Below are 44,948 nucleotides of genomic sequence, written 5' to 3' on the forward strand. Positions count from 1 at the left end.
AAAACCTACATTACTGTTTCGTCTACTATTTAGTTTTCAAAGACCAAGCCGCTGTTTGCGACAGACTCAGCACCCTACCTGAACCGTTCCAACCTGTCAAGATTTTCTTTTCTTAAATCTTTCTCAGATTCGCCGCCGCCGCAACTTTCTCGCGGTGACTGACGGTCCAAATATTCGGTTGAAAAGAACGTCGTTGCTGCGAAGTCCAACTTTATAGCAAAGGCCGTTTCGGCTGTCAATGCTTTTTTGTCGGCCGCTGAGCAGAAAGTGTCTCGTGCGTCAGCGGAGGGTGGTTATAACAAAAGCCACTCTGCCCGTCAACGGGTTTGTTGTTAGTTTTTTCTCAAGAGACTTAAGCTATAACAATTGTTCGTGCGCAACCACCTTGTGGAGCTTGTGGACCTTGTGCACAGGAGATTACGGTGACGCTATTGCAACGGCGTGGCTCAAACGACCAAGGGCGATGCTTGCGCATCGCCCTTGGCTTTACTGCTATGGGTGCTGTTATCCCTTTACTCAGGCCTGTGCTGCTTTGAGGGCCTGGTCCAGGTCGGCGATAATGTCCTTCACGTCTTCAATGCCAATGGAAAGCCTGATGAAGTCGGGGCTCACCCCTGACGCCAACTGCTCTGCCGGGCTTAATTGCTGGTGCGTAGTAGACGCCGGGTGTATGACGAGGCTCTTTGCGTCACCGATATTAGCCAGATGGGACAAAAGCTTCACATTGTCGATGAACTTCGAGCCTGCTTCCACACCACCCTTGATGCCGAAGCCTATGATGGCTCCCGTGCCATTGGGGAGATACTTCTTCGCATTCGCATGATCTTTGTGGCTCGGCAACCCGGGGTAGTTGACCCAGCTCACCAGTGGATTCTGTTCAAGCCACTCGGCGACCTTCTGGGCATTCTCTACGTGACGCGCCATCCTGACGTGCAGGGTCTCAAGCCCTTGCAGGATCTGGAAGGCGTTGAACGGCGAAAGGCATGCGCCCATGTCACGCAGCAGTTCAACCCTCATCTTGATGATGTAGGAGATGTTCCCCAGGGCATCCCAGAATTTGAGACCGTGGTAGGAGGGATCAGGCTCGGTGAACTCGGGAAACTTGCCGTTGTTCCATGGAAAGGTACCACCATCAACGACACAACCGCCGATACTCGTGCCGTGGCCACTCATGAATTTGGTCAGCGAATAAACGACTATGTCTGCACCGTGCTGCAGCGGCTTGAACACATACGGGGTCGCCGCGGTGTTGTCCACGATATAAGGAATCCCTGCATCATGGGCAACCTTGGCAATCGCCTCGAAGTCGTCGACGTTGTTCTTCGGGTTCCCGATCGCTTCGCTGTAAACCAGACGGGTGTTCTCATCGATGGCTTTGCGGATGTTCTCCGGATCCGACGAGTCGACGAACTTAACGGTGATGCCGAGTTTCGGCAGGGTGTAATGGAAAAGGTTGTAGGTCCCGCCATAGAGATAACTGGTAGAGATTATGTTCTGGCCCGCACTCGCTATGTTGAGCACGGCGTAGGTGGTGGCAGCCTGACCGGAGGCGACAGCGAGCGCTGCAACGCCGCCATCCAACTCCGCCACTCTTTTTTCAAGCACGTCAGTCGTCGGGTTCATCAGACGGGTGTAGATGTTGCCAAATTCCTTCAGCCCGAAAAGGTTGGCCGCATGCTCGGAACTTTTGAACACGTACGAAGAGGTCTGATAGATCGGTACGGCACGGGACAGGGTGGTGGGATCTACAGTCTGGCCGGCATGGAGCGCAAGGGTATCAAATCCGAATTCTTTTTCTGACATAATCTCTCCCGTCCTTTCTGAAGCTGTTTCGTAAAGAATATAGAGTGTTTTCTCTATAACGAAACTTCACCCTCTTTGTCAATAATTTTGGAATTAGAACTCCACCATTTTAGTCTGGTAGCCGTCCGTACAGCTCGGTGGCCCGCGAGAGCTTCGACGCAAGCTTTCCGGTGAAGGCATCCGCCGGGCACCTCCAACTCCAGTTGCCTCCCGCGACACCCGGCACGTTCATCCTCCCGGTACTCGGCAACTCGAGCAGATCCTGCATCGGTATGATGGCGTAATCGGCCACGGAAGCGAGCGCGCAGCGCACCATGTGCCACACGATGTCCGCACCGTCCCGATCGAAGTAGGCCAGTACGTTTTTCTGTTCCTTCCCCTTCAACGACTGAAACCAACCCATAGTGGTGTCGTTGTCGTGAGTCCCGGTGTAGACGACGCAGGAGCGAACGTGGTTGTGCGGCAGATACGGGTTTTCCGGGCCCGAACCGAAGGCGAACTGCAGTATCTTCATCCCCGGAAATCCGAACTGATCGCGCAACGTCTCAACTTCCGGCGTTATGATGCCGAGATCTTCCGCGATGATGGGGAGGCTCCCTAGTGCGTTTCTGAGGGCACGGAAAAGCGCCTCGCCCGGCCCCTTGACCCAACGGCCGTTGATCGCCGTCTTCTCCCACATCGGGACCTCCCAGAAGGCCTCGAAACCGCGGAAGTGGTCGATGCGCACCATGTCGTATAGGGAGAGGTCGTTACGCAGGCGTGCGATCCACCAGCCGAATCCCTCCTGGGCCATGCGGTCCCAGTTGTAGAGCGGGTTCCCCCAGAGTTGGCCGGTCTTGCTGAAGTAGTCGGGGGGGACACCGGCTACGACAATGGGAATTCCCTTCTCATCCAGGTGGAAGAGGTGCGGATTGGCCCATACATCGGCTGAGTCGTAGGCAACGAAGATGGGGAGATCCCCCACGATGGATATGCCGAGCACGTTGGCGTAGGTTTTGAGCTGCTTCCACTGGCGTGCGAATTGCCATTGCTGGTATTTCTGCTCGCCTATGGCACTCCCGAGTTTCTCGCTCCAAGTGGAAAGGGCTTCCGGCTCCCGCTTTGCCAGTGCGTCAGGCCAATCCTTCCAGCTCACCTCTTTGAACTGTTCTTTCAGCGCCATGAAAAGGGCGTAGTCGTGCAGCCAGAAGGTGGTATCGCAGAATTGCCAGAACTCCTCTTTGCGTTTTTGGGGCGCCTCGGCAAAGAAGCGGGCCGCTGCCTCCTTGAGCCTTGCCGACTTGTACAGTTCCGCCGCCCCGTAATCGACGCGGGTCGAATCCAGTTCCGGCCTGGCCTCCCCGGGGAGCAGGTCACCCTCGTCCTCAAGGGCTTCAAGGTTTATGAGCAGAGGATTTCCGGCGAAGGCCGAATAGCACGAATAGGGAGAGTTGCCGTACGCGGTAGGACCAAGGGGAAGGATCTGCCACAGGGACTGCCCTGACTTGTGGAGAAAATCAACGAACCGCTTTGCCTCGTCTCCGAAAGAGCCTATGCCGCCCGGCCCAGGCAAAGACGTCGGGTGCAACAGTATCCCACTTTTTCTCTTCCTCGCCATCCTCACCTCCATTACATTGAATTAAACACTCAGAATCCTTCTGGAATTTGAGCAGACACTACTATGACACAATTCACCTGCAATGCAATGCTCCAAAGCCTTTACCGCACTTTCAACACATGATATAGTGCCGGCCATGGAAACTATAAAGACTGCATCGTTCGAATCTTTGATGGAGCTGGCTGTACCTGATGGTGACGGGTACATCTTCACCTTGGATGGCGAGACTTTCCGGATCAAGGACACACTCGAGATCACCGGGATTGCTACAAGGAAAGGTTACATCATCATCTATTGAGCAAAAGGCGGTGTGTGTGAAGGCCAGTTTCGACTGCTCCGCTTCATGCATCTGCTGCGAGAATCTCGTCCACGCGTCGGCCGTCGAGGGTCTCCTCGTCCAAAAGGGCCAGCGCCAATGCGTCGAGTTTGCTGCGATTTGCCGTTACCAGCTCCATTGACTTCCCTTCAGCGGCACGAATCAAAGCCGCGATCTCCTGATCGATAAGCCAGGCCATCTCTTCGGAGAAGGTCTTTTCCTCGGCCAGCTTCATCCCCAAAAACGGATGCTCCTCCCCGCGCGGGAAGGTCATCGCTCCGATTTTCTCACTCATCCCCCATTGGCAGACCATCTTTTCCGCCAGTTCCGTCACGTGTTTCAGATCGCTTTGCGCACCTGAGGAGACGTCGTGAAAAACGATGCGTTCGGCGACCCTCCCACCCAAGGCGACACAGAGCCGGTTCACCAGGTATGCGCGCGGGTAGTGGTACCGGTCATCCTCGGGGAGTTGCTGGGTGACGCCAAGTGCCCGCCCTCTGGGCAGAATGGTCACCTTGTGCACCGGATCCGTACTCGGCAGCAGCCTGGCAACGAGGGCATGCCCTGCCTCGTGGTACGCGGTGATCCTTTTCTCCTCATCGGAGATGACCATGCGCCGCTCACCGCCCATGAGGATCTTGTCCTTGGCGCGCTCGAGCTCCTCGAGCCCGACGACCTGTTTGTTGTCCCTCGCGGCGAGAATAGCGGCCTCGTTGACGAGTCCCTCCAGATCGGCGCCGGTCATACCGGGGGTCCCCTTCGCGATGATGGCGAGATCAACGTCCGGGGTGAGCGGCACCTTCCGGGTGTGCACCTTCAGGATCTTCTCCCGGTCACGCCAGTCCGGACGTTCGATCACCACGTTGCGGTCGAAGCGTCCGGGGCGCAGCAGGGCCGGGTCGAGGACGTCGGGGCGGTTGGTGGCGGCGATGACCACGACCTCGGTGTGCGGGTCGAAGCCGTCCATCTCCGACAAAAGCTGGTTCAGGGTCTGCTCACGCTCGTCGTGCCCGCCGCCGAAGCCGGCGCCACGGCTTCTGCCCACCGCGTCCAGTTCGTCGATGAAGATGATGCTCGGGAGCATCTTTCGTGCACCTGCAAAGAGGTCCCGTACGCGGCTCGCTCCCACGCCGACAAACATCTCGATGAAAGCCGAGGCCGATATGGAGAAGAAAGGGACCCCCGCCTCCCCCGCCACCGCCCGGGCGAGCAGGGTCTTCCCCGTCCCCGGAGGCCCGACGAGCAGCACCCCCTTGGGCACCTTCCCGCCGATCTGCTGGAACTTCCTTGGGTCCTTCAGGTACTCGACCACCTCGCGCAGCTCCTGCTTTGCCTCCTCCATGCCGGCCACGTCGGCGAAGGTCACGTCGATACGCTCCGAGGTGTAGGCCTTCGCTCCGGAGCGGGCGAAGCCTCCCATCATGCCGGTAGGCCCCTGTTTCCGCATCCCCCTCATGACGAAAAGCCAGACCCCGATGATGATCGCCCAGGGGAGCAGGTAGAGAACTATGGAACCGAAGGCGGAACTTTCGGTAGATACGACGTTCACGTCGACCCGCCGCGCGCTCAGCTCGGGCAGCAGGCTCGGGTCCTCCATTGAAGGGAGGGTGGTGCTGAAGGCCGCGGCACTGACCATCTTCCCTTTTTCCTCGACCGCGGTAGCCGGGACCGAGATGGGAGTACGGAACTGCCCCTTCGCGCCCCTCCCCCTGAGGGTGAGGTTCTTCACGTTGTTGGCGGAGAGTTCCTGCCTGAACCTGCTGTAGGTAATCTCGACCCCGCGCTCTGCCGTCTGCTTCACCATCGCCCCGTAAAAGAGGTCAAGCAAGAGCACGAACAGTGCGGTGATCAGCAGCGGTCTCCAAAAGGACTGGGCCATGACCGGCTCCTGTACTCAGGGGGTAAAACGGCACCAGGGTATTCTAGCCAAGACGACAAGCATTACAAGTTTTTAATCTTTTAGCATGGGGTGGAGAGAGGAAGAAGGTGGGTGCATGGCGGGGGTGGAACAGAGCCGGGCGTGGCCGGGTCAGGGCTCCAGGCGGTAGCTGCCGAAGCCGAACGGAGCGCCCTTGCCGAGGTGGGTGGCAACGCCAAGCCGCAGGAGAAGGTGGAAGGGCTCCAGGTCCCCCTGAAACCGCGCCACCCCAAGGATCCCGGCGGGACGGCCGTTCCACGAGACGAAGCGGCAGTCGGACGCGATGGTCCGGACGTCTTCGCTGCACTGGGAAAGCCACCGGTAGTCGAGATCGGGCTCGGCCCCCTCGTAGTGATAGGCAAGCGACGAGACCCTGCGCATGAGCGAGCGTGCGAGATGCGCGAAGGTGTAGCTTTTGAGCAGACGGCCGTCCTGGACGAGCTTTAGCGGCGTCAGGAAGCGAAGGGAGAGCGTCTCGGTCGACAGCGGACCAGTCATGTCCGGGTCGAGCGAACCAAGTAGCGGCAGTGCGGGGTGATCCTGCCCCGCGACCACGCTTCGCGCCCCGCCCGAAGACTCGGCGTGCACCGCGACCACGGTCCCGCGTCTCGCCTCAATGAGAAAGCGCACCGCGGAAAGGTAGACGGCAAAATGCTGCACCGCACTCCCCACCAGCGTCAGGGACAGCTCGCAGGCAGCGCCCGCATTGGGGAGGGGCGGCAAAGCGGGAAACCGGAAGATGAAAGGAAGCGGCGGCTTTTGATGACGCCGCACCGCCTCCGGGTCCTTCGCTATCTGCTGGCCGAAGGTAACAGGGAAGGCGCAGCGCGCAAGGGCGGTACACCCCTGGCAGTCGCCCCTTTTGCAGGAGAGGGCCCTGCGGAAGGCATCTTCGAACTCGGAGCGGCCGGCGAAAAGGGCGTAGGGGTCGGAGATGTCGTCCCTTAGGACGAAGCTGAACCAAAGTCTCGCGTAGTGCAGTTCCAAGCGCGCCCCTACCCTTCCGTCTCGAGCCTGCGCTCAAGATGTTCCCGCACCTGCGCCAGGACCTCGCGGACCGGACGTTCATCCGGGAGCATGGCCGCAAAGCGGTCAAGGATGCCGCGCTCCCTGATCAGCCGCAGCGCCTTCAGGTAGTTGATGTCGTAGATCCAGGAGACCTGCAGCAGTTTGAAATCGTTGAGACTCTTTAGGGTGGAGAGATGGACCATCCGCCCGGCGGCGACGTCGGCGAGCGGTTCGGGAGAGCAGCCTGGCAGATCGGGAAAGCCGAGTCCCGCTGCCGAGGCGCGCTCCGATTCGGGGGCCTCGAAATATTCCTCGAAGATGCCCCAGATATCAAGCTTGTCGGCGTCACGCAGAAGCCTCAGCAGGGCGTCGGTCTCGGGATGAAGTCCCGTTGGGACATGAAAGGCGTTGTGCATGCGTACCGCGGTATCGACGCGGGAGAACTCTTCACCGGAAAGGAAATGCAGCGGTGCGTGCCGCTTCATGATCTGCGCGGAGAGGTGGGCGTGGTTCAGCGATTCGCTGTCCTTGAAGGTGCCGTAGTCACGGTACTGCGGGAAGCGCCCCAGGTCGTGGCACAGGGCGGCCACTTCGGCAAGAACCAGGAAACGCTGGGGCATCCCTTGCGCCACGATGAGCGCATCGCGGCAGACGTTGCTGGTGTGCTGCTGTTTCAGGTCGTAGTTACGCTGCACCGCCGGATCGTCGATGCGAAAGGAGTCGCAGTAGGAGGTGAACCAGTCGCGCAGCGGCGAGAGGTCCGGAAGTGCCGCCTCATCATTCATCGTGCATCTTCTTGACGACGTACTCCGAGAACTCCGCCATGACCTTCGATTCGTCCCCACCCTGGTAGGAGATGATGCTCCGCAGGTGGGCGAAGGATTCGACGTCCATCTTATCGAAGGCACAGCCGATGCCGCCTGGAACGAGACGGGCAACGGTCCCCTTCACGTTGATGACGATCGGCTCGGCAGCCGAGGATAGATAGATGGTGACCTCTACGGGAGAACCGACCGGGATCTTCTCCTCGGTCTCCATATAAAGGCCGTGTAGGCTGATGTCGGTCACATCGCCCTTTATGGCCACGCCTTCCGCCTGCAACAGCGCAGAAACCCTGAAATCAACCCGCGAGAAGTTACGCCTGTCGTTCATCATGTTCCCCTTTCGGACAGCCGGCGGAAAAAGGGGGCACGTGGCCCCCTCTTTTTTTGCCTGCTGCATGCTGCTAGTCCTCGAAGTTCCCCTCGGGCCCCTTGTCACGGGAGAGCCCCTTAGCCTGCTTGGGAAGCTGCTCCTTGGTCCACTCCGCCGGGTTCTCTATGCGCTTTCCTTTCGGGCCGAGATCGTAGGAACCGGCCTTGACGATGGCTTCGATGGCGAGCGGAGCGGTGTCGGCCGAATTGAAGACGTTGGTGATGAGGTTGTAGGCGAAGTCCTCAACCCTCTTGCACATCCGCTCGCGCACTTCCTTCGTCTGAGCCAGGAGCTTGTTCTCGAACTGGAGGTTCAGGTTCTTGTAATCACCCTTCTTCCACCCCTTGGAATCGGCGAAGGTGACCATCTCAGCCCAGAGCTCCTCGCTCATCCCCTCGCCCTTCACCTTGATGAAGTTGCCGTTCGCGTCGAGGTTGGCGTTGCCGTACTCGTTCACCTCGAGCCCCCAGGAGATGAACTGCAGCGCCGTGGCCACGTTCGCCTTGGTGGTGCGGGTGTTCTGTGCGATCTGGCGCAGCCTCTCGTAGCTGTTTCCCGAGGTGCCGTGCTGGGCGCCGTTCACGCCGTATGCCTTGATCGCCTCGTGGATCTCGGCGGTGAGCTCAACCTGGATGCCGGCGTCAGAGGCCTCGATGCCGTGCGTGGTGCCGTTGTTGAGCGCGATCCAGTCCGGGAAAATGTCATGTGCGTTCAGGCCGCGGATCAGGAAAAGCGCCTCGGGGACGGTGGAGAGCCCCTCCTTACCCTTGATCTCGCCGACCTCGGTCTCGAGACCGGCCCAAGCCGGGATCACGCTGTTCAGCTCGAGGTTGGCGAGGAGATTCTCCTCGTCCGGCAGGTGGGACGCATCGATGGCGATGGAGGTGATGCCGGCGTCGAACATGCTCGGGATCTCGACCTTGGCGGACTTCACGTCCCCCTCGCCCTTGATGCCGTAATGGTCGGCGTGGATGGCAACCGGAATGGTGATGCCAAGCTCGTTGGCTACGGCATCGACCTGGCGCGCCATGTTCCAGTAGTTGACCGGGCAGTAGGCCTTTTGCCCACCTTCGCTCTTGGCAATCTCGATGAGGACAGCCGCGTTGGCCCTCTGGGCCGCGGCGAGCACGCCGCGGATGACGAAGTGGTTGCGGCCGTTGGCGGCCAGGGCCAGGGCGTGTCCCTTGGCGTTCATGGCGCGGTCGATGACCTTGCCGCTTACGAGCAGTGCTTTGGAGTTAGGGAAGAGTTTCGCTACGTTGGGGGGGCGCCCGACTTCAAGCGCTTTGACGAAATCTGAAGATAATGCAGTCATATCTCCTCCTTTTGGTGGGAATATCAATTCATGGCAAAAAGCCGCTTCCTTATAGCATCTTAATCATACAAAGGCAAGAGCCTTCGCTACCGATCCAGGATGAACTCGGTGGCCCCTCCTCCGCGGAACTGGGCACTCCCCAGGTACTCGCCACTCCAGTAGAGTGAGGCTTCGCCCGGAGGGAGGCCGGACTCTACTGCGGCGAAAGTGAAGCGTGCCGGAAGCCTGTCCCCGGTGGCGGCGATGACGGCTAGCGGGTAACGGGCGAGGACCGGGAAATCGCCCCGCACCGTTTCCGCGCTCATCGGTTGCGCCGCGCTGCCGCGCGACACGAAGCACTGCGCCCCCTTATCGCGCGGCGGAAGCTTCGCGTGCAGCAAAAGCTCGCCGCGCCCCTCACCGGAGAGGCGAAGGTCGTAGCTCGGAGTCCAGCGCTCATCGCGCATCAGGTAGGAGACCCGCGCCCTGCTCCCGGTCACCCAGATGCGCGCCGAGGCCACCCCCTTGCCGGCGCTCGCGATCTCCCGCTCCACGGCGTCGAGGGCCGAGCGGCATTTGCGCTTACTGCGCAATACCGCCTCCATCTGGCTCAAAGCGAAGTCGGTCCCCTGCTGCAGGGCGGCGACCGGATCGGGGTTCGCCTTGGTCCTGCGCGGCGCCTTGCCGCTTTGCGACTTGGCCGCTGCGCTGAAGATCTCCTCGCGCCGGTCAAGCGCGGCCATCCGGTCGAGCAGTTCACCCCGGCGTTCCTTGAGCCGCGCCAGTTTGCCGGAACGGCGCCGGTCCTGTTCGGCCGGCACCAGCTCTACCCGCAGCACAGACCCGCCGGGGGCCTTCACCCTGAGCGAGCCGGGAGCAAAGCTCTCTGGAAGCGGCAGCTCCGCGTAGCCGCCGGGGGCACCCACTTCCTGCTCCACCCGGGCTCCGTCGGTGAAGTAAGTGACACTCTTCGTCCCGGCGTACGCCTGCCGGCAGAGCAGGAACGAAAGAAGGAGTACGGCGAGCGGGAGAAGGCGCATGCGGCACCTCGCTGACGGCTTGGGATTAAAAGACAGAGGACAACTTTACAGTCCCCATCGAGCCATTGCAAGGAGCCGCGCCGCTTACTTCTCTACATCCAGGAGCTCCACTTCAAAGACCAGGGTCGCGTTGGGGGGTATCACCCCGCCTGCGCCGTTCGCTCCGTAGCCAAGCTGCGGCGGGACGACGAGCTTCCTCTTGCCGCCGACCTTCATGGACATCACCCCTTCGTCCCACCCAGGGATCACCTCGCCCGCGCCGATCCGGAAGACGAAGGGCTGGCCGCGGTCGAGCGAGCTGTCGAACTTGGTGCCGTTCTCAAGCGTACCGGTGTAATGGACGGTGACGCTCTTGCCCGAGGTGGGCGACGCGCCGGTCCCGACCACGAGATCGGTGTAGGAAAGGCCGGAAGCGGTGGTCACCGCACCGGCTGCACTTTTCTTTTCTGTCTTTTCGGCTGCCGCCGGCTTGGTCGGTTCCTTCTGGGAGCAAGCGGGTATGGCCACCGCCGCCATGAGCAGCAGCAGCACGAGGAACTTCTCAACGTTACGCATCAATCTCCTCCGTCAGGTGTGATTAATCGTTTTAATCCAGCAGGTGGACAAAGAGTCCGCTTCTGAGCTTCGGTTCGAACCAGGTCGACTTCGGCGGCATGATCTTGTCCTCGTCCGCGAGCGACATGAGCTCCTCGATTGAGGTCGGGAACAGGGAGAAAGCGACCATGTACTCGCCGGAGTTTACCACCCGCTCCAGCTCCTCAACGCCGCGGATCCCGCCCACGAAGTGGATGCGCTGGTCGGTGCGCGGGTTGCGCACGCCCAAAACCGGGCTCAAGAGGTTGTCCTGCAGGATGGATACGTCCATGGAGGCAACGGGATCGTTTTCCGGGAAAGAGTCCTCGCGCGGGACAAGCACGTACCATTTCCCCCCCAGGTACATGCCGAACTGGTGCCGCTCGCCGGGCTGCACCGCGCCGGAGACCGGCGTCGCCTCGAAGCGCTCGCCGACGCGCGCCATGAACTCGGCGAAGCTGCGGCCGTTCAGGTCCTTCACCACCCGGTTGTAGGGCATGATGGTCATCTCGTTGTCCGGGAAGATGACGGTGAGGAAGAAGTTGTACTCCTCGCTGCCGGTGTGGTTCTGGTTGGCGTCCTTTCTCAGGTCGCGCACCCGGCTCGCCGCGGCGCTGCGGTGGTGGCCGTCGGCGACGTAGAGGGTCGGGATCGCGGCGAAGCTTGCGGTCAGGGAGTCGATGAGCGCCTGGTCCGCGATGTCCCACAGGGTGTGGGAGACGCCGTCGTCGGTGGTGAAGTCGTAAAGCGGCTCACCCTTGGTCACCTGGTCGATGGTCGCGGTGATGGCCGGGGCGTTGCGGTAGGTGTAGAAGACCGGCTCGTCGTTCGCGTTCAGCGCGTCGATATGCTTTACGCGGTCCTCCTCCTTGTCCGCCCTGGTCAGCTCGTGCTTCTTGATGGTGCCGCTTTGGTAGTCGTCGACCCCGGCGCAGACCACGAGGCCGGTCTGGGTGATGTTGCCCATCTTCTGGCGGTACACGTAGTAGCGCTCGGTGTCGTCCTGCAGCAGCACCCCTTCTTTCATGAACTTTGCGAGGTTCTCGCGTCCCTGCACGTAGACCGGGTCGGAGTGCACGTCGATACCTTCCGGGAGATCGATCTCCGGGCGGGAGATGTGCAGAAAGCTCGCCGGATTGCCGGCTGCCATCGCCATGGCCTCCTGCGTGTTCATCACGTCATAGGGAAGAGCGGCGACCTTCTCCGCCAGATCCTTCTTGGGTCGCACCGCCTTGAACGGCTTGATAAATGCCATAACTGCTCCTGTCTTTTAATTCTCGTTCTACAATCTATGTTCTAGGTTCTATGTTCTACGTTCTAGGTTGTCTCTGTTTCAGGTACCGCACTCTCATAGGCTTGAAACGGCGTCGGCTTAAAAGTATCGCTTCGCGCCGACGAACCTCTTCTGAAAGTAGGATTCGTCCATGGAGCTCACCTTGATGTCGTCGCCGCGACGCGGGGCGTGCACGAAACGGCCGTTGCCGACGAAGATGCCGACGTGGTTGATCTCGTCCGGGGAGCCCCCGAAGAAAACCAGGTCGCCGTCCTTCAACTCCTCGCGCCCGACGGCGTCACCCACCCGGTACTGCTCGCGCGAGGTGCGCGGGATGTTGACGCCGCACAGGTTGTAGACGGCGCGCACGAAGCCGCTGCAGTCCATGCCGTCCACCACGGTGTCCCCGCCCCAACGGTACGGGATACCGACGAAACGCTCGGCGGTCCGGGCGGCGATCCCGCCCATGTCGCTGCGGTCGCGCTTCACCGGCTCTTCCTTCTTCTTCGCGGGCTTCGCCGGCTTTGTGATCGAGGGGGCCGGCGCCTTCTCGATCACGGTCTCGCGCAGCGCGGCACTGCGCTCGGGCTGCGGCGCGGCGATGAAGTAGGAGCCGATGGTCCTCTCCTTCACGAGCTTCTGCGCCGCCTTGCGCGCATCGTCGCGGCGGGGGAAGTCCCCGAAGCGGACGGCATAGATACCGTTCTCCCTTTTGAAGTAGAACGCCTCGATACCTTGTTGTTGGAGTTTTTGGGTCAGCCGCTCGGCGTTTTTCACGTCGGAGAAGGCCCCTACCTGGATGGCGAAGCCAACGCTCGTGAGCCCCGCGCGCTGGGCGGCGCAGCCGGTGGCCGCGGGGGCCAGCAGCAATAGATATATGACTAAAAGTCTTACCGTCTTAAGCATCAATAGTTCCTTGTCAGGGCTCTCGCCCCGAAAACCCGCCTCTAGATGTCGCTCGTCTCGCGGCGCACGCCCATGAGGTAGGGGACCACGAAGTCGTCCAGGGCGCCGTCCAGCACGTTGTCTGGGTTGCCGCTCTCGACGCCGGTGCGCAGGTCCTTCACCATCTTGTAGGGATGCAGCACGTAGGAGCGGATCTGGCTCCCCCAGCCGATTTCCTTCTTCTCTCCGGCGATATCGGCTGCCTTGGCCTCGCGCTCCCTGAGCTCCATCTCGTAGAGCTTGGAGCGAAGCACCTTCATCGCGGTCGCCTTGTTCATGTGCTGGCTCCGCTCGCTCTGGCAGGCCACCACCGTGCCGGTGGGGAGGTGGGTGATCCTAATCGCGGAGTCGGTGGTGTTGACGTGCTGACCGCCGGCCCCTGAGGAGCGGTAGGTGTCGATCCTCAGGTCGCTCTCCGATATCTTGATGTCGATGTCGTCTTCTTCGATGATAGGGAACACGAACACGGAGGCGAACGATGTGTGACGCCGGGCGGAGCTGTCAAAGGGCGAGATGCGCACCAGGCGGTGGATCCCCGCCTCCGCCTTCAGGTACCCGTAGGCGAACTCGCCGGTCGCCGCGAAGGTGACCCCCTTGACCCCGGCCCCATCCCCTTCCTGGTAGTCGGTGATCTCGGTCTTCCACCCCTTCTTCTCGCAGTAACGCAGGTACATGCGCAGAAGCATCTCGGCCCAGTCCTGCGACTCCGTCCCGCCTGCACCGGAGTTAATGGAAACGAAGGCGCCCGAGGCGTCGTGCGGCCCAGAGAGCATGCGACGGAATTCCGCCTGGCTCACCCCGGTCTCCAGTTGCGCGTTCATGGCGCGCACCTCGGCAAGGGTCGCCTCGTCCTCTTCCTCGCTCCCCAGTTCGATCAGTTCCTTGATATCGCCGGCCTGCCGCTCGAGCGATTCCCAGGTGGTAACGTCCTTCTCCATGGCCATCCTGGCCTTGAGGATCTTCTGGGCATTCTCGGCGTCGTTCCAAAAATCGGGGCGGGCGGTCACCTCCTCGAGTTCCTGCATCCGCTCCCTCTTGTCATCTACGTCAAAGAGACCCCCGGAGGTTGTTGATGCGCTCCACGAGCTCTTCTATCTTGGCTATTTCTTCTCTAAACATCGGTACGGCTCCTCATGTCGCATCGCCTTCTGGCGATATAGGTTGTTGTCAAAAAATCAGGCCCGTCCTCTACGACGGTAGCAGGCGACCGCCATCCCCGCGCTCCCGGAGAGACAGAGCAGCGCGAAAAGATCGCCGAAACGGGTGTAGAAGGTCCCCCGCGCGCCGGTGCGGATCTCCCCGGCCAGGGTTCCCTCCTGGAACAGCGGCGTCACCCCACGGATGTGCCCCTTGCTGTCGATCACCGCGCTGATCCCGGTGTTGGCGGCACGCACCAAGGGTACCCGGTTCTCCACGGCCCGGAACACGGTCATGGAGAGATGCTGGTACGGTGCCGAAGTGCGCCCGAACCAGGCATCGTTGGTGATGTTCACCAGGAGCCCGCCACCCTGCTCGACATAGGCACGGGCGATTTCGGGGAAAATCCCCTCGAAGCAGACCAGCACGCCGAGCTTTCCCGCGGAAGAGGCGAGCACCTGGGCACTTTTGCCCGGAGAGAAATCGCCGATCCCGGTAACCAGCTTGTTCACAAACGGCAAAAGCGGAGCAAGTGGCACGTACTCGCCGAAGGGGACCAGGTGAAGCTTGTCGCTTCGTCCGGCCACGACACCCTGTTCGGTGACAAGAAAGGCGCTGTTCAGATAGCGCACCTTCCCCCCCTCCTCTTCAAAGGCGGGGCTTCCCACCACGATAGGGCTCTTCAGTTCCCTGGCGAGTTTCTTGAGCCGCTCCGCGTAGGCGGGCTCCTGCTGCAGGAAAAACGGCAGGGCGCTCTCGGGCCAGACCACGAGCGTCCCGGGTTCGCGGCACCCCTCGCGGGTCAGCCGCTCGTAGGTCTTCACGGTGGCGTCCTGCCAGGCCGGGGACCACTTGACGTCCTGCGGGATGTTCCCCTGCACCATGAGCACCCGCTGCGTCACACCTTTATCGGCACGGGTGAGCCGGGCGACGCCGTACACCATGGTGGCGGCAAGCAGCAGCACCAGCATGATGAGCGCGCGCACCGGGTAGGGCTTTTTGTGCCGCATGGAAACCCAGATCCGGTAAAAGACCACGTTGGCGAAGGCGACCAGGAAGCTCACCCCGTACACGCCGGTCAGGTCGCTGATCTGGATGAGCGGCAGGGTGCGGTATTGCGAGTACCCGAGGTTCGCCCACGGAAAACCGGTGAACGCATAGGAGCGGACCGCCTCCCCCGCAACCCACAGAAGCGGAAAGGAGCAAAGAAGCGGGATGCCGTTCTCCTCGCAGCGCCGCACCATCCACATGACCGCAGCCGGGTAGAGCGCAAGGTAGCCTGCGAGCAGGAGAAAGAGCGTGCCGCTCACGCTCCAGTGCAGCTTGCCGTACCCCATCATCACCACGTTCAGCCAGTACAGAAGGGCCGTGTAAGCGGCGCTGCCTGCGACGAACCCGAGCCGGAACCCGATCCTTTGGGAGACGCCGTCGACGGCGACAAACAGCGGCACGAAGGCGATCCACGCCAGCACCGAAATGCCGGGAAGCGGAAAGGAAACCGCGAACAGCGCACCCGAGCAAAGCGCCAACAGGTAGCGCCCCGCGGTCGTCGCGCCGGGGTTCACCGTAATGCCGGTCACGACTCCTCGGACTCCCGTTCCAGCTCTTCTTTACGGGCGATGTGCACCTTCGCGATGCGGCGTTCGTCCGCTTCGAGCACGGTGAGGATCAGGGTCTCGCTCTCGATCACCTCGCCCGCCAGCGGGATGCGGCCGGTCAGGTGGAAGATGAGCCCCCCCACCGTCTCGAAGTTGTCCTTCTCGATGGAGACGTGAAAGTGCTCCTCCACCTCCTCGATGGTGAGCCTGCCGTCGGCGACGATGGAGCCGTCTCCCTGCACCGAGAGGCGCTCGGTCTCCAGGTCGTACTCGTCCTGGATGTCCCCCACGATCTCCTCGAGCAGGTCCTCGATGGTGACGAGCCCCGCGGTGCCGCCGTACTCGTCGATGACCACCGCCATGTGGACGCGCCGCTTCTTGAAGTCGTGCAGCAGCTCCTCCAGGTTCTTGGTCTCAGGGACGAAGAAGGGGGCACGGATCAGCTTCCGCAGTTCGATGGCGTCGTCCGGCTCGCCCCAGTACCTCAGGAGGTCCTTCGCATAGATGAGGCCGATGACGTTGTCGATGGTCCCTTCGTAGACCGGCAGGCGCGAATGACCGGAGGCGATGATCGATTTCAGCACCTCGCTCACCTCGTCCTGGATGGAAACGCAGGACATCTCCATGCGCGGCAGCATGATCTCGCGCACCATCGAGTCACCCAGGGTGAGGATGGAGCGGATCATCGCGTTCTCCTCCTGGTTGATGACCCCTTCTTCCTCGCCGGCGTCCATGATCTCCTGGATCTCGACCCCGGTGACCCTCTTTTTGCCGTACAAGAGCCGGGTCAGGGATTCGATGAGCCCCTGCCCCTTGCGTCCATTACCCTCTTCCAAGGATGTTTCTCCTTACTGTTGCTGCGTTGTCGGTCAAGACTTTCACCCGAAGGCGCGGAACAGCAGATGCACCGCCACGGTGATCGCCACCCCGACGAGCCCACCCGCCACGACTTCCTTAGGACGGTGGATCCTCAAAAGAAGACGCGAGTGGCTCACCATGGCGGCGAGGATGAAACAAAAAACCGCTATGAGCGGGTCCTGGGTGTGCAGCGCGACCGATGTGGCGATGCAAAAGCCGACCGCCGAGTGCCCGCTCACGCCCCCCCCCTCGAGCGGGGTCCCGGTGCCGCCGCGCGCCTTCATGATCACCACGACGATGAGCACGAGGACTACCGAAACCACCATCCCCGTCTCTGATTCGGTACCGATCATCTCGAGCCCCGCTTTCTGCCAGGGGAGCACGTACCTGGCGAGCACCAGGTACCCCATGATGGCGGTGCCAAAGGCCGCCACGAGCACGGCGCCCGCGGCGACGTCTTTTGCGAGCTTTGCCAGCGGGTGGTAGTCGGGCGAAATCATGTCCACCACGATTTCGACCGCCGTGTTCATGAGTTCGGCGAAGAGGACGAAGCTCACCGCCAGAGCGAGCAACATGAACTCCATGGAGGAGACCCGCAGCAAAAGGGCGGTGAAGAGCACGGCGAGCGCCGCCAGGAAGTGGTAGCGCATGTGCTTTTGCGTGCGCGTCGCGTGGAGGATCCCCTCGATCGCGCAGTTCACCGAGTCGATGAAGCGGGTCGGCTTCATGCTACCGTTTTCCCAGGCTAGACAAGCCCTTCCTCGACGAGCAGGGCGAAGATCTCACGCTCTTTCGCCTCCATGCGCGCGGCCTCGGCCTCACCGCTTCTTTCGTGGTCGTATCCGGTGATGTGCAGGATGCCGTGCATAAGCAGGAAGTACAGGCGGCCCAGAAAAGTGTCGCCGGACTCCTCGGCCTCGCGCGCCGCGGTGTCAACGGAGATCACCACGTCCCCCAGCACCTCCGGGTTGATGGCCCCGAACTCCCCTTCCTGCATGGCAAAGGAGATCACGTTGGTCGCCTTGTCACGCCCCAGGTACTCACGGTTCAGGACCCGGATGGCCCGGTCCCCGACGATGCTCACCGAGAGTTCCGCCTCAGGACATCCCAAGACGTCTAAGATCCTCTGTGCCACCCTTCGCAGGTCCTTCTTCACGACCGGCATCCGCCTTTGGCGGTTCGCTATCGATATCTTCTTGCTTCCTGGCAATCGTCTTCTCCTTGTAGGCGGGCTCGGGGTAATCGATACGCTGATGGTAGATTCCCACGAGTATCTGGTTGAAGCTCTTGGCTATCTCGTGCAGGTTTTTGAGCGTCAGTTCGCACTCGTCCAACTGCCCGTCGATGAAGATGTTGTTGATGATCTTCTGCACGAGCCCCTGGATCCTCGCCGGTGTCGGATCGGCAAGCGTGCGCGAGGCGGCCTCGACGCAGTCAGCCAAGAGCACGAGCCCCGCCTCCCTGGTCTGCGGTTTGGGCCCCGGGTAGCGGAAGTCGCGTTCCTCAACAGGGGGGGTACCCGGCGTCTCCAGCCCCTTCGCCTTCAGATAGAAGTAGTTGATAAGCGAGGTGCCGTGGGACTGACGGATGATCTCGATGATCGGCTGCCCCAGGCGGTGCTCCTTGGCGAGCTCCACGCCGTCCTTCATGTGCGAGATCAGGATGAGCGCACTCATGCTCGGAGAGAGCTTGTCGTGGCGGTTCTCCCCATCGTGGATGTTCTCGATGAAGTACTGCGGCTTCTTCAGCTTGCCGACGTCGTGGTAGTAGGCGGCGACGCGGGCTAGCAGCGGGTTCGCATTGATCACCTCGGCGCCGGCCTCGACCATGTTGCCGACTAAGACGCTGTGGTGGTAGGTCCCGGGGGCCCGGATCATAAGCTCGCGCAACAGCGGCGAGTTGAGGTTCGCAAGCTCCAGAAGCTTTACGTCGGTGGTGTACTGGAACAGCGCCTCGATGAGCGGAATCATGCCGGACACGTAGGCCGCGTTGATGATGCCGCCTAAAAAGGCGAAGACGATGCCGTAAACCGGTTGCAGCGAGATCGGGCTGTCGTTGTAGACGTGGAAACAGAAGGCGAGCGCCATGTTCACCGCGCTGACCTTGAGCCCCGCGCTGTAGATGGTCCCCCGGTCCTTGCACTGGCGCACGCCGTGAGCGCCGACGATGCCCCCCAGAAGTGCGTAGACGACGACCTGGAGCGAGTTGTTCAGCATGATCCCGGTCAGGGGCGCGGTGATGGCGCAGTAGACCAGGGCGACCTCGGAGTTCAGGATGATCCTGACGACGATGGCGGAGGCCGCGAAAGGGAAAAGGTAGAAGTAGTTCGCCGTGTCGATGGAAGGGAAGAGCCCCCCCATGGCGGTGGAAACGGTGGAGACCAGCTTCAGCACCCCAAAGTTCACCACGGTGAGAAGGGACAGTAGCAGGATGTCCTTGTTGCTCGGGTTGAATTTCCTGATGTTCTTGCGACCGAAGCGGAAGGGGGCGTAACAGAGCACCAGGATGAGCCCGAAGATGCCAAGGCCGGTGAGGATCGGGGCGCTGTTGCGCGCACTGAAGACCCGCTCCAGCTTCATGGCTTGCTCTGAGGTGACCCGCTCACCGACACGGACCAGCATCTCGCCCCGCTTCATCTTGAAGAGGACAGGACGCACCGCTGCGCGCGCCTGGCTCTTCTTCTCGTCGGTGCCGTTGCGGTCGAAGGTGAGGTTCGGGGCGATCATGCGCAGCGCGAGCCCCTTCAGGGTCTCGAGGTCACGGGGAGCAGCCCCCTGGGTAAGGGTCATCTCTAAAAAGGCGCGGCGCGCCCCGGCGAGATCGAGGCTAGCGGAGTAGTCCCCCCCCGCCACGTCCTGCTTGGTCGTCTCGTCCACCACCACGATGCCGTGGCGCAGGTCCGCGGTGAAGTGCCCCTTGTCCGCCACGATGCGCTGCCGGTACAAGGGGGCTAGCTGCCGCCCGAGGTCGGAGAGGAAAGCCCGCTGCTGCCTCACCCGCGAGAGCGCGGCCAGCTCCTGCGCAGAGACGTCTACGCCGACCGCTGCGATCACCGCCTTGCGCCTCGCCTCGCCGTGCAGGGTGGCGTCGTCCATCAGCTCGAGGGCGTCCTCCAGGCGGCGCACCAGGTCGATGTTGCCGTTGGGTGCAAGCGTATAGACGAAGGGGGCGGCAGCCTCGGCCTCGGCACGCTTCTTCTCGGTGAGGAGCAGGTCCTCGATGAGGTAGTCCTGCGTGGCGCGGATGTCGGAGGTGGCAATATCCCCCTCCCGGTAGTGCACCGAGAGGAACTGCGGGCTCGGGATGATGAACAGGGTGAGGAATAAGGCGGTGAGGAAGAGCATGATGAAGCGGCTGCGCTTCTCATACCGGTCGCAGGTGAAACCTTGGGCGACCGCTTCCATCCAGCTGTCACACAACCGGATCAGCGAACTCTTCTGAATTGTCTGTTTATCGCCGCTTTCAGTGGGCATTATTTCAATGGTTCCCGTGTCGTAAGGACAGAGACTGCAAGGCTAGCAGCAAGGGCACAATATATCCCTTTTATTCGATTACTGTCAATCTAAACGAAAACTCGGGAACCGCTGTCACGACGGCAAGTTAGCAAATTTTTACAAAAGTTCCTTCCCTTTGAGGCACGTTATGTTATATAACGGAACTCCATTAAGACGGGCGGTGCCGCCCGTTCACAATTCAAAATCCATTGCAGGGAGGGGAGAGATGAGCCAGATAACCGACGTTTACGCCAGAGAAATCCTTGATTCCAGGGGAAACCCGACACTCGAGGTCGAAGTGTTCCTGGATTCCGGTGCCATGGGTAGAGCAGCGGTTCCTTCCGGCGCATCTACCGGTGAGCGCGAGGCCCTTGAGCTGCGCGACGGCGACAAGGGGCGCTACCTCGGCAAGGGCGTCGAGAAGGCAGTCTCCAACGTCAACGACATCATCGCCGACGAGATCACCGGCATGGACGCCACCGACCAGGTAGGTATCGACAAGAAAATGCTCGAGTTGGACGGTACCGAGTTCAAGAGCCGTCTTGGCGCCAACGCGATCCTCGGCGTCTCGCTCGCCGTGGCCAAGGCCGCAGCCGACGAGGTGGGTTTGCCGCTGTACCAGTACATCGGCGGCGCCAACGCGAAGGAACTGCCGCTGCCCATGATGAACATCATCAACGGCGGCGCGCATGCCGACAACAACGTCGACATCCAGGAATTCATGATCATGCCGGCGGGTGCGAAGAGCTTCAAGGAGGCGCTCCGCATGGGCGCCGAGATCTTCCACGCCCTCAAGTCGGTCCTGAAGGGCAAGGGCTACAACACCGCGGTGGGGGACGAGGGGGGCTTCGCGCCGAACCTCAAATCCAACGAGGAGGCGCTCCAGGTGATCATGGAGGCCATCGTGAAGGCGGGCTACAAGCCGGGTGAGGAAGTCGTCCTCGCTCTCGACGTCGCCTCTTCCGAGCTCTTCGAAAATGGGGTGTACACCCTGGAGAACGAGACGGAGTCGAAGAAGACCGCCGACCAGATGGTCGACTTCTACGAGAACCTCGTCAACAAGTACCCGATCATCTCCATCGAGGACGGCATGGCCGAAAACGACTGGGACGGCTGGAAGAAACTCACCGACCGCCTCGGCAAGCGCATCCAGATCGTGGGCGACGACCTCTTCGTGACCAACCCCTCCATCCTTAAGGAAGGGATCAAGAAGGGGATCGCGAACTCCATCCTGATCAAGCTGAACCAGATCGGCACCCTGACCGAGACCCTCGACGCCATCGAGATGGCCAAGCGCGCCGGTTACACCTGCGTCATCTCGCACCGCTCCGGCGAGACCGAGGACGTGACCTTAGCCGACCTCTCCGTCGCGGTCAACGCCGGCCAGATCAAGACCGGTTCGCTCTGCCGCACCGACCGCGTCGCGAAGTACAACCAGCTCCTGAGGATCGAGGACGAGCTCGACGAGGTCGCCATATTCAGGGGACACGACGTGTTCTACAACGTGAAGAAGTAGGGGCTGATCGCTCACGCGCCTTCCGGTAACATCGAGGGCGCACCCACCAGGGTGCGCCCTTTTTCTTTGCCCCTCCCCCTCCCCCGGATTCCCTTGCGCCTTCTTCCTCATGAAGGTATACTCCGTCCCATGTTAACCTACCAGATAGCGGCCAAAGACCACTTGCGGCGCGTGGACAGCTTCATGCGGAACCTGCTCCCAAGCGCCCAGTCCTCCTACATCAAGAAGCTCATCGCCTCCGGGCACCTGAAGCTAAACGGCGCTCCAGCTGACCCCGGCGAGCTGCTCCGCCTGGGCGACCAGATCACCATCAAGGAGAGCTCGAAGACGACCGCGCTTCTCGCCCGCCTCACCCCGGAGCTCGACATCCTCTTCGAGGACACCTGGATCCTCTGCCTTAACAAACCCGCCGGGATCGCCGTGCACCGCACCGAGGACCCGGAGGAGATCACCCTGGTCGATCTCGCCGACGCCCTGCTCCAAAAGCGGGACGGCTCCGGAAAGCTCAGGCCGGTCAACCGGCTCGACAAGGGGACCTCCGGCGCGATCATCCTCGCGAAGAGCGCGGTCGCCGCCGGCATGTTCGGCAAGATGATCCAGGAGGAAGGGCTCGGAAAGCTGTATCTTGCGGTGGTGGAGGGGAAGCTGCAGAAGCAGGGGACCATCGATGCCGCCCTGGACGGCAAGGAATCGCAGACGAGTTACGTGAGACTCCTGCAGGGGGGCGGGGTCGCCCTGCTGGCGGTCTATCCGCTGACCGGCAGGATGCACCAGATAAGACAGCACTTCAGGATGATCGGGCACCCGATCCTCGGTGACAAGCGCTACGGCGGCAGGAGCCTCACCGGCTTCGCCGGCCATGCGCTCCACTCCTTCCGCACAACACTCATGCACCCGGCCACCGGGGAAGAGATCGACGTCCCGGCGCCGCTTCCCGAGCAGTTACTGCGCCTCGCCTCCCGTTTCGGCTCCATGGGGGAGGAGGCCCTGCTGGCAGCGCTCGGGGAAATTCCCGCGGCCGAGGCAGCAACCCTTTCCTAGTCGCCCCACCCTTTAGCCCCGATGAGGGGAACGAAGCGGACACCGCAGAGCTCCTCGTAGCGGAGCTCTCCCCCCGCGAGGCGGCGCACACGCACGAGCTCCTGCAGGTGCGGGCTGTACCCCACCGGTATCACGAGTCTCCCCCCCGGTGCGAGCTGCTCCAGCAGCGCATCGGGCACCTCGGGCGCCCCGGCGGTCACCACGATGCTATCGTAAGGGGCGTGCTCCGGCCATCCCAGCGTCCCGTCTCCCAGGTGCACCTTCACGTTGCGGTACCCCAGTTCACGAAGCCGTTCCTCCGCGCTACGCGCAAGGTAGGGAAGGCGCTCCACGGTGAACACATCGGCGGCGCAGAGGCTCAGCACGGCGGCGGCATAGCCCGAGCCGGTACCGATCTCCAGCACCCTTTCGGCCCCACCGAGCTCCAGGGCCTCGATCATGTAGGCGACGATGTACGGCTGGGAGATGGTCTGTCCCTCCTGGATCGGCAGCGGGCCGTCCTCGTAGGCGAGAAACTCCATCTCCGGCGGCAAAAATGATTCGCGCGGGACCTCGCGCATCGCCTTAAGCACGGCGGCGTTCCTGATGCCGCGTCCCGCCAGGTGGTCGGTCAGCATCCGCTCTTTCCTCGCCATCAGTTCTCTCTTGAGGTCGCTGGTCATGGCACCCTCCCGAAGGCGCAATGTTACCATAGGGATCGACCGTCTCAACCTGACGTTTCCGGACGACCTGCGACTGGACTTGGCAACCGGTGACAACGCACAGCCAACTAACAGCTAGCGCGGCAAAGGCATTAAAAACAACCAACATCCATACCAACAGGCCTCACACACATCCTGTTGACTCCTATATGGGGCAGGCGTACACTTAAATCAGATCGAAAGGCTCTTTGAAAAAAGCTCTGGAGTACAGGTAGAGGTGGCGTGAGGTACCCTGATTATTCCACACTTATGATTTCCCAGGTTTCAGACGTGGTGTGCAGTTCCCGATGCTTCTACGGAATTACCTAAAGCGTTTTCCAGGGGGATGCTTCACAAAAGAGCGTGGTCTCACATAAACCTTTACGGCACTTTGGAGCTAGTAACTGGCGCTTACGGAGATCAAGCCGATTGGCCTAAAATAATCTCATCCGCCATGCGCGTAAAAACCGCTTCAAAAAGGGGAAGGAACCCGGAGTAACGGGCAACACGGTCCCACCGGAGCGCGTTATCCGCCCCCGGTACCCGCCTTCCACCGACGGATAGGGGTAAAGGATCTCATAAAGTGGCGCCAGTTACATTTTTTAAGGCCCGGTGCATCAAGCACCGGGCCTTTTTCGTGCCGCAAACCGGACCTCCACCATGCAGCGGTGCAAGCGGGTGCTATAATGGGTGCGCGCTAATTATGGCGAATCTAAAAGGATGGAGGTTGCCATGCCACGCGGAGCCAGAATAACCATGGAGGAAAAGGGACAAATGACCGCCCGCAGTCCTGAGCCTTACCTGCCCAAGCGCGGGCTGCCGGACGGAACCGTGTGCAAGGGTTGCGGCATCGTCTACCACAACAAACGCTGGCAGATCGTGGCGGGAAGCGTCGCTGCACAAAAGGGCGACGTCCTCTGCCCCGCCTGCCGGCGCATCGTCGGAGAAGACCCCGCCGGCGTGGTGACGCTCTCCGGCCCGTACCTCGCGCAGCACCGTGAGGAGATCTTGAGCACCGTGAAGCAGCAGGAGGTGAAGCACCGGGAAAAGAACCCGCTCGGGCGCATCATGGAGATCAGGGAGGAGAACGGTGGTATCGTGGTGACCACGACCGAGGACAAGCTGGCGCAGAAGATCGGGCGAGAACTGTACAAGTCGCAGCGCGGCGAGCTTCACTACAAATGGAGCCACGACCAGCGTATGGTCCGGGTCGACTGGACGCGCTAGGAAGGCGCGCCGCTGGGAAAGAAAAAGCCCCCCTCGCCAGGCGAGGGGGGCTTTTTTCGTGGGTAAATTGCTGATGGATGAGACTTGCTACCCGCGTCGCAGCGGCTCGAACAGGTACTCGAGGCCATTTGCCTTCACCTCGTACATGCATGCGAGCATCGCCCCGAGATCCCCTCCGGGGAATCCCTTCTGCCTCATCCATACGAGATAAGGCTCGGGAAGGTCCACGAGCAGCACGCCGGCGTACTTCCCGTAGGGCATCCTGGTGCGGGCCAACTGCAGCAGCCGGTCCGTATCAGGGAAGAGCTCCTCCACGGGCTAACCCTTCAGCTTCGCCTTGAGCAGGTCGCCCAGGGTCCCCATCCCTTTGGGGGCCTCGGAAACGGTCTTCTTGTAGGCGTCCATGCTGGCGGTCTGCTCTTCCTGAGCGCGGCTCACGGAAGCAAGCGACAGGGAAATTTTCTTCGCCTCGCGGTCCACCGACTCGACCTTCACCTCGACCTCCTGCCCTTCGGCAAGGACCTCGCGGGGGTGCTGGATCCGCTTGCCGGCGCCGAGCTTGGAGATGTGGATGAGACCGTCCACGCCGGCCGCCAGGGTAACGAAGGCGCCGAACGGGGTGAGCCTTGCTACCTTGCCGTTTTGGTAGGAACCTTCCGGGAATGCGCCCGCCGCCTCTTCCCAAGGGTCGGCCAGGGTGTCTTTCAGGGAGAAGGAGATACGGTTCTTGTCCCAGTCGATCCCCTTGATCACTACCTCAACTTCCTGTCCGACGGAGAGCACGTCACTTACGTGATTCACGCGCGCCCAGGCAACCTCGGAGACGGGCAGAAGCCCCTCCACCGCGCCGATGGAAACGAAAGCGCCGAAGTCGCGCAGCGAGGTCACGGTCCCCTTCACGCGGTCGCCGACCTTGAGGGTTTCCTTGAGCGCCTCTTTCTGCGCCTGCTGCTCCTCCTCGAGGAGGGCACGGTGCGACAGCACGATGTTGCGCCCCTTCTCGGAGTATTCCATGATCTTAAACGACATGTGCTTGCCGAGAAGCGCCGCGGTGTCCTCGACCCTTCTCAGGGCGATCTGGGAGAACGGACAGAAGGCACGCGAGCCTGCCACCTTCACCTCGAAACCACCCTTCACTTCCTTCTCCACCACGCCCTCGACCGGGATGCCGGCCGCGAAAGCTTCCTCGAGCTGCGCGTTGCCGGCAGCCTGACCGCTCCCCGCGCCAACCTTGGTGGTGAAACGCATCTCGTTGTTGCGCGAAGAGAGGAACCAGGCGGTGACCTTGTCGCCAACCTTGACGGTCACATTGCCGTCAGCGTCGAGGACTTCCTTGATGTCGAGGATCCCTTCGCCTTTGCGGCCGGTATCCAGAAAGACCCAGTCCTTGGCGATTTGCAGTACGGTCGCCTCGACCTTGGCACCCGGCTCAAGCCGGCCGGCGTCCTTCTGGCTCCGCTCGAACAGATCGGCAAAGCTCTCCTCTTCGTTTTCCATCTCTTCCCTGTGATCGATATCCATTTAAATACCTCTGAACGTTTTGTTGCGCTTTAGCACCAAAGGAGCATACAGGGGACCCCGTACCCTTGTCAACTACTTGAGCTGCTTTGAAAGATCTTTCTGGCGCTCCGCTTCGGCTGACAGAGTAAGGGGATGGAAACCAGGGGGAGCGGAAAGAAAGAGGCCGCCATGAAAAGAAGTTAAAGCCTTAACGTCCCTGCTCCGATAGGAATAAAAAACAGCCGCTGTCACGGATGAAGGAGAGACCAATGGGCGTGCTTGTCTGTTACGACGATTTCACCTACGACGTAATCAACGATTACTACCTCGAACACCTGCTGGAGACCGGCTGCATCCTGGGCTATGACAGGTCGGAACACTGGGTGAAACAGGAAACGGCGCCTGCCGCACCGCCTCTTCACTCTTTTGCATCCGGCTCGGCCTGAGACGAAAGCCCGCCGTCTCCCCTCCCCCAGCGCGCCTCCTCATGCCCGGCAACCCCGAACAGGTGTGGTAACATCTCCAGGGTGCAGCGTCAGCCGAGCATAAGACGGAGGAACCATGAACGTACCAGCCGCGCTCAAGCGCATTTCCGACACGATCTGGGAGCTCCCGGTGAGCTACAAGACGGGGATGCTCGTCCCCGCAAGGATCGTGGCCAGCGAGAAACTCATCAACGAGATGGACGCCGGCGTCTTCGAGCAGGTGAGCAACGTAGCCACCCTCCCCGGCATCCAACGCTACGCCTTTTGCATGCCCGACGGGCACTGGGGCTACGGTTTCCCCATCGGCGGGGTCGCCGCAATGGATCCAGGTTCGGGGGTGATCTCCCCTGGGGGGATCGGCTTCGACATCAACTGCGGCATGCGTCTCGTACTCACCACTCTCACCGCCGAAGAAGTCCAACCGAAGCTCCACCAACTGGTCGACCGCCTCTTCGCCCGCATCCCAACCGGCGTGGGATGCCAGGGGTTCGTGAAACTGAAGCAAGACGACTTCCGCACCGTGGTGCAGCAGGGGTCGCGCTGGTGCCTTAAAAACGGCTTCGCGACGGAGCAGGACCTGGAGATGACCGAGGAGGGGGGATGCTTTGCCGGTGCTGACCCATCGCACATAAGCGAGAAGGCGATCGAGCGCGGTTACCACCAGCTCGGCACCCTGGGGAGCGGCAACCACTACTGCGAGATCCAGGTGGTGCGCCCGGAAAACATCATGGACCGTAAGCTCGCCGACGCCTTCGGGCTCACCGCCGTCCCGAACCAGGTCGTGATCATGTTCCACTGCGGCAGCCGGGGGTTCGGCCACCAGGTCGCAACCGATTACCTGAAGCTCTTTCTCCCCGTCATGGAAAGAAAGTACGGCATAAAAATCGTCGACCGGGAGCTCGCCTGCGCCCCCTTCCATTCTCCGGAGGGACAGGCCTACTTCAGCGCCATGAAGTGCGCGGTCAACATGGCATTTGCCAACCGCCAGGTGATCCTGCACCGGATCAGGGAGGTCTTCTCGGACGTCTTTCACGCCTCTCCGGACGAGCTCGGCCTGCGCATGGTCTACGACGTGGCGCACAACACGGCGAAGCTCGAACGGCACGCCGTGCACGGTACACAAAAGGAGTTCCTGGTGCACCGCAAGGGCTCGACGCGCGCCTGGCCTCCGGGAGGGGAAGGACTGCCGGAATGCTACGAGAAGACCGGGCAGCCGGTGATCATCGGAGGGAGCATGGAGACCGGCTCCTACCTCCTCGCAGGCATGTCCAGCGGCGCGGACGCCTTTTTCACCACGGCGCACGGCAGCGGCAGGACCATGAGCCGGCACGAGGCGAAGAAGAGCTTTCGGGGGGACAAGTTGCAGCGCGACATGGAACAGCGCGGCATCTACGTCCGTACCGACTCCTTCGGCGGGCTCGCCGAGGAAGCTGGCCCCGCCTACAAGAACATCGACGAGGTGGTGGCAGCGACCGAGCTGGCCGGGCTCAGTAAGCGCGTCGCGCGTCTCGTGCCGATCGGGAACATCAAGGGGTAGCGGAGGGGATATGCCGTTTGCATACCGCGGGGACATAGCGCACGCCGACGTAGCCTTCGACGCCTGGGCGCCGACCCTGGAGGAACTCTTCCAAGAGGCGGGGCGGGCGACCATGCAGGTCATGGTGGAGAACCTGAGCGAGGTGCGTCCGGCGCAGACGCTCGAGGTGAAACTGGAAGAAGAAAACGAGGAGATGCTCCTCTTCGACTTTTTGAACGAGCTTATCTTCTACAAGGACGCGAGGCGACTGCTGCTGCTTCCCACCGAGGTGAGCGTGGCCCCCGAGGACGGCGGTTTCGTGTTGCGGGCGAGGCTGTCCGGTGAAGAGATCGACGTCGTTCGTCACCAGATGAACACGGACGTGAAGGCGGTCACCATGCTCCGCTACAAGCTGGAACAGGTGGCTAAGGGGTGGCGGGCGACGGTGGTGCTGGACGTCTAAACGCATGCCTCAACGGTAAAGGCGGGGTCCACGATACGTTCGCTGCGACAGACCGGGCAGCGCCCCGGCTTTTTCACACGCTCCCTTTTCTGAAAGTAAAAACCGCACTCCAGGCAGCGGGACGGGGTTACCACCAGCTTGCCATGGAGTGCGGTTTTTATATGCTCGAGGTGCTCCAGCACCTCCTTCTCGGATATCCCCACCATGCCAGAGAGCTCCTTCGCGGTGAGCGTCTCCCCCCGTAGCAGCACAACCAGCTCCCGGCGGAGGGTCTCGTGACGCCGCGCCGGGACGAAGGGCTGCTTCGGTCGCTCCTTCACCCGGTTACCACGAGGTGGTTCACCACCTCGTTCACGCCGAGCACGTACCAGACGTCCGACTCGGCGGCCCTCCTGTTGTTCGGCGTCGGCACGGCTCCCTCGAGGGTAACGACCCCTTCCGTGCTGCGCGCCGTGATCTGCGAGGCGTTCACCAGAGGATCCTTCTCCAGGACGATCCTGATCAGGTCGACCAGCTCCTCGTCGTTTGCCTCGGTGTCGGACCAGACCTCGATCCCGTTCACCACGTCCCTGCTGCCGGGAACCCACCAGGCGAGCACGCCGGCGAGACGCTTGTGCGACACGCTCTCGGCCCTGCCGTTCAGGACGACGACACCGTCAGTGACCTCAACCTCGATCACACGCTCGAGCCCTCTTTGCGCGGTGCCGCGCACCTCCTCCAGTTCCTGCTTCACCACCGCCTGGACGGCGTACTGCATGAAGGCCGGCTCGCTGGAAAGCGCGTTGCAGACGTGGTCCCTAATGGCACCGTCCTCCATCGGCTCGGAGGGCTCGACGCGCAGCCGGTCCACGATGCCGGTGACCGGCGCGGGACGTGCGGCGATCTCGAGGGCGAGCTTCTTCGCGGCGATCCCCCCGACCTCGCCCGAGATGGTGACCACGCCGTCGGCGAAAGCAAGCTCGATGGGGTGCCCGTGCAGGTTCACCCGTGCTTCCCTCTCCAAGGCGGCACGGATGGTTCCGACAACCTCTTCCGCTCTAATCATGTTCTCCCCCTTTCCCGGCTGCCCGTGAAAGAGCACGGAGCCAGGTCCCCATGTGACGCACTGCTTCGGTGCATTAATAATAGGCCAGGCGACAACGGGAAGATTGTAGCACGCGGCAGGGGGTTGTCGAACAAAAGGAGTGGAGTGCGGATAGGCGGAAAACGGCGGCAGGGTCGCTGCCGCCGGCTTTTTAGAGGATGCGGTTCAGGAAGGATTTGATGCGGTCGTGTTCCATCTGGTTGGCGAAGAAGTCTTCTGGGGTCCCCTGGGCGACGAAGGAGCCCTTCTCCATGAAGATGACCCGGTCCGCCATCTCCTTCGCGAACCCCATCTGGTGCGTGACGATGATCATGGTCATCCCTTCCTTGCCGAGGTCGCGGATGGTATCGAACACCTCGCCGATCAGCTCCGGGTCGAGCGCGGAGGTCGGCTCGTCGAAGAGCATGAGCTTCGGACGCATGGCAAGCGCCCGGGCGATCGCGACGCGCTGTTTCTGCCCCCCCGAGAGGGTCGCCGGGTAGACGTCGCGCTTGTCGGAGAGGCCGACCTTCGCCAGCATGTCGATCGCGATCTCGCGCGCCTCCTGCGGGCTCTTCTTCTGCACGGTGAGCGGACCTTCCATTACGTTGCCGAGGACGGTCATGTGCGGGAAGAGGTTGAAGTGCTGGAACACCATGCCAATCTCGGAGCGCAGCGCGCATATCTTGTGCGGCGCGTCCAGGTGACGGCGCCCGTGCTTGCTGGTCACGTAACCGATCTCTTGCCCCTCGAAGAGGATGGTCCCCTCCTCGATCTCCTCCAGGAAGTTGATCGAGCGCAAAAGGGTCGATTTTCCGGAACCGGAGGGGCCGATGATGACCACGATCTCCCCCGGGCAGACGTCCAGGTCGACGCCGTTCACAGCGGTGAGCGAGCCGAACTGCTTGGTGATCCCCTTGAGGCTTAACAACGGTTGGTTAGCGGTTTTCATAGATGCCGGCCCGAATCTCGATCTTTTCGAAGATGAAGGTGAAAATGGTGGTGAAGAGCAGGTAGATGAGCGCCGCAAGGATCAACGCGGTCACGTTGAAGTAGGCGTTGAACATCTGGTCCGCGGAGCGCATCAGCTCGACCATGGCGATGGTGGAGACGAGGGCGGTGTCCTTGATGAGCGCGATGAACTCGTTGCCGATGGGGGGCATGAGTCGCTTGTAGGTCTGCGGGATGATCACCCGGCGCATCGCCTGCCAGTAAGTCATGCCGATCGCCTTAGCGGCCTCCATCTGCCCGTGCTCGATGCTCTGGATGCCGCCGCGGATAATCTCGCCCAGGTACGCCGAGTAGTTGAGCCCGAGGCCCAGGATGGCTGCGGTGAACGGCTTGAAGGTGATGCCGAGGGATGGAAGGCCGTAGTAGATGAAGAAGAGCTGCAGAAGAAGCGGCGTGCCGCGGAAGAGCCAGATGAAGAACCAGCAAAGACCGGAGACCGGCTTGAAGGTGCTGATGCGCCCGAGCGCGATGAGGAGCCCGCCGACGGGAGAGATCAGGATGATGCAGACCACCAGGGTGATCGTCATCACGGCGCCCTTCAACAGCTGCGGCAGGAAGCGGAGGCAGTCCTCGATGAACACCTTGTACCTAGGCTTTTGCTCCTGTTGCACCGAGGCCATGAAATTGAGCGCCTCGCTGTTGTCGGGGTATACGGCTAGCACCTCCTTGGCGGCGGCGCTGGCGGCGTTCATGTCCTTCAGGGCGAACTGCAGGCGCGCGATCTGCATCCTGCTCCTGACGAAGGCACCGCTATCGTCCCCCTTCTCGAACTCCACCTTTTTCAGGATGGAGATGGCGGCGGGGAGGTCACCCTGAGCCATCGCGTCATTGGCTTCGGTGAAAAGCTGGTCGTAATCCTTGGCAAAACAGATGGAGGCTGCGAAGAGCAGCACGCATGAAAAAAGCAGGATCGACCTTTTGGCAATCCTGCCGTTAAAGAATTTCATCGGCACACCTGACTGGACTTGTGACTCTTCCCCTCCCCGCGAGGGGGAGGGGAAAACGGTTAACTATTTCCACTTCTTGGGGTTGGTGATGTCCTCACCGAACCACTTCTTGGAGATCTTCGCCATGGTGCCGTCCTTGACCATCTTGTCGAGGGTCTTCTGAACGGCTTCGCGCAGCTCGACATCTTCCTTGCGGAAGGCGACGCCAAACGGCTCCTTGGTGATGTTGCCCGGCAGGATGCGGAACTTGCCCGGGCGCTTGGCGATGAAGTCGCGGCCGGTTGCGTCGTCGATGATGACGGTGTCAAGACGGTCGGACTCGAGATCGAGCAGCGCTTTCGGGTTGTCCTCGTACTCGCGCACTTCGCCTGCGGCAGCGGGAAGCTTCTTGACCGCCTCGACGGCGGAGGAACCTTTCTGAACGCCCACCTTGGCGCCCTTCAGGTCGGCAAGTTTCTTGTGCTTCTTGTCGGCGAAGCGGACCACGGCTACCTGGCCGTCCATCTTGTACGGCTTGGTGAAGGCGACCTCTTTCTTGCGCTCATCGGTGATGGTCATGCCGTTCCAGATGCAGTCGAACTTCTTGGAGTTGAGAGCGTGGATGACGCCGTCCCATGCGGTCGGCTGCCAGTTGATCTTGATGCCCAGACGCTTGCCCACTTCCTCGGCGGCATCGATGTCGAAGCCTACCAACTGCCCCTTGTCGTTACGGTAGCCCATGGGGGGGAACGCGTCATCGAGCCCGATGGTCATGGCACCGGCGCTTTTCACCCTTTTGAAGGACCCGTCGCCGGCGAAGGCCGAGACGGCGCAGGCAAGGACGAGCAGAGACGACAGGATAACCCAGATCTTTTTCACGTTTACGCTCCTTTTCTTTGCTGTAGTCGGTGATGGTGAAGCTTAGAAAATTTTGATGTAAACAAACAGGCGTTTGGACCGGCGGATTATTGCAGAATCTCGTTAAACCGTCAAGAAGATAACGGGAAGCTGGAGTGTGTGGAGGCGCTCCGGGCCAGACAGAAGAAAGGAGGCTGCAGGGTTGCGAAGAGAGTCGCGGCGGTACCGTATACCATGTTGCCCCCGTTTTTCTAAACCAGTATAATCCGGGTGAATAGCTGAACTACGTCCGAAAGGGCTGCAAAGAGGCTACAACCAGATGTGCAAGAAGATTTTCATAGCCGCGACAGGACAGCATGTAGGGAAGACGACCATCAGTCTTTCGCTGCTGCACCTCGCGAAAAAGAAGTACGCCCGCGTAGGCTTCATCAAGCCGATCGGCCCGAAGGTATTCGTGCTGGACGGTGTCGAGATGGACATGGACGCCGCATTGATCGCCGCCGTGTACGGCCTGGAGGCCGACCGCAAGCTCATGTCGCCGGTCGTCGTCGGCAAGGGGTACACGAAGAAGTACCTCTCCGGCGAGATCGCGCCCGAAGCACCGCTTGAGGCGATCAAGAAGGCGTGCCGCGAGCTCGAGGCGAAGAACGACTTCCTCATCATCGAGGGGTCCGGACACGGCGGCGTGGGCTCGGTGGTCGGCATCAACAACGCCCAGGTGGCGAGGACGCTCGATGCGCCGGTGATCATGGTCGCCGCGGGCGGCATCGGCTGCGTCATCGACTCGGTGCAGTTGAACCTTTCCCTGTTCCAGCAGCAGGGTGCCGACGTGAAGCTGGTCCTCGTGAACAAGCTTCTCTCCGCCAAGCGCGAAGAGACGCTCGGGTTCCTGCGGACCTTCTTCGAAAGCCGCCAGCAGCGTGTCGCCGGTGCCTTCGACTACTCCCGCACCCTGGCGAATCCGACCCTCCTCGACCTTTCCAAGCTTCTGAAACTGCCACTGCAGGGGGATCAGGACGGGAAGAACCGGATCATCAACCACATCCAGTTGGGCGCCGCCTCGTCGCAGCGTGTCATCGACACTCTGCAGGACTCGACGCTCCTCATCACCACCAGTTCGCGCGACGAGCTCATCGTCACCGCGTCGGCGCTGTACAACATCCCGGCCTACCGGCACAAGCTGGCGGGGATGGTCATCCCTGGCTCGGCGCCGGTATCCGCCATCACCCAGAAGATCCTGGATGACAGCAACATCCCGTACCTGCGCACCTCGCAGAACACGGCCGACGCCTTCCTCACCCTGACCGAGCACGTCTCGAAGATGACCGCGGACGACGTGGAGAAGATCAGCCTGATCCAGTCCACCGCCGAAAGCGTCTTCGACTTTGAGGCGATCGACGCGATGAGCCGCTAGGAAAAGAAGTCCAAAAGAGAAAAGCCGGAAGGGAATGGATCCCCTCCGGCTTTTTTATTATCCTGCCACAGCCTCTCGTTACCTACCCGAGCCGCTCCACCAGTGCGTCGTAGATCCCGTAGGGGGTCGACTCCACAACCTGGACCGGGGCACCCAGCTGCTGCTCAACGTCATGCAGACTAAGGTCGTCCAGGAAGACCCCTTCCCCCTCCTTTAGCATCACGTCCGGCACGAGTACCGCGTCGCCAAGATCCACTCCCTGCAGGGCAGCCACCAAGTCGGCGCCGCACACAAGACCCGTCACGGTGACGGTGGGGCCAAAGAGCCGGTTTCGTACCGGTACCGGATGCATGGCGACCCCCGTGGCACCGGAGAGGCGCTCCAGGAACTCCGCGAGGAAGCGGTACGGGGACTCGCCGGTCACCACGGTGAAGCGTCCCGACTTCAGCTTTTCGGCCTCCTGCAGCACCTGATCGGCCTCGGAGAGGAAAAGCGGTATCATCCCGACGCCGTTCTCCAACTGCGGCAGGTCGCCGTAGCTCGCCACGTCCGGGAAAGGAACCTCCCCCTTTATATAGAATTCATCTGCCAGAAAGAGAAACGGCGCACCAAGGCGCTCCTCGAGGAGCTGCGACTGCGGGAACCACTCCCCCACAAAGGCGGCGGCGAACTCCTTGGTGACCGGCGCCAAGGGTGGAAGATTATGGCGGTGCTCGGTGAGACCGACCGGAACGACGGCAAGCGACGACACCCACGGGTGCAGCGCCGCTAAGTCCTCGACGGTCTTCGCGAAGACGTCGCCATCGTTCCAACCGGGGCAGAGTACCACCTGGGTGTGCATGGTGATGCGCGCCTCGGCGAGCTCGCGGATCACGTCGAGGATGGAAAGAATGCCGCTCTTGCCGAGGAGCTTCTCCCGCAGCGCCGGTTCCGTCGCATGCACCGAGATGTAGAGCGGCGAAAGGCGCTGCTCCTTGATCCGCTCCAGCTCGGCCCGCCCGATGTTCGCCATGGTGACGTAGTTGCCGTAAAGAAAGGAGAGCCGGTAATCCTCATCCTTCACGTAGAGAGGGCCGCGCAACCCGCGGGGAAGCTGGTGCACGAAGCAGAACACGCAGTTGTTGCCGCAGCGCGCCGGAGCGGGCGCCTGAAAGGAAAGCCCCAACGGCTCCCCCTCTTCGCGTTCGACCTCGAGTTCCCAAAGCTCCCCGTCTGCCTTCTCAACTTGCAGCTCGAGCTCGTCATCCGCGGCGTAAAAGTTGTAGTCGATGACATCGCGCAGTTGGTGACCGTTCACCGCAACGAGCCGGTCACCGGGCTGGAGCTCCAGCTCATCCGCTATGCTTCCCGGTGTGATCCGGTCTATGGTAAGCCCTGACATGGGGTTCCTCCTGTGATGTGCATGCCTTGCAGCAGACGCAGGTATTTCCGGCTGCGAAAACTGCCGCTCTCTCGGCGCATGGCGGAGCAGGCGGCGCGCATGCAGGCTTAATGATAGGAGGAGAAGGAGGTTTTTGGCAACAGATAAAAAACGAACCGGCCCTCACGGGCCGGCTGGGGATAGGACTTCGGTGAACCAGAAGGGACGCACCGATGGATCTCGGTCCGCACCGCATGGTTCTGCTGTGGCTTTTCCCTGGTTATTGAACTACTGGTGCAGACGGAATACACCGTCTACCGAGGTGATGCTGCAGATCGCATGCTTGTAGATGAGAATATCACCGTGCACTTCCATCAACACGGAGAAATTGTCGAAGGATTTGATATGCCCTTCCAGCTTTTCGCCGGACATGAGCTGCACCAGGACCTTTACACGCTCCTTGCGGGACTGGTTGAGGTACTGGTCCTGAATGTTAAAAGGCGTTTTCGGCATGATTCCGCTCCTTTACCCAAAAAATTCAATCACATGACCAAGGATACTAGCAAAACCTGTAGGATATTCAAGCCAATAAATTTCATTTTCCCTGGCAAACCATGTCATCTGCCGCTTAGCGTAACGCCTCGTGTCCCTCTTTATCAGCGTAACTGCTTCATCCAGCGTAATTTCTCCATCCAGATGGGCGGAAATCTCCTTGTAGCCGATAGAGCGCATGGCCTTCATGTCGCGGCGGTACCCTGAGGCGAGGAGACCTTTCACCTCGTCCACGAGCCCGGCGGTTATCATCCGCTCCACCCTGAGCTCGAGGCGGCGGTACAGCTCCTGGCGCTCCACTGATATGGCCGCCTTGAAGGCATCGAAGTAAGAGCCGGAAAAGCCGTGCTCGGCACGAAACGCCGAGATGGGGCGACCGGTCTGGAGGTAGACCTCGAGGGCGCGGATCAGGCGGACCCGGTCGTTTGGGTGCAGCCGGGCCGCGGTCTCCGGGTCTGCGAGCAGCAGGCGACGGTGCAGTTCCTCCCCAGGGACATCGTCGAACTGACGGCGCAGCTCCGGGTCGCCGGTCGGGGAGTCCAGCAGCCCCTCCAAGAGGGCACGCAGGTAAAGACCGGTCCCCCCCACGACGATCGCCTTCTTGCCGCGCCGGTCGATGTCCTCGATGGCGGCGGTGGCGGCACACCGAAACTCCGACGCGGTGAAGTCCTGGTCCGGCGACACGATGTCGATCAGGTGGTGCGGCACGCGGGCGAGTTCCTCGGGGCTAGGCTTCGCTGTGCCGATGTCCATGCCCCGGTAGACCTGCATCGAGTCGGCGTTGACGATCTCGGCGCCGATCTCCTCCGCGAGCCGAAGGGCCAGATCGCTCTTCCCGGAACCGGTCGGGCCGCCGATCACAAGGAGCTTGATTTTCTTTTTCGCCGTCTCCGTCATGCCCCGCTACACCCTCTTGAACATCTTCTCGACCTCAGAGAGGGTGAGCGTCTGCATGACCGGCCTGCCGTGCGGGCAGTTGCTGGAAAAGTCGGTCTCATCCATCTGCTTGAAGAGAGCGGCAATCTCCTGGGCGCTCAAGGAGCGCCGCCCGCGCACCACGCTGTGGCAGGCGATACGCGCCAGCAGATCCTCCTGCACGTCGGTGAAAGTGCGGCTGCGACTCAGGCTCGCAAGTTCCTCCAGGATGTCGCGCACGGTACGCAGGTAGTCACTCCCGGCCAAGAGCTGCGGCACGGCGTTTAAAAGCCACGTGTTGCCACCGAACTCTTCGAAGGAGAAGCCGAGTCGGCGCAACTCCTCCAGATGTTCCATGAGTACCGCAGACTCCTTGAAGGAGAGTTCCAGCGTCTCCGGGAAGAGAAGCCCCTGGCTGTCGACCGCCCGCCCGGAAAACTCCCCCTTCAGTCTCTCGAAGGCGACGCGCTCGTGGGCCGCATGCTGGTCGATGAGCACCAGGTCGGTACCCCGCTGGCACAGGATGTAAGAGGCGTTGAACTGGCCGATCACGGCAAGGGAGGAGAAATACCCGGGCGCGCCGCCTTCCGCCTCCTCATCCTTGATCGGCTGCGGCACGACCGGGGGCTCGGGTGCAGGCTGCGGCTTTTCCGACTGGGAAGGGAAGTGTAACTGCTGCCGCAGGGCGGGCTGAGGCTTCGCCTGGTACCCGGTGAGCAGTTCGCGAATCTCCGCTACCTTGGCCTCGCTCACCGACGGCGCCGATTGCTCCGGAGCAGGTGCCGCCGCGGGTATTTCGAAACGCTCCTGCTTCGGCGGGGCAGCCTGGGCGGGAGGCGCCGCCTGCGTCCAGAGCGGCCTCGTCGCCGTAGTCGTCGCCGCGGACTGCGTCTCCGCCGGGCGCGCAGCGTCCGGCGCGGCAGGACGTTTCAGCCACGGCGTCTGTTTCAGGACGCTTTCCACGGCGAACTGGATCGCGTCGTGCACACGCCCCTGCTGTCTGAACCTCACCTCGTGCTTGGTCGGGTGCACGTTGACGTCGACCTCGCCGGGAGGGATATCGATGAAGACCGCAACCACCGGATAGCGTCCGCGCTCCATGAAGTTGCGGTAGGCCTGGAGAACGGCGTGCTGTACCACCTTGTCCTTGATGAAGCGGCCATTTATGTAGGTGTAGAGATGGCTTGCCGCGCTGCGGCTGCACTCGGGCGCCGCCACCAGTCCGCTTACCTTCACGCCCCCGTCCTCGTACGAGACGGGGTAGAGGAAGGAAGCGATGGAGCGGCCGAGCAGCGTCGCCACCCGCTCCTTAAGGTCGGCGTCCAGAGCGCGGAAGACGACTTTGCCGTCGTTTTTGTAGGTGAAGCGGACGTCCGGGCGGGAGATGGCCAGTCGCGTCAAAAGCTCGCCCACGTGCCCCCCCTCAGTCTCCGCGCTCTTCATGAACTTAAGGCGCGCCGGCGTGTTGAAGAAGAGGTTGCGCACCTCGATCACCGTTCCCGAGGCCATGCCGCACTCCTTGACCTCCTTGATGCGCCCCCCTTCGACGTAGATCTCCGCTCCTTCCAGGGTTTCCGCGGTGCGGGTGGCGATGGTGAGACGCGACACCGAGGCGACCGACGGCAGCGCCTCGCCGCGGAAACCAAGGGTGGTCAGGGAAAAGAGGTCGTCGTCGCTGGCGATTTTGCTCGTGGCGTGGCGCTCGAGGGCGAGCAGGGCGTCCTCGCGGGACATGCCGCTGCCCGAATCGGTGACCTTTATGAGCCGCCTGCCACCGGACTCGATCTCCACCGTCACCTCTTTCGAACCGGCGTCGAGCGCGTTTTCCACCAGTTCCTTGACGACGGAGGCGGGACGCTCCACCACCTCGCCGGCGGCGATCTTGTTAGTGAGATTTTCAGGAAGAATGCGGATCTTTGTAGCCAATGTCGTCCCTCACAGCCATCGTGTTAATCGAGGGAGCCAAGATACCTTAACCGGCGACGGTTTGTAAATCCAAGATTGCTCCGTGAGGCGGAGCCGCCGGCTTGCGCGTTGCGGCACCTGCAAAGGGTGCTATAACGTACAGGATGAAATTTTTCTCATCCACAAAACTAGGTCTCATCCTTTTCCTTTTAGTCTGCGCCCCCTTCCCCCCCGCAGCCGCGGCATCAAGCTACCCCGCCCTCACCTATCTGCTGAAGATCGACGGGCACATCTACCGCCAGCGTAACGCCTCTCTAAGGCGCGCGCCGGCAAGCCTCACCAAGATGATGACCGCCCTCGTCGTAATGGAGCGCTGCGACCTGGACGACGTGGTCACCGTTTCCCGTGCGGCATCACGCGAAACCGGGAGCAGGATAGGTCTGCGCAGTGGGCAGAAGTTCAGGGTGCGTGACCTGCTTGCCGCTACCCTTATCGCCTCGGCCAACGACGCATGCCGGGCCCTCGCCGATCACGCCTGTGGTAATCAGAAAACTTTCGTGTTACAGATGAACGCCCGCGCCCGGGCACTCGGCCTCGAAAACACCCGCTTCAGTAACGCCTGCGGCCACGACAGCGCCGGGCTCTACTCGAGCGCCCACGACCTCGCCAGCCTCGCCGAGGCGGGTATGCGGCTACCCTATTTCGCGAGACTTGTCGCCCGGCAAAGCATGCGCATCTCGACCGTCGACGGCAGGCGGAGCTTCTACTTCAGAAACAAGAACAGGCTGATCGGACGCTATCCCGGCACCGTCGGCGTGAAGACGGGCACCACACCCAACGCCGGACAGTGCCTCGTGGCGATCGCCGAGCGCGAGGACCGCAAGGTGCTCCTGGTCATCATGCATTCACCCAACCGCTGGAAGGCGGCCCCGGCCCTGCTTGACGCAGCCTTCGCCGCCGGCTCACCGCAACGCGCTACCAAGCGGGCGGAGACCGTACAAACAAGGAGTTCAGATGAAGCACCACCGGAAGGAACTGTGGTTCCAGATCAAGAGCAGACGGGGGTTCGTTAACATCACCCGCGATTTGGAGGCGGCTCTCGCCGAAAGCGGCATCAGGGAAGGGCTGCTGCTTTGCAACGCCATGCACATCACCGCCAGCGTCTTTATAAACGACGACGAAAGCGGGCTACACCAGGACTTCGAGCAATGGCTGGAAGAGCTCGCCCCGGAAAAGCCGCACAGCCGCTACCGGCACAACGTGGGCGAGGATAACGGCGATGCTCATCTGAAGAGGACGATCATGGGTCGCGAGGTTGTCGTTGCGGTGACGGGCGGGAAGCTGGATCTAGGCCCCTGGGAGCAGGTTTTTTACGGGGAGTTCGACGGCATGCGGAGAAAGCGCGCGCTGATAAAGATCATTGGCGAGTAGGAGAGGTCGAGGCGGTCGGCACCCGGCGCGGGGGCTTACAGCCCTCGCAGCACTAGTACGGTTATGTCGTCCGGCTGCGGGTCCGGCTTGTCGGTCAGGGCGATCAGGCTGTCCACCATCTCTAGGGCGCTCTCCTTGCCGGCCAGTTGCCGGGCGATCAGTTCGTGGGTCAGTTCCAGTTGCGGCTTCGCATCCACCAGGCCGTCGCTGTAAAGGACCATGACGTCCCCCCTCCCGAAGCGAATCCTGCCTTCCTGGTAGATCTCCTCCCCTTTCACGCCGAGCGGAAGCCCCCGCGGCAACAGTGTCTCCACCTTCCCGTTCGCGCGCCGGAGAAAAACGTAGCCGTGGCCGCAGTCGACAAAGGAGAGGGTCCTCGTGCCGGAGTCGAGCTGTGCGTGAAAGAGGGTCACGAAGCTCTCTGAATTTTCCAGGTCCTCGTTGAGCGCCTTCTCGGCAAGATGCACGGCCTGGGCGGGCTGGTTGTACAGGGTGACCGCGTGCAGCGCCGCCCGAACGGTCGCCATGAGCATGGCCGCCGCCATCCCCTTTCCCATCACGTCTCCCAGGGTCAGGTTGAACAGCGCCGGCGACACCTGCTGCCAGTCGTAGAAGTCCCCGCCAACCTGCTTGGCCGGTAGGCATCGGGCAGCCATCTCGAAGTGCGGGATCTGCGGGTAGCAACGTGGTAAAAGCTTCGCCTGTATCTCGGCCGCATATACGAGTTCCATCTGCAGTTGCATGCGGCGCAACTCGCTCTCGCGGAGGTCTGCCTCCGCTTTCTTGCGTTCGCTTGTGTCTCTGAAAATGGATATGTTGCCGGTTACCTTGCCGAAGCGGTCCAGGCGCTTCATAGCGAAGAGTTCGCCGATGAACACCTCCCCGTTCTTTCTGCGAAAGTGGAGTTCCGACAGCGCGCCTTTGACCGGGGTCCGTACATCGAACACCTCTTTACCGGTGCTTTCGTAGTCACGCTTGTCTGCGTAGAGAATCCTGCTGCTCTTGCCGATTACCTCTTCAGATTCGTATCCGAAGATCTCGCGCAGGGCTGGCTGGTTCACATGCAGTATGGTCCGGTGGTGATCGGACACCACGATCACGTCCCGGATGCTGTTGAAGAGGTTCCGATAGTCCTCGGCCCTTTTCTCAATCTCAGCGTGGGCCACCTCGAGTTCCCGCTCGGTCTCCCGCTGCCTCGCCCGCTCCTTCGCCTCGGTGAGCGCGCGCTGCACCGCGGGAACCAGTCGAGACAGCCGGCTTTTCAGCACGTAGTCCGTCGCACCGCTTTTGAGGGACTCGATCGCCGCTTCCTCGCCCAGCTTCCCCGAAACGAAGACAAAGGGGAGGTCGGGAAGCTTGGTCCGCACCATGGCGAGGGCAGTCATACCGTCAAAGGCCGGGAGGGCGAAGTCGGCGAGGATGAGATCCATCCCGCCCCGCTCCAGGGCGTTCTGGAACTCCTCACGCCGAGATACTACCTCGACTTCACAATCCATCCCCTCTGCGCTGAGCGCCATCAAAACCAGCTCAGCATCCATCGGGTCGTCTTCAAGATGTAGTATGCGCAGACGCTGCGTCATTTATTCAAACCTCGGGAAGACATCGGGGGCGGTTCATTGACGATGGCCCAGAAGGCACCGATTTCCTTGACGGCCGTGATGAACTCGGAAAAGTTCACCGGCTTGACGACGTAGGCGTTGACGCCGAGCCGATAGCTCTCAACCACATCTCGTTCTTCGCGTGAAGAGGTGAGAACTACCACCGGGATGAATTTCAGCTTCTCGTCAGCCTTAATGGAGCTCAACACCTCAAGGCCGTCGACTTTGGGGAGTTTCAGATCCAGAAGGATAACGGCCAGGTTGCCAGGCTCATACTCTGAGTATTTCCCCCTCTGGTAGAGGTAATCCAGAGCTTCGGCACCGTCCCTGACAACATCGACTCCATTGGCGAGGTTGTGCTCTGCCAACGCCTCCAACGTGAGTTCGGCATCGTTTGCGTTATCCTCCACCAACAGAATGCGCTTTAGTTTTACCATTTCCCGCATCTCCGTGTCTGTCATGTCAGATGATTAGGAGCATCGGCCGGATAGGCTGACCCGTGAACAGACAGATTTTACCACGTCTTCAAAGCGATACACCAAGCCGAGACGAGTTCATTTCAGGAAAGGTTGTGCGCCCCGCCTTAAAGACAACCGATAAAACGAGGCGTCCTAAAGCGCTCTGCAGAAATAGTGGTGAGGGAATGATCAGCGACAGGCAGGCCTGCTGAATAACCCGGATCCGCCAGGCACCCCGACAGGAATGAAGGCTACGCGATCCCCCGGGAGAACCAAGTGATCCAGGGAATACACCCTATGATTTATAAACACTCCGTCAATCCGGTTCAGTGGCAACTCCAGCGCCTCCGCTATCGCGCTGGCAGGACAACCATCCGCCGGGATGTCCACATCGATCACCGAAGGTAACCCGCGATCCCTTCTGATACCATGCAGGGCTCCGAACATCCTTACAGTAGTTGCTGCTTGCACTGCCATAACTGCCTCCTAGAAAGAGAATTATGGTCTCAGGCCAGCGCTGTCACCTAATCCTTACTACCACCGGTGAGCAGTTGCTAACGAGCGGCGTTTTTTGGATAATAGACCTCTCACATTTGCTGTCAAGAACAAGTAAATGGGAAGCAGACTGAGCAATTCGCGGAAAACCTGATATATGTTGAGTCATATCAGTTTCAAAACACCCGTGACAAAGGAGTTGCAATGAGACATGTGATTGCATTGGGAGCTGCTGCGACACTCATTTACGCCGGGACGGTACTTGCCGCACAATTCCCCTCGTCAGGTAAGGACCTGGGCGCCGTGACTGGCGGTACGTTCAAGGAAGCGCACCTGGTAATAGACAAGAAATGCATCTCATGCCATACCGCAGAGCGCATCGAGAGCGCCATTGCCGCAGGCAAGGACATGCAAAAGATCCAACACAGAATGGAACTCAAAGGGGTGAAGCTCACCGCTGACGAGCAGAGCGTCCTCGGGATTTTTTACAAGCAAAGCCCGCTGAAACCAAAGAAGTGACTTCTACAACGAACCTTTCCGATGGAGGGATGCCGCCTCCGTCGGAAAGACCATACCTTGATCATCGTCGGATCGAGGTCACCTCAACCGGATATCCCCTCTTCTCGGAAACCGCCCTGACCACCAGGCCGATGTCAATCTTAGCCAGCAAATCAAGCCGCGCCATCTGGTGCAGGACCTCGCCGGGCTCTGCTTGGTAATTCCCTTCCCCGTGCACCTCCAGGAAGACCTTGCCCTTTCTCAGGCCAACCTTGACGGGGCGGTTCACGATAAGCACCTGCGTCCCTCTCCCCACGCATTCGAACAGCCGCACGATATCTTCCGGATAGAGTCTGATGCATCCGTGGCTCGAACGTCTGCCTATCCCCCAGGGGCGGTTTGTGCCATGAATCAGGATGTCGTTACCTGCGAGATGCAGGGCTCGGGTTCCCAGAGGGTTCTCCGGGCCGGGAGGGACAACGGGCGGGAGATCTTGTCTTTGTTGCAGTATGGAGGCAGGTACGTGCCATGAAGGGTTGAGTGACTTCCGTTCCACCGTATAAAGGCCAAGCGGTGTGTCGGTCCCCTCATCTCCGATACCGATCGGGAAGGAAAGGAGTGGGTCGGCAGGGTCCTTCGGGAAAAAGTACAACCGGAGTTCCGCCAGATTGACCACGATCGAGGGGCGGGGAGACAACTCGGGCGGAATCCACGCTGTCGGGATGGTAACTAAAGTGCCGGGAAAAGGCATGTAGGGGTCGACGCCTGCATTGGCGGCGGTTACTTCGTTGAAGCCGAGGTCAAAGCGGCGACCAATCTCCAAAAGCGACTCGCCTTCGCGCACCCGATACTGGAAGACTTTCCCGAGGTAGCCGTCATAGTAGACGGCATCAACCGGCGCTTGCGCCGCTGTAGTTGCAAGGGCTACAAGACCAAGGGAAGTAATCAACCTCGCGAGGGGACGAAGCATCGGAGTGCCGTGCAGGCTACTTCTTCTGCCCTAGCTCAAAGATCTTTTGCGCCCGTTCCGCCGACTGTGCTGCCGAAGATGCGGCAGATTCGGCCCTCTGGGCGCTGTCGGCTGCCTTGGCGGTAGCCTCGTCCAGCATTGCTTTGTTGGCGAGCTGTGCCTGACTTACCTGCCCCTCGATGGTGGCAAGCCTCGTTTCCAGCGCGTTGAGGCGCTGCTCGTCAGAGGCACTCTTCGTCTCCGCTGCCCCCATTTTCGACTCGAGGACGTCCACCCGGCACGACACGGGATCGATCTGTCTTTCAACATAGCCTTTGCTGGCGCAGCCAGCCAGGAGCACCGCCAACGGGATTACGAGCCATAAGTTTCCCATGAGACACCTCCCCCAAGAATTGACCAGCCCACATTTTAGCCGGGGGCCGACGGAATGCAACGACACGGTACAGGAGGAAGCGCTTTGTTCTGCGGGAGAGGGAGACGGCAGGGGGTAAGAGGGCCGCCAGGGCGGATCCGCCATGACAGCTTGGTAGAAGGCAGGAAAGCGAAAAGCCCCACCGGATATCCAGTGGGGCTTCTCTATTAAATTCCCTGCGGCGACCTACTCTCCCACATCGTTACCAATGCAGTACCATCGGCCCAGAGAGGCTTAACTTCCGTGTTCGGGATGGGAACGGGTGTGGCCCTCTCGGCATTGCCACAGAGAAACTCTTGGCTTGGGCTTGCGCCTTCGCAGTATGTTTCTCACAATTGCATGTTCGTGTCTGTAGGTTTTTGGCAGTTTATGATCGGGGGGTGGAGAACCACCCCCCTCTCTAAGAATTTTTTATGGTCAAGCCTCACGGCCGATTAGTACCGGTAAGCTGAATGCGTTACTGCACTTACACACCCGGCCTATCAACGTTGTGGTCTACAACGGGCCTTTAGGGGATTGCTCCCAGGGATACCTAATCTTGAAGGAGGCTTCCCGCTTAGATGCTTTCAGCGGTTATCCTTTCCGTACATAGCTACCCAGCGACTG

44 protein-coding genes and 2 rRNA genes are annotated in these 44,948 nt (G+C 61.1%); 11 read left to right on the forward strand and 35 right to left on the reverse strand.

Going from position 1 to position 44,948, the window contains the following annotated elements; genetic code table 11:
- Positions 1–516: 516 nt before the first annotated feature.
- Both E8K79_RS20495 and malQ read right to left on the reverse strand, forming a co-directional pair.
- A complete protein-coding gene (locus E8K79_RS20495) occupies positions 517–1,803 on the reverse strand; it encodes a homocysteine synthase (protein WP_136516379.1) in 1,287 nt (428 codons plus the stop codon).
- Positions 1,804–1,912: 109 nt separating this feature from the next.
- Entirely contained in the window at positions 1,913–3,400 is a 1,488-nt protein-coding gene (malQ, locus tag E8K79_RS20500) for a 4-alpha-glucanotransferase (RefSeq protein ID WP_136516380.1), read from the reverse strand.
- 172 nt (positions 3,401–3,572) lie between these two features.
- Here malQ and E8K79_RS21645 point away from each other — a divergent pair, with 172 nt between their 5' ends.
- Complete coding sequence (locus E8K79_RS21645) at positions 3,573–3,698, forward strand: hypothetical protein (protein ID WP_281276115.1); 126 nt, start codon at positions 3,573–3,575, stop codon at positions 3,696–3,698.
- 43 nt (positions 3,699–3,741) lie between these two features.
- Here the strand turns inward: E8K79_RS21645 and ftsH are convergent, their stop codons facing one another.
- The 15 genes from ftsH to E8K79_RS20580 all read right to left on the reverse strand — a co-directional run bounded on the left by ftsH (position 3,742) and on the right by E8K79_RS20580 (position 20,027).
- Positions 3,742–5,595 carry an ATP-dependent zinc metalloprotease FtsH gene (gene ftsH, locus E8K79_RS20510; RefSeq protein ID WP_136516382.1) on the reverse strand — a complete coding sequence of 618 codons (1,854 nt, stop codon included), beginning with the start codon at positions 5,593–5,595 and terminating at the stop codon, positions 3,742–3,744.
- 150 nt (positions 5,596–5,745) lie between these two features.
- On the reverse strand, positions 5,746–6,621 hold the full coding sequence (cas6, locus tag E8K79_RS20515) for a CRISPR system precrRNA processing endoribonuclease RAMP protein Cas6 (protein WP_136516383.1): 876 nt from the start codon (positions 6,619–6,621) through the stop codon (positions 5,746–5,748).
- Between the two features lie 8 nt (positions 6,622–6,629).
- Positions 6,630–7,427 carry an HD domain-containing protein gene (locus E8K79_RS20520; RefSeq protein WP_136516384.1) on the reverse strand — a complete coding sequence of 266 codons (798 nt, stop codon included), beginning with the start codon at positions 7,425–7,427 and terminating at the stop codon, positions 6,630–6,632.
- Complete coding sequence (locus E8K79_RS20525; RefSeq protein WP_136516385.1) at positions 7,420–7,794, reverse strand: PilZ domain-containing protein; 375 nt, start codon at positions 7,792–7,794, stop codon at positions 7,420–7,422. The genes E8K79_RS20520 and E8K79_RS20525 overlap by 8 nt, the downstream gene beginning before the upstream one ends.
- Before the next feature lie 73 nt (positions 7,795–7,867).
- On the reverse strand, positions 7,868–9,151 hold the full coding sequence (locus tag E8K79_RS20530; RefSeq protein ID WP_136516386.1) for a class II fructose-bisphosphate aldolase: 1,284 nt from the start codon (positions 9,149–9,151) through the stop codon (positions 7,868–7,870).
- A gap of 86 nt (positions 9,152–9,237) precedes the next feature.
- The gene (locus E8K79_RS20535; protein ID WP_136516387.1) at positions 9,238–10,170 is read right to left on the reverse strand and encodes a hypothetical protein; all 933 of its coding nucleotides are present in this window, start codon (positions 10,168–10,170) and stop codon (positions 9,238–9,240) included.
- An 84-nt stretch (positions 10,171–10,254) separates the two neighbouring features.
- Positions 10,255–10,725 carry an FKBP-type peptidyl-prolyl cis-trans isomerase gene (locus E8K79_RS20540; protein ID WP_135873188.1) on the reverse strand — a complete coding sequence of 157 codons (471 nt, stop codon included), beginning with the start codon at positions 10,723–10,725 and terminating at the stop codon, positions 10,255–10,257.
- 31 nt (positions 10,726–10,756) lie between these two features.
- On the reverse strand, positions 10,757–11,998 hold the full coding sequence (locus E8K79_RS20545; RefSeq protein WP_136516388.1) for a DUF1015 domain-containing protein: 1,242 nt from the start codon (positions 11,996–11,998) through the stop codon (positions 10,757–10,759).
- A gap of 117 nt (positions 11,999–12,115) precedes the next feature.
- On the reverse strand, positions 12,116–12,922 hold the full coding sequence (locus tag E8K79_RS20550; protein ID WP_136516389.1) for a C40 family peptidase: 807 nt from the start codon (positions 12,920–12,922) through the stop codon (positions 12,116–12,118).
- Positions 12,923–12,963: 41 nt separating this feature from the next.
- Positions 12,964–14,080 (reverse strand): peptide chain release factor 2 gene (prfB, locus tag E8K79_RS20555; protein ID WP_136516390.1). Its coding sequence is split into 2 segments (ribosomal slippage): positions 12,964–14,010 and positions 14,012–14,080, totalling 1,116 coding nucleotides; the frame shifts between segments, so codons are not numbered across the junction.
- A 56-nt stretch (positions 14,081–14,136) separates the two neighbouring features.
- A complete protein-coding gene (gene lnt / locus E8K79_RS20560; RefSeq protein WP_136516391.1) occupies positions 14,137–15,678 on the reverse strand; it encodes an apolipoprotein N-acyltransferase in 1,542 nt (513 codons plus the stop codon).
- Positions 15,675–16,532 carry a hemolysin family protein gene (locus E8K79_RS20565; RefSeq protein ID WP_136516392.1) on the reverse strand — a complete coding sequence of 286 codons (858 nt, stop codon included), beginning with the start codon at positions 16,530–16,532 and terminating at the stop codon, positions 15,675–15,677. Before E8K79_RS20565 ends, lnt begins: the two co-directional genes overlap by 4 nt.
- 42 nt (positions 16,533–16,574) lie before the next feature.
- Positions 16,575–17,282 carry a diacylglycerol kinase gene (locus E8K79_RS20570; protein ID WP_136516393.1) on the reverse strand — a complete coding sequence of 236 codons (708 nt, stop codon included), beginning with the start codon at positions 17,280–17,282 and terminating at the stop codon, positions 16,575–16,577.
- A gap of 17 nt (positions 17,283–17,299) precedes the next feature.
- Positions 17,300–17,719, reverse strand: a complete 420-nt coding sequence (gene ybeY / locus E8K79_RS20575) for an rRNA maturation RNase YbeY (RefSeq protein WP_136516394.1) — start codon at positions 17,717–17,719, stop codon at positions 17,300–17,302.
- Entirely contained in the window at positions 17,652–20,027 is a 2,376-nt protein-coding gene (locus tag E8K79_RS20580) for an HD family phosphohydrolase (RefSeq protein WP_136516395.1), read from the reverse strand. The genes ybeY and E8K79_RS20580 overlap by 68 nt, the downstream gene beginning before the upstream one ends.
- A gap of 247 nt (positions 20,028–20,274) precedes the next feature.
- Between E8K79_RS20580 and eno the strand changes: the two genes are divergently transcribed.
- A complete protein-coding gene (eno, locus tag E8K79_RS20585; RefSeq protein ID WP_136516396.1) occupies positions 20,275–21,564 on the forward strand; it encodes a phosphopyruvate hydratase in 1,290 nt (429 codons plus the stop codon).
- 129 nt (positions 21,565–21,693) lie between these two features.
- A complete protein-coding gene (locus tag E8K79_RS20590; protein WP_136516397.1) occupies positions 21,694–22,605 on the forward strand; it encodes an RluA family pseudouridine synthase in 912 nt (303 codons plus the stop codon).
- On the opposite strand, the gene E8K79_RS20595 is transcribed toward E8K79_RS20590, so the two are convergent.
- Complete coding sequence (locus tag E8K79_RS20595; RefSeq protein WP_136516398.1) at positions 22,602–23,267, reverse strand: protein-L-isoaspartate(D-aspartate) O-methyltransferase; 666 nt, start codon at positions 23,265–23,267, stop codon at positions 22,602–22,604. The genes E8K79_RS20590 and E8K79_RS20595 overlap by 4 nt on opposite strands.
- Positions 23,268–24,017: 750 nt before the next feature.
- Here E8K79_RS20595 and E8K79_RS20600 point away from each other — a divergent pair.
- Positions 24,018–24,512, forward strand: a complete 495-nt coding sequence (locus E8K79_RS20600) for a BCAM0308 family protein (RefSeq protein WP_136516399.1) — start codon at positions 24,018–24,020, stop codon at positions 24,510–24,512.
- An 87-nt stretch (positions 24,513–24,599) separates the two neighbouring features.
- Here E8K79_RS20600 and E8K79_RS20605 read toward each other — a convergent pair whose 3' ends face one another.
- Positions 24,600–24,827 (reverse strand): DUF3820 family protein, encoded by a 228-nt coding sequence (locus E8K79_RS20605; protein ID WP_136516400.1) that lies wholly within the window; start codon positions 24,825–24,827, stop codon positions 24,600–24,602.
- A gap of 3 nt (positions 24,828–24,830) precedes the next feature.
- On the reverse strand, positions 24,831–26,033 hold the full coding sequence (gene rpsA, locus E8K79_RS20610) for a 30S ribosomal protein S1 (RefSeq protein ID WP_136516401.1): 1,203 nt from the start codon (positions 26,031–26,033) through the stop codon (positions 24,831–24,833).
- A gap of 248 nt (positions 26,034–26,281) precedes the next feature.
- On the opposite strand from rpsA, the gene E8K79_RS21405 reads away from it, so the two are divergent.
- The 3 genes from E8K79_RS21405 (at position 26,282) to E8K79_RS20620 (ending at position 28,476) form a co-directional block, all read left to right on the forward strand.
- Positions 26,282–26,458 (forward strand): GSU3473 family protein, encoded by a 177-nt coding sequence (locus tag E8K79_RS21405; protein ID WP_198419859.1) that lies wholly within the window; start codon positions 26,282–26,284, stop codon positions 26,456–26,458.
- Between the two features lie 115 nt (positions 26,459–26,573).
- Entirely contained in the window at positions 26,574–28,034 is a 1,461-nt protein-coding gene (locus E8K79_RS20615; protein WP_136516402.1) for an RtcB family protein, read from the forward strand.
- Positions 28,035–28,044: 10 nt separating this feature from the next.
- Positions 28,045–28,476 carry an archease gene (locus tag E8K79_RS20620; RefSeq protein ID WP_136516403.1) on the forward strand — a complete coding sequence of 144 codons (432 nt, stop codon included), beginning with the start codon at positions 28,045–28,047 and terminating at the stop codon, positions 28,474–28,476.
- Here the strand turns inward: E8K79_RS20620 and E8K79_RS20625 are convergent.
- The 5 genes from E8K79_RS20625 to E8K79_RS20645 all read right to left on the reverse strand — a co-directional run bounded on the left by E8K79_RS20625 (position 28,473) and on the right by E8K79_RS20645 (position 32,355).
- Entirely contained in the window at positions 28,473–28,796 is a 324-nt protein-coding gene (locus E8K79_RS20625; protein WP_136516404.1) for a transcriptional regulator, read from the reverse strand. The two genes, E8K79_RS20620 and E8K79_RS20625, sit on opposite strands and share 4 nt — an antisense overlap.
- Positions 28,793–29,521, reverse strand: coding sequence for a BON domain-containing protein (locus E8K79_RS20630; RefSeq protein WP_136516405.1), 729 nt, complete (start codon positions 29,519–29,521; stop codon positions 28,793–28,795). The genes E8K79_RS20625 and E8K79_RS20630 overlap by 4 nt, the downstream gene beginning before the upstream one ends.
- Before the next feature lie 190 nt (positions 29,522–29,711).
- On the reverse strand, positions 29,712–30,491 hold the full coding sequence (locus E8K79_RS20635; protein ID WP_136516406.1) for an amino acid ABC transporter ATP-binding protein: 780 nt from the start codon (positions 30,489–30,491) through the stop codon (positions 29,712–29,714).
- Positions 30,478–31,497: an ABC transporter permease subunit gene (locus E8K79_RS20640; protein ID WP_135873123.1), complete on the reverse strand. Its 1,020-nt coding sequence runs from the start codon at positions 31,495–31,497 to the stop codon at positions 30,478–30,480. Before E8K79_RS20640 ends, E8K79_RS20635 begins: the two co-directional genes overlap by 14 nt.
- Before the next feature lie 63 nt (positions 31,498–31,560).
- Positions 31,561–32,355 carry an amino acid ABC transporter substrate-binding protein gene (locus E8K79_RS20645; RefSeq protein WP_135873121.1) on the reverse strand — a complete coding sequence of 265 codons (795 nt, stop codon included), beginning with the start codon at positions 32,353–32,355 and terminating at the stop codon, positions 31,561–31,563.
- 298 nt (positions 32,356–32,653) lie between these two features.
- Between E8K79_RS20645 and E8K79_RS20650 the strand changes: the two genes are divergently transcribed.
- Positions 32,654–33,748, forward strand: a complete 1,095-nt coding sequence (locus E8K79_RS20650) for an AAA family ATPase (protein ID WP_135873119.1) — start codon at positions 32,654–32,656, stop codon at positions 33,746–33,748.
- Between the two features lie 82 nt (positions 33,749–33,830).
- Here E8K79_RS20650 and E8K79_RS20655 read toward each other — a convergent pair whose 3' ends face one another.
- The 4 genes from E8K79_RS20655 to mutL all read right to left on the reverse strand — a co-directional run bounded on the left by E8K79_RS20655 (position 33,831) and on the right by mutL (position 38,501).
- Complete coding sequence (locus E8K79_RS20655) at positions 33,831–35,129, reverse strand: DUF512 domain-containing protein (protein WP_136516407.1); 1,299 nt, start codon at positions 35,127–35,129, stop codon at positions 33,831–33,833.
- Between the two features lie 267 nt (positions 35,130–35,396).
- Positions 35,397–35,621, reverse strand: a complete 225-nt coding sequence (gene hfq, locus E8K79_RS20660) for an RNA chaperone Hfq (RefSeq protein ID WP_012529414.1) — start codon at positions 35,619–35,621, stop codon at positions 35,397–35,399.
- Between the two features lie 12 nt (positions 35,622–35,633).
- The gene (gene miaA, locus E8K79_RS20665) at positions 35,634–36,557 is read right to left on the reverse strand and encodes a tRNA (adenosine(37)-N6)-dimethylallyltransferase MiaA (RefSeq protein ID WP_136516408.1); all 924 of its coding nucleotides are present in this window, start codon (positions 36,555–36,557) and stop codon (positions 35,634–35,636) included.
- 6 nt (positions 36,558–36,563) lie between these two features.
- The gene (mutL, locus tag E8K79_RS20670) at positions 36,564–38,501 is read right to left on the reverse strand and encodes a DNA mismatch repair endonuclease MutL (RefSeq protein WP_136516409.1); all 1,938 of its coding nucleotides are present in this window, start codon (positions 38,499–38,501) and stop codon (positions 36,564–36,566) included.
- A gap of 143 nt (positions 38,502–38,644) precedes the next feature.
- Here mutL and E8K79_RS20675 point away from each other — a divergent pair, with 143 nt between their 5' ends.
- Complete coding sequence (locus E8K79_RS20675; protein ID WP_136516410.1) at positions 38,645–39,553, forward strand: D-alanyl-D-alanine carboxypeptidase family protein; 909 nt, start codon at positions 38,645–38,647, stop codon at positions 39,551–39,553.
- The gene (locus E8K79_RS20680) at positions 39,495–39,911 is read left to right on the forward strand and encodes a secondary thiamine-phosphate synthase enzyme YjbQ (RefSeq protein ID WP_136516411.1); all 417 of its coding nucleotides are present in this window, start codon (positions 39,495–39,497) and stop codon (positions 39,909–39,911) included. Before E8K79_RS20675 ends, E8K79_RS20680 begins: the two co-directional genes overlap by 59 nt.
- A 35-nt stretch (positions 39,912–39,946) precedes the next feature.
- On the opposite strand, the gene E8K79_RS20685 is transcribed toward E8K79_RS20680, so the two are convergent.
- The gene (locus tag E8K79_RS20685) at positions 39,947–41,491 is read right to left on the reverse strand and encodes a SpoIIE family protein phosphatase (protein ID WP_136516412.1); all 1,545 of its coding nucleotides are present in this window, start codon (positions 41,489–41,491) and stop codon (positions 39,947–39,949) included.
- Entirely contained in the window at positions 41,488–41,946 is a 459-nt protein-coding gene (locus E8K79_RS20690; protein WP_136516417.1) for a response regulator, read from the reverse strand. Before E8K79_RS20690 ends, E8K79_RS20685 begins: the two co-directional genes overlap by 4 nt.
- A gap of 720 nt (positions 41,947–42,666) precedes the next feature.
- Between E8K79_RS20690 and E8K79_RS20700 the strand changes: the two genes are divergently transcribed.
- Positions 42,667–42,981: a cytochrome C gene (locus tag E8K79_RS20700; protein WP_136516414.1), complete on the forward strand. Its 315-nt coding sequence runs from the start codon at positions 42,667–42,669 to the stop codon at positions 42,979–42,981.
- A gap of 61 nt (positions 42,982–43,042) precedes the next feature.
- On the opposite strand, the gene E8K79_RS20705 is transcribed toward E8K79_RS20700, so the two are convergent.
- The 4 genes from E8K79_RS20705 to E8K79_RS20720 all read right to left on the reverse strand — a co-directional run.
- Positions 43,043–43,930, reverse strand: a complete 888-nt coding sequence (locus E8K79_RS20705; RefSeq protein WP_136516415.1) for a L,D-transpeptidase family protein — start codon at positions 43,928–43,930, stop codon at positions 43,043–43,045.
- Positions 43,931–43,946: 16 nt separating this feature from the next.
- Positions 43,947–44,303: a hypothetical protein gene (locus E8K79_RS20710; protein ID WP_136516416.1), complete on the reverse strand. Its 357-nt coding sequence runs from the start codon at positions 44,301–44,303 to the stop codon at positions 43,947–43,949.
- A 212-nt stretch (positions 44,304–44,515) separates the two neighbouring features.
- A 5S ribosomal RNA gene (gene rrf / locus E8K79_RS20715) occupies positions 44,516–44,632 on the reverse strand.
- A 123-nt stretch (positions 44,633–44,755) separates the two neighbouring features.
- Positions 44,756–44,948 (reverse strand): 23S ribosomal RNA (locus tag E8K79_RS20720); the annotation flags it as partial.

The organism is Geomonas edaphica (assembly GCF_004917075.1).
GTDB lineage: Bacteria > Desulfobacterota > Desulfuromonadia > Geobacterales > Geobacteraceae > Geomonas > Geomonas edaphica.

Bases quoted from the DNA above. Each gene is read 5' to 3' on its own strand.
- E8K79_RS20685 (WP_136516412.1), bottom strand. From the start codon at position 41,491: ATGACGCAGCGTCTGCGCATACTACATCTTGAAGACGACCCGATGGAT.
- E8K79_RS20615 (WP_136516402.1), top strand. From the start codon at position 26,574: ATGAACGTACCAGCCGCGCTCAAGCGCATTTCCGACACGATCTGGGAG.
- E8K79_RS20680 (WP_136516411.1), top strand. From the start codon at position 39,495: ATGAAGCACCACCGGAAGGAACTGTGGTTCCAGATCAAGAGCAGACGG.
- miaA (WP_136516408.1), bottom strand. From the start codon at position 36,557: ATGACGGAGACGGCGAAAAAGAAAATCAAGCTCCTTGTGATCGGCGGC.
- E8K79_RS21645 (WP_281276115.1), top strand. From the start codon at position 3,573: ATGGAGCTGGCTGTACCTGATGGTGACGGGTACATCTTCACCTTGGAT.
- rpsA (WP_136516401.1), bottom strand. From the start codon at position 26,033: ATGGATATCGATCACAGGGAAGAGATGGAAAACGAAGAGGAGAGCTTT.
- E8K79_RS20545 (WP_136516388.1), bottom strand. From the start codon at position 11,998: ATGGCATTTATCAAGCCGTTCAAGGCGGTGCGACCCAAGAAGGATCTG.
- E8K79_RS20600 (WP_136516399.1), top strand. From the start codon at position 24,018: ATGCCACGCGGAGCCAGAATAACCATGGAGGAAAAGGGACAAATGACC.
- E8K79_RS20495 (WP_136516379.1), bottom strand. From the start codon at position 1,803: ATGTCAGAAAAAGAATTCGGATTTGATACCCTTGCGCTCCATGCCGGC.
- E8K79_RS20650 (WP_135873119.1), top strand. From the start codon at position 32,654: ATGTGCAAGAAGATTTTCATAGCCGCGACAGGACAGCATGTAGGGAAG.
- E8K79_RS20655 (WP_136516407.1), bottom strand. From the start codon at position 35,129: ATGTCAGGGCTTACCATAGACCGGATCACACCGGGAAGCATAGCGGAT.
- malQ (WP_136516380.1), bottom strand. From the start codon at position 3,400: ATGGCGAGGAAGAGAAAAAGTGGGATACTGTTGCACCCGACGTCTTTG.
- E8K79_RS20540 (WP_135873188.1), bottom strand. From the start codon at position 10,725: ATGCGTAACGTTGAGAAGTTCCTCGTGCTGCTGCTGCTCATGGCGGCG.
- E8K79_RS20620 (WP_136516403.1), top strand. From the start codon at position 28,045: ATGCCGTTTGCATACCGCGGGGACATAGCGCACGCCGACGTAGCCTTC.
- E8K79_RS20705 (WP_136516415.1), bottom strand. From the start codon at position 43,930: ATGCTTCGTCCCCTCGCGAGGTTGATTACTTCCCTTGGTCTTGTAGCC.
- ftsH (WP_136516382.1), bottom strand. From the start codon at position 5,595: ATGGCCCAGTCCTTTTGGAGACCGCTGCTGATCACCGCACTGTTCGTG.
- E8K79_RS20700 (WP_136516414.1), top strand. From the start codon at position 42,667: ATGAGACATGTGATTGCATTGGGAGCTGCTGCGACACTCATTTACGCC.
- E8K79_RS20535 (WP_136516387.1), bottom strand. From the start codon at position 10,170: ATGCGCCTTCTCCCGCTCGCCGTACTCCTTCTTTCGTTCCTGCTCTGC.
- E8K79_RS20675 (WP_136516410.1), top strand. From the start codon at position 38,645: ATGAAATTTTTCTCATCCACAAAACTAGGTCTCATCCTTTTCCTTTTA.
- E8K79_RS20590 (WP_136516397.1), top strand. From the start codon at position 21,694: ATGTTAACCTACCAGATAGCGGCCAAAGACCACTTGCGGCGCGTGGAC.
- E8K79_RS20525 (WP_136516385.1), bottom strand. From the start codon at position 7,794: ATGAACGACAGGCGTAACTTCTCGCGGGTTGATTTCAGGGTTTCTGCG.
- E8K79_RS20530 (WP_136516386.1), bottom strand. From the start codon at position 9,151: ATGACTGCATTATCTTCAGATTTCGTCAAAGCGCTTGAAGTCGGGCGC.
- E8K79_RS20640 (WP_135873123.1), bottom strand. From the start codon at position 31,497: ATGAAATTCTTTAACGGCAGGATTGCCAAAAGGTCGATCCTGCTTTTT.
- eno (WP_136516396.1), top strand. From the start codon at position 20,275: ATGAGCCAGATAACCGACGTTTACGCCAGAGAAATCCTTGATTCCAGG.
- E8K79_RS20630 (WP_136516405.1), bottom strand. From the start codon at position 29,521: ATGATTAGAGCGGAAGAGGTTGTCGGAACCATCCGTGCCGCCTTGGAG.
- ybeY (WP_136516394.1), bottom strand. From the start codon at position 17,719: ATGCCGGTCGTGAAGAAGGACCTGCGAAGGGTGGCACAGAGGATCTTA.
- hfq (WP_012529414.1), bottom strand. From the start codon at position 35,621: ATGCCGAAAACGCCTTTTAACATTCAGGACCAGTACCTCAACCAGTCC.
- E8K79_RS20710 (WP_136516416.1), bottom strand. From the start codon at position 44,303: ATGGGAAACTTATGGCTCGTAATCCCGTTGGCGGTGCTCCTGGCTGGC.
- E8K79_RS20635 (WP_136516406.1), bottom strand. From the start codon at position 30,491: ATGAAAACCGCTAACCAACCGTTGTTAAGCCTCAAGGGGATCACCAAG.
- E8K79_RS20595 (WP_136516398.1), bottom strand. From the start codon at position 23,267: ATGACCAGCGACCTCAAGAGAGAACTGATGGCGAGGAAAGAGCGGATG.
- E8K79_RS20550 (WP_136516389.1), bottom strand. From the start codon at position 12,922: ATGCTTAAGACGGTAAGACTTTTAGTCATATATCTATTGCTGCTGGCC.
- E8K79_RS21405 (WP_198419859.1), top strand. From the start codon at position 26,282: ATGGGCGTGCTTGTCTGTTACGACGATTTCACCTACGACGTAATCAAC.
- E8K79_RS20580 (WP_136516395.1), bottom strand. From the start codon at position 20,027: ATGCCCACTGAAAGCGGCGATAAACAGACAATTCAGAAGAGTTCGCTG.
- E8K79_RS20520 (WP_136516384.1), bottom strand. From the start codon at position 7,427: ATGAATGATGAGGCGGCACTTCCGGACCTCTCGCCGCTGCGCGACTGG.
- E8K79_RS20690 (WP_136516417.1), bottom strand. From the start codon at position 41,946: ATGGTAAAACTAAAGCGCATTCTGTTGGTGGAGGATAACGCAAACGAT.
- E8K79_RS20570 (WP_136516393.1), bottom strand. From the start codon at position 17,282: ATGAAGCCGACCCGCTTCATCGACTCGGTGAACTGCGCGATCGAGGGG.